The sequence below is a fragment of the Hyphomonas sp. genome (assembly GCF_046313975.1).
GTDB lineage: Bacteria > Pseudomonadota > Alphaproteobacteria > Caulobacterales > Hyphomonadaceae > Hyphomonas.
In genome coordinates, this window is the sequence record NZ_JBKBXB010000028.1 from 1 (window position 1) to 42133 (window position 42133).

Here is a 42133-nt window from a genome sequence, read left to right on the forward strand (position 1 = left end):
GGTCGATGGTATCCTCGAACGCATCGCGCACCATCAGGCCGCGTGTCTCGGTTGTTGCCGTTGTCTGCAGCACGTCTTTCAGGGCCACTTCCAGCGCCTCGCGCGGAACGGCATCCGCGGTTAGGTCTTCGAGATAGACCTGAAATTCCGGCTGCAGGCGTTTCGACCGGCTCGCGGACTTGATGAGGGACACGGCGCGGGCATTCGATTCCGACAGGCCGTCGCTGTGCGCCTGCTGCACATGGCCGATCCCGGTCAGCTTGAACACGACCCCGTCGGACTTGTCGCCGCTGCTCCAGCGCACCGCCATTGCGGCGAGGTCGGGGAAGCTGCCGAGCAAGCGGAAGCGCCAGTCCTGTTCGCCGCGCGATCCGGCGGCGAGCACTTCGGCCTCGGCTTCGGCAGGCTCGCCGGCGGCGTCAGGGGCCGCGTCTTCGCTTTCCGCCGGGGGCGCAGCTTCCGGCACAAGCGGCGCCTGCGGCAGGCCAAGCTGGTATTCGATCGAGCGCGCAACGGTTTCCGGTATCTTCTGCAGGGCGGCGCGGATGATGCGCTCCTCAGGTGTGCCGCGCGTTTCGGCCTCGGCGCGGGCCTGCACCTGCTTTCCCAGTTCATTGCCGAGCATGGACGGGGCGGCCAGCAGGTATCCGCGCAAGAGGTCCGTGTCGTGTTCCTCGAGGGCGCGCTGCACCTTGTCCTGCCAGAAGGGCAGTTTGCGGTCCGGCTCCTTCGGCGCTAGCTCGCGCAGCTGCTCGTTCATGCGAAGGGTCGTCTGCTCGATGGCTTCAGCCGTCACCTGGTCGGCCACACCGACGCCTTCATAGGCCTTGCGCACGGTATTGGAGGCAATGACGGGAACGAGGATCAGCAGCGAATTGAACATCACCGCCAGCATCCAGCCAGCGCGCTTCGAAGGCAGTTTCCGTTTCTTGGACATGCAGGCGGAATACCGGAAGGGCGGCAGGTGGGGACGAAATCCATAGAGCCGCCCGGACCCTCAAAGATCAAGGGGCGGTGTGCAACTTGCACAGATGTTTGGGCTGCGACTGCACCTGATGCCTCGAATGTTACGCAGAATTGTCGTAAATATGTTGTAACAGGTTGAAAATATTGAGTTTAAGATAGCAGCATTCGGAATTGCGGAGAATCGGGGCTCGATCTATATGGCACGCAAACGGGTTAAGGAGTCTGCTGTGAGCATGGACCTGTCTGAGGACTATCGCCCTTCAGAGGACGAAGAGTTCATGAACGAGCGTCAGCTGGCCTATTTCCGGCGGCTGCTCGAAGCCTGGAAAGCCGATATTCTCGACGGCGCCAAGCAGACAATTCACAATCTCCAGGACGAGTCGGGTTCGCTGCCCGACATCGTCGACCGTGCTGCCGCCGAGAGCGACAAGGCCCTCGAGCTGCGTACCCGCGACCGTCAGCGCAAGCTGATCTCCAAGATCGACTCGGCCCTGCGCCGGATTGAAGACGGCACTTACGGCTATTGCGAAGCGACCGGCGAGCCCATCGGCCTGCGCCGCCTCGAAGCGCGCCCGACCGCGACCCTCAGCCTCGAGGCGCAGGAGCGCCATGAGCGCAAGGAACGCACCCTGCGCGACGATTGACCCGCGCTTGCAGCCAGACAGCCTGAAGGCGGCACTCCTTGCGGAGCGCCGCCTTTTTTACTGACCTTCTAATCCACTTCCCAACGCCGCGGCGGAACTCTTAAAGGTTTCCCTTCAGCGATGAGGCGAGAATGCGCCCGATTTCCGAATCGCGCCTTACCAGCTCCTGACCGCGAAGTTAAAGTTCCACACATTATCCTGAATCACCCGGCGCGCCGGCCTTAACCTCTGGGCGCCGGGCAGTTTACTAACGCCCCGTTAACCGGATCGCGGCGAAATGCAGGGATGAGCCGAACCTCTGTCCTTTTCGACACCGGTCCGCTGCCTGACGGCAGTTTGGACGACGGCTGGGACATGTCGCCCCGGCGGGAAGGGCAGGTCATGAGCGATATGCCGCCCCCGGCGGACCCTGCGGATCCGGAGCGATTTCTGATGACGGCACGCGGCAAGCTGACCCCCGCCGAGATCGAGGCGCTGCTGCGCCCGGACCTGTCAGATATGGGCCCCGAGCCCGCCCCTGTGCCGCGCACGGCGCCGCCGACCGAGCGCCCGTTCGGTGATTTCTCCGCGCCGGCAGCCCAGCCTGCGCCCGATACCAGCCTTACCCGCCGGCTTGCGGCGCGCCTGTCGATGGCGCTGCGCGAAAGCTGCGGCCTGCCCATCGCGGTCCAGCCCGGCGATGTGCAGCAGCTGCCCTTCGAGCATGCCGTGCGCCTCGCCGGCGATGAACGCGGTCAGGCGATTGTGTGTTTCTCGCTGCCGGAAGGCGATGTCGGCGCCATGCTGATCCTGCCGCCGGGATTTACCCAGCTGCTGATCGAAACGGCCTGCGGCGCGCGCGCGCGCAGCGGCGCTCCGAAACCGCTGAGCCCGATTGACCTTGCCCTGCTGGAAGCGCTGGTGCGCCCGCTGGGCACATCGATTTCCTCCGGCCTCGTCTTCTCCGGCGTCGAGACCGAGACGGTGTACGCCGCCTCGATTTCGCCGCCCGCGGGCGCTCTGGCGGCAGCCCTGACCTTCCGGGCACAGACGGAATCCTTCACCGGCAGCCTGATCCTCAGCGACACGCTGGCCGGCATGGCGGCGCCCGTGCCCGAACCGGCTGCCGCCCCCCGGGCAACCACCGGCCAGGGCGCGCTCTCGACCGTTCTCACGGCGCGGCTTGCAAGCCTGTCCGTACCGCTCTCGAAACTATCCGGCCTGAAACCCGGCGCGACGCTGCTGCTGGGCGTGCCGGCAGATCAGCCGGTGGAGCTCCTGTCGGGCAGGCCGGACGGGCCGCTGGCGGCGGAAGCCGAGATCGGCCGGCGCGGCGGGCGCATCGCCCTGCGCGTGACCCGGCGCGGGCCGGCCATCGGACCGCTCAACCGCCCGTCTGCCGGATAAATTCCGCCTCGATCTGGATCTCGACCTCATCGGCCAGCAGGCCGGAATACTTGTCGATACCGAAAACCGAGCGACTCATCGGCAGTGTCGCGGAAAAGCCGACGACCTCAGCGCCGCGCAGCGGATCATAGGCGCTGCCATTGAGCTTTGCCCGGATGATGACGGCTTGTGTTTTGCCCTTGAGGGTCAGTTCGCCGCTGATGTCAGCCTCGTTCTCGCCTACGATCTTGAGGCCGTAGGTGCGGAAGCTTGCCTGCGGAAACCGCGCGGCATCGAACCAGTCCGGTCCCATCAGCTGGGTGGCAAATTCCGGATTGGCGACATTCAGCGAGGCCATGTCGACGATGGCCGTCACCTGCGCCGCCTCCGGCTGCGCCGGGTCGCCGGTCAGGCTCGCCTCGAAGCGCTCGAAGCGGCCAACATAGGTCGAGTAACCGAGATGGTTGATCCGGAAGAACAGCGAGGCGTGCTTCGGGTCGAGCGTGTAGTTGCCCGCCGGAAGGGTTGCCGCGGCCGTGTCGATGTCCGGCTTCAGGAAGGTTGCTGCCAGCGTGTTGCACCCGGCAAGGCCGAGCGCGGCAAGCAGCATGACGCCGCCCGCCGCGCTCCGCTTCAGATACGTCGTCAGCCCTGCTTCACGGCGATCCATGCGTCCACATTCTCCTCAAGTATGGCGAGCGGGACAGCGCCATCCTTCAGCACGATATCGTGGAACTCGCGAATGTCGAAACCGTTACCCAGCGCAGTCTTCGCACGCTCGCGCAGCTCGACGATCTTCAGCATGCCGATCTTGTAGGCGGTCGCCTGGCCCGGCATCACGATATACCGGTCGATGGCCTTTTCGCAGTCGCCCTTCGGGTTCGGCGTATTGTCCATCAGGTATTGCACGGCCTGCTCGCGCGTCCATTGCTTGCTGTGGATGCCGGTGTCGACGACGAGACGGGCGGCGCGCCAGATTTCCATCGCGAGACGGCCAAAGTCCGAGTACGGATCAGAATAGTAGCCAAGCTCTTTCGGAACCAGTTCCGAATAGAGGCCCCAGCCTTCGGAATAGGCCGTGTAGCCGCCGAACTTGCGGAAGCTCGGAATGCCTTCCAGTTCCTGCGCGATGGCGATCTGCATATGGTGACCGGGAATGCCTTCATGGAAGGCGAGGGCTTCCAGCTGATAGGTCGGCATGTCGGCCATCGAATAGAGGTTGGCATAGTAGATGCCCGGACGGCTGCCATCCGGGGCAGGGCGCGAGTAGAAGGCCTTGCCGGCGGATTTTTCGCGGAAGGGCTCAACCGCCTTCACGATCATCTCGGCCTTCGGGAAGGTGTTGAACAGCGAGGGCAGGTCGCCCCTCATCTGTTCGATGGCGGCGACCGCTTCGGAGAGATATTCCTCGCGGCCCTCGGCGGTTTCCGCTTTGTAGAAGCGCGGGTCGGTGCGCATGAATTCGAAGAATTCCGCCAGCGTGCCCGTGAAGCCGACCTGATTCATGATCGCGTGCATCTCGGTATGGATGCGCGCCACTTCATCGAGGCCGATCTGGTGGATTTCGTCCGCCGTCAGATCAGTTGTCGTCATCTGCGCGAGGCGCTGGTTGTAGTAGGCGGCGCCGTCGGGCAGCTTCCAGGCGCCGTCATCGGTCGTGGCAACCGCCTGCTGCAGCTTCAGCTCCTCGATGGCGGCTTCATAGGCCGGGCCGACGGAGGTTTTCAGGGCGTCAGCGGCGCGCGCCAGGATGTCCGCCGATTCTTCCGGCGTGATCCGACCGGCAGCGGACAAGGCCGCCACCTTGCTGCGGATATCGGCCATCAGAGGGCTATCGGCGGTGACCGCTTCTGCATCGCCGAAGGGATAGCCCGTGATCACGCCGGCCGCATCGGAGAGGACATATTCGTAGACGAAAGCCGGGGGCAGGATGCCCTTCGCGGCCGCGTCCTTCGAATTGGCCACCTGCTGGCCGAGATAGGCCGGAATGCCGTTCAGGCGCGAGACATAGGCCTCGGCGTCAGACAGGCTTGTCACCTTGTGTTGGTTGATCAGGAAGGCCGGGATGCTCGACTGGGCTCCACCCATCTGGTTGAACACATATCCGTGATGGCGGAAGGGGAAGGAGGCTTCCGACCGCTTCAGCTGGTACTCGGCAAGGCGCCAGGACAGCTGGGTCTGCGGGTCGAGCTGGGCGAAATCGAACGAGGCCTTCATCTCGGCGACATTCGCCCGCTGGATCTCGAGTTCCGCGATCTCGAATGCGTCCGAGGCATCATCCCACTCGCCATACCGGTCCTTGATGCCCAGGAAGGTCTGCCGCATCGGGCTGCGGGCGACGGATTCGTCGAAGATCTGCTCGAACCAGGCGTTCAGGCGTTCCGATTCCGTCTGGGCGGGTTCTGCTGTGGCCGCTGCAGCTTCGGGGGAGGCGGTCATGGCCGGTGTGGTGCAGGCCGCCGCCGAGCCGAGAAGCGCGAGGGCAAACGCAGAGCGGATTATCATCATAGGCCGAATCCTGTTCAGTAAAGGTGAGTATGGGCTGAGGTCTTAACGCTTTTTTTGGATTCGTTAACCTTTGCCGTGCGAGAAAGAAGTAACCAAGAAAATCCCGGGCGCAGCGCCGCTGTGTCAGGGGATTCGCGCTTCCGGCAGCGGGCCGGGTGAATTGGCGGTAGAGCATGAAACACGATAGCGAAACCCTCGAACTGACGCCGCTGACTTCAGCGCCCGAGGAGGCAGACACCTCTGCTGAAACCGGAGGTTCCGGCGCCCGCCGCCGAGTGGACCTTCTGCAGCTTGGTTTCTGGGTCTGCCTTCTGCTCTCGATTGCAGCGGCCAGTGTGTCGCTGGCGCGCCCGCATGCGTCCGGCGCAACCGGCTCGATCCTGCTGATCACGATGGCGTCGGGCGGTCTGGTGTTCCTCCTGTGGACGGTTCGCGGCGCCGGCCGCTTCATCGGCCTTTTCCCGGAACGCGGCGCAGCGGCCCGCATCGCCAATGCCGGCGCGCCCCGCTTCCCCTGGATCGAGGCGCTGGACGAAGCGGTCCTGATCACCGATCCCGGCGGCGCGCCCGTCGCGGCCAACGGCGCATATGGCGAACTCGCGAGCATTGCCCTGATCTCCGCCCGCAGCGAATCCGGCCCCGTGACGGTCGACCGGCTGTTCGATGCAACGCCCGGCCTTGCCGCGCCGGTCTACCGCCTGTCCAAGGCGGCCAAGGCCGGCACGCCGCGCCGCGAGCTGTTGCCGCCCGTCTCGATCGGCCCGGAACAGGTGCCGGCGCAGTTTGAAGTTTCCGTCTCGCCTCTGCCCCGCGGCCGGGTCCTGTGGCGCATCCGCCGCATCGCCGGCCAGCTTGAGGCGACGGGCGCCTCCGATCTGAAATCGCTGTATGTCGAAGATGCGCCGATGGGCTTCTTCGCGGCGCGCCCGGACGGCACCATCACCTATGCCAATGCCTACCTGCGCGAACTGCTCGGGCTTCCTGAGTCGGCCAAGAATATTCGCCTCGACGACATCATGCGCCCGGAATTCGTGAAGCTGCTCAGCCGCGACAAGAAAAGCGGCGCGCCGGGCCGGGCCGACATTCACCTGCGCGCGCGCAACGGGGTCGAGATGCCGGTGCAGGCGATCACCACTTGGTCGGGCAAGGGCGTCGAGGCGCATGGCCGCACGATCATCCTTGTCAATCAGCAGGTGATGAACGGCGAGGAGGGCCGCTTCTCGATGCAGGGCGCCTCGCGCCCGCCGCGTCCTGATGGCGACCCGATGTTCGACGATGCGCCCTTCGGCGCCGTGCGCCTGGATGGCGACCGGGTCGATGGCGCCATCATCATGGATGCCAACCGCGCCCTGATGGAATTGTCAGCCGGCCGCTCCACGCCCGGCTCGCGCTTTGCCGAACTCTTTGTCACCGAGAGCGAAGGCGAGGAAGCACTCGCGCAGGCGCTGGTGCAGGCCGTCGACAAGCCGGTCGCGCTGCGCGTCGCCCGTCCGCCTTCCTCTTCGGACGACAAGGAAGAACAGCCTGTCTATGCCAACGTCTTCGTCACGCTGAACGCAGCGGGGCGTCCTTCGGTGGCCTATGTCGTCGATATTTCCGAGCACCGGATGCTCGAACAACGCCTTGCGCATGGCGAGAAGATGCAGGCCATCGGCAAGATTGCCGGCAAGATCGCGCATGAGATCAACAACATGCTGCAGATCACGATGGGCAATTACGAGATCCTCACCCAGCGCCATCCGGTCGGGGATCCGTCCTTCGACAATCTGAAAGCGATCAACGAGGCGACCGTGCGTTCGCGCGATCTCGTCCGCAGCCTGCTGGCCTATGCGCGCGAGCAGACCTTCAAGCGCGAAGTGTTCAACGCCACCGACTTCCTGACGGAATTTTCGATCCTGCTGCGCGGCGTCATCGACGAGCGCATCACGCTGGATGTCTCGCACGGCCGCGATGTTCCCTGGATCCGGGCGGACAAGAGCCAGCTGGAGACAGCAATCATCAACCTCGTCACCAATGCCCGCGACGCGATGCTGTCACACCGCAATGGCGGCAAGCTTCAGATCCGTACCAGCCGCGTGATGGCCAGCGATGCGCATGCGCGCGGGTTCGACTATGTCGAGCAGGGCGAATACCTGCTGATCGAAGTGGAAGACAATGGCAGCGGCGTGCCGAAGCACCTGCGCGGCTCGATCTTCCAGCCCTTCTTCACGACCAAGGAGAAAGGCTCCGGCACGGGCCTCGGCCTTGCCACGGTGCTGGGCATCATCAAACAGTCCGGCGGCTATATCGATATCGCCTCGCAGACCGGAAAAGGCACGACCTTCTACATCTACCTGCCGGCCCTGGCGGCTTCGGAAATTCCTCAGCCGGCGGAACTGGTTCCTGCCCAGCTTGCCGAGCATCGCCCGATGGACCTCTCCGGCCGTGGCCGCATCCTGATCGTCGAGGACGAATCCGGTGTGCGCGACATTGCCGTCACACTGCTGCGCTCGCGCGGCTATGACGTCGAAGAGGCGATGGATGGCGAAGAGGCGCTCGAAATTCTCACCGAGAAGCCCGGCCAGTTCGACCTTGTGATTTCCGACGTCGTGATGCCGGGCATGAACGGGCCGGCGCTGATCAAGGAAGCGAAAGACAAGCTCGGCAATGCGCGCGTCATCTTCATGTCCGGCTATGCCGAACAGGAACTTGCCAAGCAGCTGGACGACCGCGCGGTCTCGTTCCTGCCGAAGCCTTTTTCGGTTCGTCAGTTGTCGGAGCTTGTGAAGCGCGAGATCGGCAGCCCCCGCAAGGAAGCCGCCTAGCGCGACCAGTGCGCCGCAAGCACGCCGGCAAATTCCTGCGCGCGCTCATGGCAGGCCCAGTGGCCGGCGCCGCGCGCAACATGCAGCGGCACATTCCATTGCTTCGAGAAGCGTTCGGCCACGCTGAGGTCGACATACGGGTCGGTCTCACCCCAGAACAGCTGGCCGCGCTTCGGCATGTTGGCGAGATCGTCCACCCATTCGCCACGAAAACGCAGGCCCACCGCCGAACGGTAGAGTTTCAGGATCGACTGGCGCATCGTCTTGTCGATATGAGGCACTTCCTCGCGCGCCAGGGAGGCCGGCATCCCGCCTTCGATCAGGCCCGCCTCCAGCCGCGTCTTGTTCCGCATGCCGAGCATCACCAGTTCGCCCAGCAAAGGCGTCGCCCACATCCGCGCGGTGCGGTGGCCGGAATATTCCTTGTCGATCACCGCATTGGTTACACACCAGCTGGAGATCAGGTCCGGCCGCAGCGACACGGCGCGCAGCACGAGCAGCGCCCCCCAGTCATGCCCGACGATATGCACCGGCTCGCCGGCTTCCTCGATCCGGCTGATCAGCCAGGCGGCATAGTCATCCTTGGTTCCGGAAAAGCCCTTCGGCAGGGGCGAAGCGAAGCCGGGCAGGGAGAGGGCACGGTAGGAATCCGGCTGCAGGCCCAGCGCCTCGACCAGCGGTTGCCAGAGAATGGCGGTGTCCGGAACGCCGTGAACAAACAAGATCATGGGAAGCTCCCCGCTTAGCCTCCGGCCAACCCTAGCCTCCCGGAGGGGATGCGCAAACCCGCAAGGGGCCTATTCGCCGGCAAATCGCCGTTTTGCCCGGGAAACGCGCCGGCCCAGGAAATCCATGCAGGCGCGCACGCGCGGATTGTTGCGCATGTCCGCATGCGTCAGCAGCCACAGGCCGGTCGCATGCGGGGTATCCATCAGGTGGTCCAGCGGCATCAGGTCCGGCATTTTCGCGGCATAGGCTTTCGGCAACAGCGCCACGCCGCGCCCCAGCCGGCAGGCCTCGGCAATGGCGATGAAGCTGTCCGCACGGTAAACCTGCCGCTCCGGCGGCACATGCGCGTCGAACCATCGGCCCGGCGGAGAGTTCACCATGTTCTCGCTCACGCCCAGCCAGGCATGCTGGTCGCGCCGCCTGCCGGGATTGTTCTCGAGATAGGCCCGGCTCGAATAGACACCGAAGGCAAGGTCGCAGATGCGCCGCCCGACGAAATTCTCCGGCGGCGAGTCTGACGGGCGAAGCGCCACGTCCGCTTCCAGCCGGTCAAGGTTCAGCTTTCGATTGGTCACCATCACATCGATGCGCAATCCTGGGTGCAGTTCCTGGAACGCGTCGATCATTTCGCTGACACCGGAGAGATAGACCGAGTCCGTCGTCGTCACCGACAGGTTCCCGGACAGGACAGCCGGCTCGGCGCCGGTCTGCGGCGCGCCGCCCGAGGCCGCTTCCAGCATCCGGGCCGCGGCAAGGATCGGCTCGGCTTCGGGCACGGCCTGAAGCTGGCCGCCATTCTTCACGAACAGCGGATAGCCGAGCGTGGCCTCCAGCGCCTTGATCCGCCGTTGCACGGTTGAACGATCCACGCCCAGCACGACGCTGGCTTCCGCAAGCGAACCCGTTCGGGCGAGTACCGCCACGAAGCGATAGTCGTCCCAGTTCTGCACGCGCATTTTTGCCCCACCCCTGTGCAAATCTGCCTTCAGGCCGACATTGACACACAAGGTGTTGGTTAATTCAATAGGCTCCCGGAATGAGTTTCTGGCGTCGGGCAGGGGTGGAAGCTTGGCGCTGTTGCAAGATCAGGCTCGCAGAACGGCGGGCTTTACAGGTCAGTATCGGCGGTCACGCGCGTCCCCCACCCAGCTCGTGCCGCTTCGAGGAGCGCCTGCAGAGCCGTTGTCCCCATTGGCTCTCCGGGCGCTCCTCATCCCTGCACCCCGAACACGCCTCGCCTTCAGGGCGAATGCCGCGCGTGAAGCTCCCGATAAACGTGCAAGGACGATTGTCGTCCTATTCGCCGGAGGACGGCTCCCAATACGTCTCGGGCGGGAAGACCTCTTCCATCGTGCCGGCGATGGAGGGCCCATAGACCGGGTTCGGAAGAATGAACCATCCTTTGCCCCACATCGCGGCAAAAGCCGGGGCGGCGCTCAGAGCCTTGCGCTGCGGCGGGGCGTGATCCTTCGCGTTGAAGATGTCGGCAATATCGCCCAGCTGGTCGCCGACCAGCGCGATCACGCAATAATTCTCCGAGATCGCATTACGTCGCCCGTCCTTGCCGGACCCGCCGGGCGCATCCCCGCACAGCCACAGTGTTGATCCGTGCACGAACGTTCCGGTGCCTGCGTCTTCCAGGGTCTTTGCCGTGCCGCCTGCATTCTCGGCTTCGCGGTTGGTATTGACGATCACTTCAACCCCGGCAGCGCGGATGCGGGCAAGGCTCTCCAGCGCGCCGGGGACCGGCACGGCCTTTCCGGCGCCGGTACGTTCCCAGTCCAGCCAGACCGGAAAGTCGAACTCCCTGCCGGCCCGCACATGCCAGGCTGTCGAACCCAGGTTCCAGATCAGCGTCTCGTCGGCATCGAACACGGCGGCGAGCGGCTTGTCTCCGCAGGCCAGGAAATCCGGCACATCCGCCGTGGCGCCGGGCGCCAGCACAACGCTCATGTTGGGGCGCTGCGCCGCGACGCTCTCAATATAGACTGCAATCGCATTCCATTCCTGCACCATCACGATGCGCGCCTCAGCCGACCCGTACAGCCATTGCTGGGCAGGCGGCGGCGCCGCCAACTCGGTGGCCTGCGGTTCCGGCGGCGGGGCGTCCGGCACGCTGTGGCAGGCAGCAAGGATCAGGGCGAGCGGGGCCGCCAGGGCAGGGGCGCTGAGTTTCATGGCTTTGGAGTGAACTCGCTGCCGGGCCTTGTCCACCCCTGATGACGCTCCGTCAGGCTTGCCGCCGCAGTGCTCCTTGTTCAAGGATGCGGCAAACACATCGCGCCCAGGGAGACACCGCCATGAAAACCCGCATCACCGAAATGCTCGGCATCCAGCACCCGATCGTGCAGGGCGGCATGCACTTTGTCGGCTTTGCGGAGATGGCGGCGGCGGTTTCCAATGCCGGCGGCCTCGGCATCATCACGGCGCTTACCCAGCGCACGCCAAAGGATCTTGCCAACGAGATCGCCCGCTGCCGCGATATGACCGACAAGCCGATCGGCGTGAACCTCACCTTCCTGCCTGCCGTCAACGCGCCGGACTATCCGGGCTATGTGAAGGCCATCATCGAAGGCGGCGTGAAGGTCGTCGAAACGGCTGGCAACAACCCGCAGCAGGTACTCCCGGTGCTGAAAGACAATGGCATCAAGGTCATCCACAAATGCACAGCCGTACGCCACGCGCTGAAGGCTCAGAAGATCGGCTGCGATGCGGTTTCGGTTGATGGCTTTGAATGCGGGGGTCATCCGGGCGAAGACGATGTGCCGAACTTCATCCTGCTGCCGCGCGCCATGGACGAACTCGACATCCCCTTCATCGCTTCCGGCGGCATGGCGGATGGCCGCTCGTTGGTCGCCGCCATGGCGCTCGGCGCAGAGGGCATGAACATGGGCACCCGCTTCATCGCGACGAAAGAAGCGCCCGTGCACGAGAACGTGAAACAGGCGCTCGTTGCTGCGTCCGAACTCGACACCCGCCTTGTCATGCGCCCGCTGCGCAACACCGAACGCGTGCTGACCAACCCGGCCGTCGAACGCCTGCTGCAGAAGGAAAAGGAACTCGGTTCCTCGATCAAGTTCGAGGACATCATCGAGGAAGTCGCCGGCGTCTACCCGAAGATCATGAAGGACGGCCAGATGGATGCCGGCGCCTGGTCGTGCGGCATGGTCGCGGGCCTGATCTACGACATCCCGACCTGCAAGGAACTGATCGACCGGATCATGGCCGAAGCCGAGGAGATCATCACGAAACGTCTCGCAGGCTTCCTGAAAGGCTGAAACGGAACGGCGCGTTTGCCGGTTAACCTTTGATTCTGAAGGTGTGAAATTCGCCTGGCAGGCGGGGAGCTTTCTCCTGTCAGGTGTAGACAGCACTGTTTCGTTTCCATTATGTTCTGGCGACTCCGTGTAAGGCTTCGCCATGACCCCTTTCATAACCATCGGCTCAGCCGGCTTCGACCTCATCCACGTCCTGCTGCTCGCGGCTGTGATCGGCCTCGGCGTTTACCTCTGGCAGGCCCGCCAGCGCGCCGCATTCGAGCGCGAGGAGCTGGCGGGCCTGCGTCAGCGGGAGAAGACACTGGAGGCGGTAGCGCGCGATGCGGAGCTGAGGCTCGCGGAAGCAAGGGCGCGCAGCGAAGCCGACGAGGCGCGGTTTGCCCAGATGGCGCAGAGTGTACTCGCCCAGGCGAATGAACAGTTCCTGCAACTCGCCAACGAGACCTTCACCCGCCACAAGGAAGGCACGCAAAGCCATATCCGCGAACTGGTCAAACCGATCGGCCTCAGCCTTGAGGAGTTTGCCAAACGTGTGGGCGAACTCGAGAAAGTGAGGGTGGAAGACAAGTCTGCCCTGCAGACACAGGTGCTCGCGATTGGTGAAAGCCTGCAGCGCCACACCCAGGAAACCGGCAAGCTTGTCACTGCGCTATCGGCGCCGAAAGGTGGCGGGCGCTGGGGAGAGATGACGCTTCGTAACGTTATGGAGCAGGCGGGTCTGTCTGAGCATTGTGACTTTGCGGAACAGGTGAACGATCAGACTGATGCGGGCCGTCAGCGGCCTGATGCCGTCATCCGTCTTCCCGGCGACCGGCAGATCGTCGTCGACTCGAAGGTGTCACTGGATGCCTATCTCGCAGCCCATGCGGCGGTGGATCCTGTCCAGACAGAGGCTCATCTGAAGGCTCACGCGGCCAGCGTGCAGCGCCATGTCCAGACGCTCTCTTCAAAGGACTACCAGTCCAATCTCGGTAACCGCTTCGACTATGTCGTGATGTTCATACCGGGGGAGAATTTCTTCGCAGAGGCTCTGAAACATGCGCCAGACCTTATCGAGAAGGCGATGAACAAGTCGGTGATCGTCACCACGCCGACCACCCTGATCGCGCTCGCGCGAACGGTTGCCCATCTCTGGCAGCAGCACCACCAGAACGTGAATGCCAAGGCAGCCGCGGAGGAGGCGATGACGCTCTACACGCGCATCGGAAAGGTGCTCGAACACATGGACAAGCTGGGCAAGCAGCTGAATGGTTCAGTTGACGCTTATAACAAGATGGTCGGATCGGTCGAAACGCGGGTTGTGCCCAGCCTGCGCAAGATGGAGAGTCTGAAGATTACCTCCGAAGATGCCGCGCCGGATGACCCCCAGCGGCTGGATAAGCGCGCGAACGACGTGCGCCGGGTTCCGGAACTGGGCTTTGCAGGGCCGGAGGATGTGGCGGCGGAGTGATCCCCCGTTGACGCGCGCGTAAGGGCTGCCTATCTGACCGCCATGGCCATCCGCGAAATCCTCACCGTTCCCGATCCGCGCCTGAAGCAGGTGTCGAAGCCCGTTGAGGGCGGCGTCACGGACGAAATCCGCGCGCTCATGGATGACATGCTGGAAACCATGTACGACGCCCCCGGCATTGGCCTGGCGGCCATCCAGATCGGTGTGCCGCTGCGCGTCATCGTCATGGACCTCGCCCGCGAAGGGGAGGAGCCCCAGCCGCGCTATTTCGTGAACCCGGAAATCCTCGAAACCGTCGAAGAGACCAAGCCCTACGAAGAAGGCTGCCTCTCCGTCCCGGACATTTTCGACGAGGTCGAGCGCCCGGCCCGTTGCCGCATCCGGTATCTCGATTACAACGGCAACCTCGTCGATGAATGGGCAGAAGACCTCTACGCCGTTTGCATCCAGCACGAGATGGACCACCTCAAGGGCACGCTCTTCATCGACTATCTCTCGCGCCTGAAACGCGACCGTGCCATCGACAAGGTGAAGAAAGCCCGCCTCCGCGCCATCCGCGAAGACGCGAACTAGGTTCGCTTTCCAAGCCGGCCGATTGCCGTTAGATCGGCGCGCATGACCCAGCCCCTCCGCATCGCCTTCATGGGAAGCCCTGGCATTGCGCTCGGCGTGCTCGAAGCGTTGATTGCGGCGGGCCATGAGATCGCCTGCGTCTATTCCCAGCCGCCGCGCCCCGCCGGCCGCGGTCAGAAGCTGACGCCGACGCCCGTGCACGCCTTCGCAGAGGCGCGCGGTCTTGAAGTGCGCACGCCGAAATCGCTGAAGAAACCTGAAGAGCAGGCCGCCTTCGCCGCGCTGAACCTCGACGCCGCCGTCGTCGTCGCCTATGGCCTCATCCTGCCGCAACCCATCCTCGATGCGCCGCGCCTTGGCTGTCTCAACATGCACGCTTCAATCCTGCCGCGTTGGCGGGGCGCCGCGCCGATCCAGCGGGCGATCATGGCAGGCGACACGGAAACCGGTATCGATGCGATGATGATGGAAGCCGGCCTTGACACGGGCCCTGTCCTCGCCTCCGTCCGTACACCGATCACCCCGCAGGATACCGCCGGCACGCTGCACGACCGGCTCGCTTCCCTTGCTGCGGAACTGGCGCCGCGCGCCCTCGCGGGCCTCGCTGATGGCAGCCTCTCGCCGAAGCCCCAGTCCGAAGACGGCATGACCTACGCCGCCAAGCTCACTGCGGAAGACCAGCGCATCAACTGGTCGCGCCCCGCCTCCGAGGTCGATTGCCAGATCCGCGGCCTCTCGCCCGCGCCCGGCGCCTGGTGCGAGGCAGACCTCGGGCAGGGGCCCGTGCGCCTCAAGGTCCTGTTCAGTGAGCTGACGGATCGCGTCACCGTCGTCGTCCCCGGCGCTTTGATCGATGACCGCCTGGCGGTCGCCTGCGGCGATGGCCGCGCCGTCCGCCTCCTGCGCCTGCAGAAACCCGGCGGCAAACCGCTGGACGCCCGCGACTTCCTCGCCGGCTCGCCGCTGCCCACAGGCGCCGTGCTGACATGACCTTCTTCTTCATCCGTCCCGCGCGCCCTGAAGACATGGACGCGATCGCTGCGCTCAGTGATGAGACCTTCGGTCTTGCCTTCAAGTCCAAAGAAGAAAGCCGCATCATCCGCCAGCTTCATTCTGATGGCGACAGCCTCGTCTCCCTCGTCGCCGTGGCAGACGATGAGAGCATCGTCGGTCATATCGAGTTCTTCCGTATCCTGATCAACGGCCAGCCGCTCGCCGCCGGCCTCGGTCCGATGAGCGCAAAGCCCGGCCTGCAGAAATCCGGCATCGGCAGCTACCTCGTCCGCACCGGACTCGAAGAACTGGATGATCTCGGCGAAACCCTCGTCTTCGTCCTCGGCCACACGGATTACTATCCCCGTTTCGGCTTCTCCGAAGAGTCGGCAAAGCCCTTCACCGCCCCCTGGTCCGGCCCGCACTTCATGGCGCTCCGCCTCACTGAAGGCGGCCCCGCCTCCGGCACGCTCACCTATCCCAAGGCATTCACCGGCTGAAAGGCCCACTTCCATGCAGCTTCAATCCATCGAACTCCTCGGCCTTGTCGCAGGGATGTTCGGCACGTTTGCCTCCGCGCCCCAGGCCATCAAGATCATCCGCACGCGGCAGGCGAGGGATGTGTCGCTCACCATGTACCTGATGGCCTTTACCGGGTCGGTGCTCTGGGGTCTCTATGGCTGGTTGCAGGGCGCCTTCAGCATCATGTTCTGGAACGCGGTCGCCTTGCTCATCTTTTCCAGCATCATCTGGCTGAAGCTGCGCCATTCGCGCGAGCCCGGTTGACCCGGCCCTCCGCCTTTGGCACCCGGCGTCCATGCCGCGTTACAAGCTCCTGATCGAATATCATGGCGGGCCCTATCAGGGCTGGATGCGCCTGCCGGGCAAGCCGACCGTGCAGGGCGTGCTCGAAGCCGCTGCCGCCAAACTCGATGGCCACCCCGTCGAGGTGCTGGGCGCGGGCCGCACCGATGCCGGCGTGCACGCCACCGGCCAGGTCGCGCATCTCGATCTCGAACAGGACCGCCCCGCCAAGGTCGCCGACGCGCTCAACGCCCACCTTCGCCCGCATCCCATTGCCGTACTGAAAGCGGAGAAAGTCAGCGAGGATTTCCACGCCCGCTTCTCCGCCACCACGCGTCACTACCGCTACATCATCATTAACCGCCGCGCCGATCTCGCCCTCGAACGCGGCCTCGCCTGGCGTGTGCCGTCGAAACTCGACGCCGCCGCGATGCACGACGCCGCGCAGCTCCTCCTCGGCCTTCACGACTTCACCACCTTCCGCGACACCGCCTGCCAGGCCGCCAGCCCGGTGAAAACGCTCGACCGTCTGGACGTCGCCCGCTTCGGCGACCGGATCGAGATCACCTGCAGCGCGCAAAGCTTCCTGCACCGCCAGGTCCGCTCGATGGTCGGCAGTCTCGTCGAAGTCGGCCGCGCCCGCCATCCGGTCAGCTGGATCGGTGACATCCTCAAAGCCGCTGACCGCACACAATGCGGCCCCATCGCGCCGGCAGACGGGCTCTATCTCGAACGCGTCGACTATCCCGCGCCCTGACGCGTGGGCAGGCTTTGTCCTCCCGCCATCCGGGTTTAGCCTCCCGGCAAAGACAAGGGAGGAAGCCGTCATGGCCATCGATTTCACGATTCCGGAAGACGCAAAGGAAGTGCGCGAGCGCGTGCGCCGCTGGGTGCAGGAAGAGTGCATCCCCGCCGAGAAGCAGATGTCGGCCGGCAAGCCTTACAAGGAAGTCCTCGCGGAGCTGCGCAAGAAAGCCCGCGCGCAAGGCCTCTGGCTGCCCTTCATCCCGAAGGAACATGGCGGCATGGGACTCGGGCCACTCGCCAACGCCCTCGTACAGATGGAACTCGGCCAGAGCCATCTCGGCGCCCTGTCGATGAATTCTCAGGGGCCGGACGATGCGACGATGCTGACCCTGCTCGCGCATGGTACAGAGTATCAGAAGGAAAAGTTCCTGAAGCCGATCCTCGAAGGGCAGAAACGTGTCTGCTATTCGATGACCGAGAAAGCCGCCGGCGCCGACGCCACCGGCATGAAAACCACCGCCGTGAAAGACGGCAAGGGCAACTACGTGCTCAACGGCGAGAAATGGTTCTCCTCCGCCGCGACAGCTGCCGACATCGCCGTCGTCATGGCCAAGACGAATCCTGATGCGCCGCGCCACCAGCAATACTCCACCTTCATCGTCGAGCTGCCCAACCCCGGATACAATATCCTACGCGACATCCCCACCATGGCGGTGCACGGCAAGCACTATGCCGAAATGGGCGGCGGCCATGCCGAGGTGAAAATCGAAAACCTCGTCGTGCCGGAGGCAAACCTGCTCGGCGGGGAGGGGATGGGCTTCGCCATGGGCCAGCACCGGCTCGCTTATGGCCGCCTGCGCCACGGTATGCACAATGTCGCGATGGCCCAGCGCGCACTTGATCTGGCTACGGAGCATGTCACCAAACGCTCGACCTTCGGCAAGGGCCTCGAAGATCGCCAGGGCGTGCAGTTCATGCTCGCCGAGTGCGCCAGCCAGCTTTACATCGCCCGCCTCATGCTGATGCACATCGCCTACAAGGCCGAGAACGGCATGGACATCCGCCAGGAAAACGGCATCGCCAAGGTCTTCCTCGCCAACATGGTGCACAAGGTGGTCGATACCGCCATCCAGCTGCACGGCGCGCTCGGCTATTCACTCGATACGCCGCTCGCGGCCTGGTACACCCATATCCGCTCCCAGCGCCTCGTCGACGGGCCGGACGAGGTGCACAAGTGGATCACTGGCAAGAACGTCATCCGCGCCTACAAGAAGGACGGCACGACAGCGGCGGCAGCAGGGGGCGATCTGTTGTAGGGCGGGATTAATCCCGCCTCAGACATCCTTCTTTCGGAACAGGCTGCGGAACAACGGCCATTGCCACATCACAAGCCCGGTCAATGCGAGGCCGGGGAAGATCACATATTTCGTGCTGTCCGCGAGAAACGGATTGTCCGCCAGCGGCGTATAGACATAGGCAAACAGGATAATGCCGCCGGTTATGTGCAGCCAGCGCAGGATTTCCTTCGTGAAACTTCCGCCCATCACCCACCTCCTGCCCTGACCGATCAATATGGAGCAGGCCTGCGCCCGCGGCGAGCCCCAGCGTCAATCTGGACAGGCCCGCGCCCCGCCCGTAGCCTCGCGCCATGATCAAGCTCACCTTCTGCCTGCGCCGCCTGCCGCATCTCAGCCGCGAGGAATTTCAGCGCTACTGGCGCGAGACCCATGCCCCGCTGGTGGCGGCAAGGGCGAAGACGTTGGGCATCATCAAGTATGAACAGGTCCATACCGGCTTTGACGACCTCAATGCCGGCATCCGCGCCTCCCGGAACGCGCCTGAGCCCTATGACGGCATCGCCGAAATCTGGTTCGAAAGCGAAGAGGCCATGCGCGCCGCCGGTCGGAACCCCGGCGCGGCTGCTGCCGCCGCCGAACTCCTTGAAGACGAACGCAAAATCATTGACCTCGCCAATTCCCCCCTCTGGTTCAACCGGGTGCATTCTATCGTCGGCTGAGGCGCCTCAGCCCCATGGCCGGGGCCCGCAAACCTGCTATGTAGACGTCTGATGACGCGCGCCACCGAAACCCCGCCCACTTTCCTCAACACCGCCCGCCCGGCCGTCTCGCGCCGTCCCGGCAAGTGGCGGATTGCCGATATCATCGATGGCCGCGCCCTCCGGGTGAAGCTCACTGCCGCAGCGCTCGACAATATCAACAATCCCTCCGCCGCCCGCAAGCAGGCGCTGAACCTGCTCCACGGCGCCATGTTCCGCGGCCGCCTGATCGCGCAGGAACGCCTGCAGCAGGGCGCTGACGGTCTCGACACGGCCCGCCTCCTCGCCGCTGTGCAGGACGAAGTGATCCACGCGCTCTACGATTTCACCGTGACCCACGTTCACCGCGCCTCGAACCCTACCGAGGCCGAGCGCATCGCTGTCATGGCCACCGGCGGCTATGGCCGCGGCGTCATGGCGCCGTCCTCCGACACGGACCTTCTCTTCCTGCGTGCCTACAAGGCAAGTCCGCATACGGAGAGTGTGGTCGAATACATGCTCTATGCCCTCTGGGACATGGGCCTGAAAGTCGGCAACGCCTTCCGTGCGCCGATCGATTGCGTCAAGCTCGCCCTCGAAGACGTCACCATCAAGACGAGCCTGCTCGATGCCCGTTTCATCTGCGGCGACGAAGCCCTCGCGAACGACATGATGGCGCTCTACCAGCGTGACGCCGTCAAGGGCCGCGACGCCCAGTTCATCGCCGACAAGCTCGCCGAGCGCGATGCGCGCCACTCGCGCACCGGCGATGCGCGCTATGTTGTCGAGCCGAACCTGAAAGAAGGGAAGGGCGGCCTGCGGGACCTGCAGACGCTCTACTGGATCGTCAAGCACATGTACGGCGGCAACACGCTGGAAGAAGTGATGCGCTCTGGTCCGTTCACGGATCATGAGGTCGCCGTCTTCATCCGCGCGGGCCGTTTCCTCTGGACCGTGCGCTGCCACATGCATTTCGTCACCGGCCGCGCCGAAGACCGGCTCAGCTTCGACCTGCAGCCCGAGATCGCCGCCCGCATGGGCTACCGCGACCGCGAGGGCCAGCAGGGTGTCGAGCGCTTCATGAAACGCTACTTTCTCGTCGCGAAAGATGTCGGCGGCCTGACGCGCATCCTCGCCGCCAAGCTCGAAGCCGATCACAAGAAAAAGCCCGAAGGCCTGCGCCGCTTCCTGCCCACGCGCCCGCCGCAGGCCATGCCGGAAGCCGGTTTCCAGATCGAGGCCGGCCGCGTCAGCATCACCGAGGAAGACGTGATGGAGCGCGATCCGCTCAACATGATCCGCCTCTTCACCATCGCCCGGCGCGAACAGAAAGACATCCACCCCGCCGCGCTCACCGCGCTCACCCGCAGCCTGCGCGGCCTCAGCGAAACCGTCCGTGAACAGCCCGAAGCGCGCAAGCTGATCCTTGATTCCCTTCTCGGCGGCAATGATCCTGGCCCCACGCTGCGCCGCATGAACGATGCCGGCGTGCTCGGCAAGGCGATTCCGGAATTCGGCTCTATCGTCGCGCAGACCCAGTTCAACATGTATCATCATTACACGGTCGATGAGCACACGCTGCGCGCGGTCGAGACAATCTCCGACATTGAACACGGCCGCGGCAGCATCGCCCCGCTCGCCACCGAACTCTTCGGCCAGATCGAAAACCGCCGTGCGCTCTATCTCGCCATGCTGCTGCACGATACCGGCAAGGGGAAGGGCGACCAGCAGGAAGCCGGCATGCTCACCGCGCGCCGCGCCTGCGAACGCCTCGGCCTGCCGGATGAGGAAACCGATCTTGTCGCCTGGCTCGTCGGCCATCATCTGGAAATGAGCGAAACCGCCCAGAAGCGCGACATCTCCGATCCGCGCACGGTGGCGAAATTCGCCCGCCTCTGCGGCTCGCTCGAGCGCCTGCGTCTGCTCTACATCCTCACTGTCGCCGATATCAAAGCCGTCGGCCCGGCCGTGTGGAACGCGTGGAAAGGCCAGCTCCTCGCTGACCTCTACCACAACACCGCTGCCGCCCTGCGCGGCGGGCGCACGGACGAGGCTGAAGTGTTGATGGAGCTCGAACGCCGCGCCGAAAAACGCCGCGCGTCGATCATTGACAAGCTCGGCGCCCTCCCGCCGCTCCTGCTCGAACTCGAAACCGCTTATTGGACCGGCTTCGACGAGAACGACATCGCCTGGCATGCCGGCGCGCTCGCCAAAGGCGGCGATATCGTCACGACACGGATGGCTCCCGAAGGCGGCGCCGTCGCGCTGCTCGTCTCCGGCAAGGACCGCACCGGCCTCTTCGCAGACCTCGCCGGCACGCTCGCCCTCCTCGGCGCCAACATCGTCGCCGCGCAGGTCTTCACCTCACGCGGCGGGCGCATCGTCGACGTCTTCATGCTGCAGGACATCCGCGGGCTTCCCTTCGGCGGTGACGATCCGGCGCGTCTCGCCGGCCTCGAGAAAGCGATCCTCGCCGCGCTGGCGGGCCATCCGCCGAAGGGCGGCGTCAAGACACGCACGGGCCGCCGCGAAGCCGCCTTCCTCGTCCAGCCTTCGGTCCAGATCCATGACGATATCTCGGCTGAATACACCGTTATCGACATTGCCGGCCGCGACCGTCCCGGCCTGCTGCACGAAGTGGCCGAAGTCCTCGCCGAGCAGAGACTGTCCATTCATTCGGCCCACATCGCCTCTTATGGCGAGCGGGTGTTCGATGCCTTCTATGTGCAGCTTGAAAATGCCTCGGCCCGCCTCTCAAAGGCCCGGAAGGAGACCCTGAAAGAACGCCTTCTCGCAGTCCTCTCCCGCGAGGAGCCGGACGGTCCGCACACGCCAGCCCGTAAGCTCCGGCGCTCGCGGGCCGTGGACAGCTTCTGAGAATTCGGGAAAGCGTTGGCCCATGAGCCTTGTGCGCAATACGGCCGTCCAGGCCTCGCTGACCTTCGCAAGCCGCATCCTCGGCTTTGCGCGCGACATCATTCTTGCCGCCAAGATCGGGGCAGGGCCGGTCGGCGATGCCTGGGCAACAGCCCAGCAATTCCCGAACCTCTTCCGCCGCATCTTCGCCGAAGGCGCCTTCGCCTCGGCTTTCGTGCCCACCTATGCCCGCACGCTGGAGGCCGAAGGCCCCGAAGCTGCCCGCCTTGTCGCGCAGGATGCCATGCGCGTCCTCTTCGCGCTTACCGCCGCGCTCACCATCCTTGCCCAGCTCTTCATGCCCTGGGTCCTGCTCGTCATCCATGGCGGCCAGGCGAACGACACGGAGAATTACAATCTCGCCGTGCTGCTCACCCGCATCACCATGCCCTACCTCACCTTCATGGCGATCGCGGCGCTGCTCTCCGGCGTCCTCAACTCGCTGGAGCGGTTCATCCTCTCCGCCGGTGCGCCGACGCTGCTCAACCTCTGCCTCATTCCCGCAGGCCTCCTCGGCACCACGCCGCAGGTGACGACGCTTTACGCCGCCATCGCCTTCTTCATCTCCGGCCTCCTGCAGGTCGGCGCGCTCTGGTGGGGCACCTCACGCCAGAAGGTGAAGCTCAGCCTGATCGGCATGCCGCGCCTGACGCCCGCGGTGAAGAAGGTGCTGATGCTTGCCGTGCCTGGTACGATCGCGGCCTCCGGCACGCAGATCAACATCATCGTCAGCCAGTCGCTCGCCAGTTTCGAAGTCGGCGCCAAGAGCTGGCTCTATGCCGCTGACCGTCTCTACCAGCTCCCCTTGGGCCTCGTCGGCGTTGCCGTCGGCATCGCCATCCTGCCGCGCCTCAGCCGCGCCGCGCGGGCAGGCGACGCAGCCACCGGCACGCGCACCATGGATGACGGCCTCGGCCTCGCCATGGCGCTCACCTTTCCCGCCGCTGCCGGCCTGATGATCGCGCCCGTCTTCCTGATCGACGCCTTCTTCGTGCGCGGCGCTTTCCTGCCGTCGGATGCCGCGGCCGCCGGGGCTGCGCTTTTCCACTTCGCCTGGGGCGTGCCAGCTTTCGTGCTGATCAAGGTCCTTGCCCCGCCTTTCTTTGCCCGCGAGGACACGAAGACGCCAATGCGCTTTGCCCTCGTCTCGGTCGTTCTCAACACGGTGCTCGGCGCGGGCCTCTTTTTCTGGATGAAACAGAATGGCGGGCAGGGTTTCGTTGGCCTCGCCATCGCGACCAGCGCTGCCGCCTGGCTCAACGCCCTCATGCTCTGGGTCACCCTTGGCCGCCGAGGTTGGTACCTGCCCGGCCCAACTCTCGTCCCCGGCCTCCTGCGCGCATTTGCAGCCACACTCATCCTCTCCGCCGTGATCGCCCTGATGCTCTGGCAGCTCCCCGCCATCCAGGCCTGGCTCTACGGCTCCAAAGCCCTCGCCGCCGCCGCGATGGTGTTCACGGCCGCCATAACCTATGCCATTGCCGCCTTGCTGACTGGCGCGGTCCGCATCAGCGACATCCGGCAGGCTTTGCGCCGCTGATCAAACGCGCTAAACGCCCCGCACCATGACTCAGGAAACTCCAGCCTATTCAGGCCCTCAGCGCGTCTTCTCCGGTGTCCAGCCGACGGGAAACCTGCACCTCGGCAACTATCTCGGCGCACTCAAGAAGTTCGCTGACCTTCAGGCCGAAGGGCATGACTGCATCTATTGCGTCGTCGACCTGCACGCCATCACCCTGCCGGTGGAGAAGGGCGCCCTGATCTCGCAGACGCGCCAGATCGCCGCCGCCTTCATGGCTGCCGGTGTCGACCCGGCCAAGTCGATCATCTTTCCGCAATCGGCCGTCCTCGCGCATGCCGAGCTTGCCTGGATCTTCAACTGCGTCGCCCGCATGGGCTGGGTCGAGCGGATGACCCAGTTCAAGGACAAGGCCGGCAAGGATGCCGAGCGCGCTTCTGTGGGTCTCTTCACCTATCCGGTGCTGCAGGCCGCAGACATTCTCGCCTACAAGGCGACGCATGTGCCCGTCGGCGAAGACCAGAAACAACACCTCGAGCTCTCCCGCGACATCGCCGAGCGCTTCAACCGAGAATACGGCGTACCCGGATTTTTCCCGCAGCCCGAACCGATGATCAAAGGCCCCGGCGCCCGCATCATGTCGCTGAAGGATGGCACGAAGAAGATGTCGAAGTCTGACCCGTCAGACCTCAGCCGCATCAACCTCATCGATGATGCCGACGCAATCTCGAAAAAGATCCGCAAGGCCACCACGGATGCCGGCACCATCCCCGAAACTGCCAAGGAACTGGAAGGCCGCCCCGAAGTCGAAAACCTCGTCGGCATCTACTCCGCCCTGTCCGGCCGCACGGTCGAGAACGTGCTCGCCGAATTCACGGGGCAGGGCTTCGGCGTCTTCAAACCCGCCCTCGCCGATGTCACGGTGGCCCACATGGCGCCGATCTCTGCCCGCTACCGCGACTATCTAGCTGATCCTGCCGGCATTGACCGCGTCCTTGCAGACGGCGCCGCCCGCGCCCGTGCGGTGGCCGATCCGATCATGGACGAGGTCCGCCGTATCGTCGGATTCTGGCGCGCCTAGGCTGAAACGTCGCAAGCTTTTCCCTTGTCCGGCAGGGCGATGCCCGCCATGTTCCCGGCATCCATCTCCGGGAGATCTGCCGATGCGTATTCTGTCCGCCCTCATCCTGCCTGCCGCCTTCCTGATTGCGGCCTGCGGCGCTCCCCAGACCGGCGCGCCGGCGGCCAGCTCCATCGCCGATGTCCGCGATGCGTTCATTGTTCAGCCCCCGGAAGGTCGCACGGTCACAGGCGGCGGCATGCACATCACCGTTCAGGGCGCCACGCTGACCCTCACAGGCGCCAGCACGGACAAGGCCGAGCAGGTCGAGCTGCACACCATGTCGATGGAAGACGGTGTCATGCAGATGCGGAAAGTCGAAGGTTTTCCGGTCTCCGCAGGTGCCCCGCTCAGCCTCGAGCGCGGCGGCAACCACCTGATGTTCTTCGGCCTCCAGCCGCTGGAAGTCGGCGAGGAAGTCGAGATTGTCCTGACATTTTCGGACGAATCCGGCGCCGAACAGCAGATCGTGACCAAGGCAGAAGTCGTCCCGATTGGTGGTTAATGCCAATTCTGGGGGCAATCGGCCGTGGTTTCTGAAATTTCATGCAGTCCTGCCCTGTTAATGACACGGTGATGGCCGCATAGTTGCAACAGATGACGACGACTCGGACCTCCGGACAGGACAGGCGGAAATCCATGCCCTCACGCGCTGCTGCCGCGAAACTTCCGAAGGCGTATGAGGAAGATCATCGCGGCGCCGCGCGCCCGGCCGCTGTCCCCGAACATTTCATCAATCTTGAAGGCGCCCAGCCCAGCCCGATCATGATCGGTTTCCAGAAATTCTGGCGCCGCCTGATGGGCTTCCTCAAGCTGACGCTCCTGCTGGCTGTGATCGGCGCCTATCCGGCGGCCGCTGTACTTTCCAGCAAGATCAACGATCATCCGGTCGTCTTCCCGCAGAACGAGAGCTGGTCGGTTGCCGGCGTCGGTGTCGCCATCCACAAGATCGCCCGCGAGCTGGAAGGGGCCGGCTGGGCCGCAGACCGGGCCGAATGGCACCCGCAGGCCCGCCTCACCGCGCTGCCCGCCTGGCAGCAGGGCACCGCAACGGCGCTGTCGGAACATGTCGCCCTTCTGGCCGGCATCGCCTCGGCCTCTGACCAGCCGGATGACGACCTTGCCGCCGCCGCCCGCCTGCTGATGGCCGTGCCGGGCGAAGACATGCGCCCGCGCCTTACGGCCGCTGCCGAGGCGCTGAACCGTTTTGACACACGCGCCTCGCGCGGCCTCGCCCTGCGCCCGGCGCCGGAAGAGACCCTGCCGCGCGAAATGGCCCTGTTCGCCGAATGGGCGAGGGAAGGCCGCGCCGCCCTGTCCGACCGGATCAATGCCGAACAATCCGCCTGGCCTGCCAGCCGGGAAGACATTGCCGCCTTCTACGACGCCAAGGCGCACGCCCACCTCGCGCATGAGCTGATCCTGTCCGCCAAAGCCCGCGCCTACGGCATTACGGGTGATGCAGAGCTGGCCGTTGCGCTTGCCCGCGCCGAGGCCGCCTGGGGCCGCGCGGCAGAGCTGAAGCCGGTCTTCGTGTCGAACCTGTCCGGCTCCGGCGCCATCCTGCCCAACCACCTCGCCAGCATGGCCTATTACCTCGTCGAGGCCGAAGACGCTTCGGCCTTTCTCGCGGCGAAACTCGCCCCGCCGGTGGAGGAGGATGCCTCCGTGGGCGATGTCGCCCTGACGGGTGAAGAACCGCAACTCCCTTGAACTGGCCCGCCGGGCAGTCCATGTCTCCCCCTGAGACAATGAGGCGGCCATGTTCATCCAGACCGAAGCGACCCCGAACCCCGATACGGTGAAGTTCCTGCCGGGAATTCCCGTCGCCGGCTATCTCGGCCCGTTCGACTATCCCGATGCCGCCAGCGCCCGTTCCAGCCTGCTCGCGCGCGCCCTGTTCCAGGTCGACGGGGTCGAGCGTGTCTTCCTCGGCTCGGATTTCGTCTCCATCAGCAAGGAAGCCGCCCGCGACTGGAAACACGTCAAGCCGATGGTGCTTGCCGCCATCATGGACCATTTCATGGCCGGCCTGCCGGTGGTGGATGAAGACGCGGCCAGCAGTGACGCGGACGACATCACCTATGAGGGCGCCGCCGCCGAGATCGTCGAGGAAATCCGTGAACTGATCGAAACCCGCGTGCGCCCGGCCGTCGCGCAGGATGGCGGCGACATCACCTTCCGACGCTTCGATCCGGAAACCGGCATCGTCCACCTCACCATGCGCGGCGCCTGTGCCGGCTGCCCGTCCTCGACCATGACCCTGAAACAGGGCATCGAGAACATGCTTCGCACCTATGTGCCGGAAGTCACGGCCGTCGAAGCCGAACTCTGATCTTTCCGGCGTTTCTCGCGTCCCCATTCATCCGCCTCCTGACTGAAGGACCCTGACATGGCCCATCCCGTCAACGACCATGCCCTCGACATCATCTTCCGCGATGCCCGCACGCAGAACGGCTATCTCGAAAAGGATGTGCCCGAAGTCCTCATCCGTGCGGTTTACGACCTCGCCAAGATGGGCCCGACCAGCGCCAACTGCTCGCCTGAACGCTTCGTGTTCATCCACACACCGGAAGCCAAGGCCCGCCTCCTGCCGCTGATGAGTGAAGGCAACCGCGCGAAAACTGCGGCTGCGCCGTGGACCGTCATCATGGCGCACGACTTCGCCTTCCAGGAAAAGATCCCACAACTCTTCCCTCATAATCCCGGTGCGAGGGATTGGTTCAACAATAACCGCGATGAAACCGCCATCCGCAACGGCACGCTGCAGGCCGCCTACCTGATGATCGCCGCGCGCGCCATCGGTCTCGACTGCGGCCCGATGAGCGGCTTCGACATGGCCGGCGTCAACCGCGAATTCTTCGAGAGCGATCCTGGCGAGATGCAGCACTGGCGCGCCAATTTCATCTGCAATCTCGGCTATGGCGACAAGTCGAAAGTCTTCCCCCGCCTGCCGCGCCTGGAGTTCGAAGAGGCCTGCCGCATCTTCTGATCGCACGCTGATGATCGTCCTTGGACTGAACACCGCCTTTTCTTCGATGGAGGCCGCCCTCGTCCGGGACGGCGACATCCTTACGGATGCGCGCGAACACCTGCCGCGCGGCCAGGAGCGCCGCCTGCCTGGCCTCGTCGCGGAGCTTTGCGCAAGTGCAGGCATCTCGCTCTCTGATCTGGACCGTATCGGCGTCGTCACCGGCCCCGGCAGTTTCACCGGCCTGCGCATCGGTGTCGCCTATGCCCGCGGCCTCGCCCTCGTGACAAACGCCGCCGCCATCGGCATCACCAGCCTCGAAGCTGCCGTCCCGCAAGGCATGGAAGGCACGGTCCTCGCCTGCCTCGCCGCCCAGCGCCGCCCGCCAGACCAGACCTGGTGGGTGCAGGGCATCTCGGAAGGGCAGGGCATCGCTGATGTGCGCGAAGTTCCGCTCCCGGATCTTTCCGCCATGCTCGCCGGTTTCCACGCGCCCGTCTTCATGGACGGCGCCGAAGCGCTGGGCGATCTCGCCTCAAAGCTCGACCTGCGCCCCCTGCATCCCAGCGCCATCACCGCCGCCCTCAAGGCCGGCGTCTTCGACCCCGCCGCCCATCCCCCCACCCCCGTCTACGCCCGCGCCCCGGACGCGGCGTTGCCAGCATCCGGCACGTAGGACTGCCGGCGATCAGAATTTCAGCCGCACGCCTCCATTCACGATGAAGCCGTCATTGCGCGACCAGATATCGGTCGTCCACTGACCATCCGGCGCACGCGCCGGAAGCAGCAGCGGTTCCTCACGCGTCTGGCGCACATTGAGGATGTTTTCGGCATTGATGAACCAGCTCGCTGGTCCGGTCGTGATCTCACCCAGAAGGCCGACATCGACATACGGCTCGCTCACCGTCCGGTAGGGGCTGCCCTCCACGCGCTGCTCGCCTGTATAATACATCTCCAGGCCCAGCCGGAATTCGCCGTGACGCTCCCACATGGCCACAAGGCCGGCCGTATGCTTCGGCGTCAGCGCAATCTCCTGCCGCCCGCCCGATCCATCCGGCTCGCTTGAGTCGATATAGAGATAACTGCCGGTCAGCTTGAAATCGCCCCAGAGATAGCGCAGCAACAGCTCACTGCCGCGCAGTTCCGATGTACCATCTGCATTGATCATCCGTACACGGTCCAGTGGCCCGGCCGGTACGCTCGCAAACGGCTCGAGCACTGTTACGCCTTCGACATCCGAAGCAAACAATGTCGCATTCGCCTCAACGCGCCCGCGTTTGTAGCCGATGTCCAGAGACGCCATCTGTGCCTTCTCCTCGGAAATGCCTGAAAGCGGCTCCAGTCGCGATAGGCCCGCCGCTTCGATCTCCTCGACAAATGGTGTCGGCGCAAAGAAGCCTTCTGCCAGCGATCCCCTGATCGTCCAGTTTCCCGGCCTGTAAAGCAATGAAAGGCGCGGGCTGAACTGCGTGCCATACTCGCTATGGTCATCCATCCGCCCGCTCAGCGAGACTGAAAGGTCTTCGGTGAAGTCATGATCCACCTGCCCAAACAGTCCGGGTACGTCATAAGTATAGTCAAACGCCGGAAACACCTGCGACGTGTAAAGCTCGGACTGCCAGGCAATGCCTGCCGCCCAGTTCGTCGGCCCGCTCCCGCCTGTTAGGGAAGCTTCCAGCAGGTAGCTCTCATGCGTGTCGTCTTCCAGGAGTGCGCCAAAGCGATGTTCATGGTCCTGCACCATCGCCGAAGCCCGTACCTGCGCCTTGAGATCGGCCGTGAGCGGAACATCGGCAGTCAGGCCGCCATCCAGACGCGTCGTGTCCTGGTTCTGCGGAAAGAAGCTGCCATCCGGCACTGTGCGCCCGTCCCGCGAACCACCGCGCCGCTGCTCGGTCATGTATCCGAGCGTCGCGTACACCTCTGAGCCATTGTCTCCCTCCCAGAACAGGCGCGGGCGCGCGGTCCATCGCTCATATCCCGGCAGGTCGATCCAGCCGTCGGTATCGAAGTCCTGCAGGCCCTGCCGGTGTGCGCCAGCGGTCAGCGAAACGCCGAATCTGTCTGACAGCGGCATCGCGCTATAGGCTGTCAGATCCTGTCCATTCCGCGATGTCAGGTTCAGCAGCAGCTCGCTCTCGCGCTCTTCGCCCGGCCGGCGCGATAAAAGGTTCACCACCCCGCCCAGCGCAGATGCTCCGTACAGGGAGGTCGCAGATCCCTTGATCACTTCCACCTGACGCAGATCGGTCGGCGGAATTTGAAGCAGGCCAATTGAAGAAGCCTGCCCGCCATAGAGCGGCAGCCCGTCCGCCAGCAGCTGCGTATATCGCCCGTAAAGGCCCTGCACCCGGATATTCGCCGCGCCAAGCGCAGGCGAGGTCACCTGCACACGCAGGCCGCCTGTCTCGCTCACCAGCGTGGCAATGTTTCCGGGCCGCATGATCGCCTTTTCTTCGATTTCCTCGCGGTTGATCACTTCCACGCGCACTGGCTCGTCCTGCAGCAGGCGGCCAGACCGCGTGGCCTGCACCACGACGACATCCAGCGTCTTCTCATGGTCATGGCCGTCGTGATCCTCGTGACCCTCATGGTCCTCGTGATCATCGCCGGGCGAATGGGTAGTGGTGGTAGGAGGTTCGGTTTGTGCGGCAGCGAGGCCGAAGCCTGCGCTGCTCAGGGCAAGAGCGATCGCAGAGCGTCGCAGATAGTCAGTCATGGACGTGTTCCTTGGAAGAATCTGTTCTGTGGCACCGTCGTGTCATGACGCGCCGGCTCAGTCAGATTCAGGAACGCGGAGGCCGGAACAGGTCGCCGGGCAGGGCATGCCCCCAGGTATCAGTGTGCGCGGCTCGGAAAACCAGCTGTGAGCGGATCATCCCCGGCCCCGGCAGGCTACCCGGACCCATCAGATGGATGTGACATCCCCCGCAACCTGGCGCATGATGATGATCGCCATGCCCGGCAGTGTCGCTTACGGCGTGGCCTTCTCCCATTTCTACCGCGCAGGCAGTCTCCACACTCTCGGAATGCTGCGCGGCAGCCACCGGCGCCATGACAAATGCCAGGCTCACCAGCGCCGCAACCAGCAGCTTGAGGGCAGAGTGGACGGGTCTGACAAACATGCAGGCTTTTCTTCTGTCACTGCCGAAAGAGTATAACATCACTGCGCCGCTCTGCCGCTCCAGTTCGCCTTGTCTACCGCTGCCGCAGGCCCCGGCGCAAGATTCCATTGGTCGCAGCTGACCCGAAAGTCACACACTCCGCGCCAGCCAGGGCTCGATATCCGCCTCCTGCGCAATCAGCGCCAGGCCGTGCGCAATCGACACGAACTGGTCACCAGTCTCGATCTTCTCCGCCCCGAAGCGCGCCTCGAAACTCTCCCGTAGCGCCGGCACATAGGACGATCCGCCCGTCAGGAACACGCGATCAATCTTCGCCTCGCTGAGGTTCGCCCGGCTCAATGCTTCGTTCACGGAGGATTGGATCGCGCGCACATCCGCCCCGATCCATCCGTCGAAATCCGCGCGTGTGATCTCCCGGTCAAGGCGGAGGTTGCCCGCCTCGAGAACAAACCGCGCGGACGCCTCCCGCGACAGCTGCATCTTCACCTGCGCCACCGCCCGGTAGAGCAGATAGCTCGCATCCGCATCGAGGAACGCAATGAAGGCCCGGATCAGCTCCGGCTGATCGGAAACATGCAGCAGCTTCTGCAGGTCAGCATAATCCTTCGTATGCCGCATGATCGACAGCTGGTTCCATTGCGCAAACCGGCTGTACAGGGACGATTGCACGGGCAGCGTCTTGTCGCCGCTGCGGAATGTCGAGTCCTTGCCGAACAGCGGCGCCACGACATGCTCGATCAGCCGCTGGTCGAACGCGTCCCCCGCGATCCCGATGCCGGCATGCGACAGCGCCTCGGCCCGCAGTTTCCCGCCGCGCGGATCAAACCGGATGATCGAGAAGTCACTCGTGCCGCCGCCAAAATCCGCCACCATGATCGTCGCCGGCTCGCGCAGCCGCTGCGCATAGAAAAACGCCGCCGCCACCGGCTCGTACACATGATGGATGGTCTCGAAGCCCAGCCGCTTCAGCGCGGTCTCGTAGCGCGTCTGCGCCAGCGCCTCATCCGCCTGCACGCCGGCAAACTGCACCGGCCGTCCCATCACCACCTGCGCCGGCCAGCGCGCGCCGGAGCGTTCCGACAGCCGCCGCAGATAGGCCGACAGGAGGTCCTCGAAATACCAGGCCTTGTTGTGGATCGTCGTGGAGGAAAACAGCGGGCTCGCCGCAAAGGTCTTGAACGACTGGATGAACCGGCAATCCCCGCCCAGCTCCAGGAACTGGTCGATCGCCCAGGGGCCGATCTCCATCCGGCGCGGCGCGCCCGCTTCCTCCTCGTCGCGCCAGAAACACAGCACGGAGCGGCAGGCCGCGAAGGCCTCGCCGCCATGGCGGAATGTCATCGCCTCCGTCGTGCCGTCCGGCCGGGCCAGCGAGGCGACGCTGTTGGTCGTGCCAAAGTCGAGGCCGAGCGTGGAAATCGCCTGGGTCATGTTGGGGTCTTGTGCCGGAGGGAAGGGCAGGCGAACTAGCAGAAGGGCAGGCGCCCAATCAACCCCGCCAGCCTGCCAACCTTATACGATTTCCGGTTCCATGCTGCCTGCGCCCCTCCGCCTCCTGACGATTGCCGACGCTGACGCCGCCGCGCGCCTGCACGCCTCCGGCTTTGCGGACGCCTGGAACCCCGCCTCCATCGCCGCGCTCATCGCTTCGGAAACCGTGCTCGCCCTCGGCGCGGAGGAAGCCGGCGCGCTCATCGCCTTCGCGCTCTTCCAGTCCGCCGCCAGCGACAGCGAACTCCTCACCATCGCCACGGCCCCCGCCCATCGCGGCGCCGGCCACGCAAGCCGGCTCATCGCCGCCGCCCTGCCGGTGCTCGCCGCGGCCGGCAACACGCGCCTCCTCCTCGACGTCGCCGAAGACAATGCCCCCGCCCGCCACCTCTACGCCCGCCTCGGCTTCACCCTCGATGGCCGCCGCAAAGCCTATTACACCGCCGGCCGCAGCGTACCGGTCGACGCCCTCCTGATGTCGCGCCCGATCTCCGGGTAGCCGTTACCGCGCAACGGCCTATACTCCCCCCAAACGAGGGAGAAAAATCATGGCCGACACCGAACACAAGATCGAAATCCCGCAGGAAGTCTTCCGCCTCTACGACGCCTATTGCCACGGCGACCTCTCCCGCCGCGACTTCTTCTCGAAGCTCTCGACCTACGCCGTCGGCGGCCTCACCGTCTCCGCACTCGCCGCCTGCGTGATGCCGGACTATGGCCGCGCCCAGACCGCCGAAGGCGAAGCAGGCATCATCGAGGAAACCGTCACCTATGCCTCGCCAAACGGGGCAGGGGAAATGGCCGGCTATCTCGTGCGCCCCGCCAAGGCCACCGGCAAGCTCGCCGGCATCGTCGTCGTCCACGAAAACCGCGGCCTCAATCCCTACATCCGCGATGTCGTGCGCCGCTGCGCCAAGGCAGGCTATGTCGCCTTCGGCCCGGACGCGCTCCATCCGCTCGGCGGCTATCCCGGCAATGATGATGACGGGCGCGAGCTGCAGGCAAAACGCGGCCGCGAGGAAATGTTCGCAGATTTCATGGCCGCCGCCGAATTCCTGCGGGATCATCCGTACACGAATGGAAAAATCGCCTGCACCGGTTTCTGCTTCGGCGGCGCCATCACCAACCTGATGGCCGTCCACCAGCCCTGGCTCAAGGCCTCCGTGCCCTATTATGGCGGCTGGCCGCCGGTGGAAGACGCCGCAAAGGTCGAAGTGCCCCTGCAGATCCACCTCGCCAGCGAAGACCCGCGCGTCAATGAAGGCTGGCCGCCCTACGAAGCCGCCCTCAAGGCCGCTGGCAAGGTCTACGAGATGCACTGGTATGAAGGCACGCAGCACGGCTTCCACAACGACACCACCCCCCGCTACGACCCCGCCGCCGCAGCGCTCGCCTGGACCCGCACGCTGGATTTCTTCGCCAAACACCTCGCCTAGACACCACTGGACAAGACCGGGAACATGTTCGATGTTCCCCAAATGTTCGAGTCGGCCACGCTCTTCGACACGCCTGCCGGTCTGTGCGGCCTTAGCTGGAGCGCCGCTGGCCTGACGCGCGTGCGCCCGTTCGCGGCGAGCCCGGCGAAAGCGGTGAAACCGGGTGCCGCCCTCATCCCTGAAGCCGAAGCGCCAGCCCATATCACCGCCACCATCGCCGCCCTGCGCGCCTTCCTCGCGGGCGAGCCCGTCCGCTTCGATGACACCGTGCTCGATTTTTCCGGTCTCTCTGAGTTCGAAGCCGCCCTCTACCGCGCCCTGCGCAGCGTCGGCTGGGGCGAGACCGTCTCCTATGGCGAGCTCGCCCGCCGCATCGGCGCAGACACAGGCGCCGCCCGCGCCGTCGGCATCGCGATGGGGCGCAACCCGTGGCCGCTGATCGTGCCCTGCCACCGCGTGCTCACGTCAGACGGCAAGCTCGGCGGCTTCTCCGCACCGGGCGGCGCCGCGTCCAAGGCCGCGCTCCTTGCCCGCGAAGGCGTGCATTTTGATGGCGGCCAGCTCGCGCTCTTCGAATGACAAACGCGCCGCTCCGCATCCGCAACCGCGACGCGCGGCGCCTCTGGCTCGATGCGCAGGGCCTCGCCGCGACGCCCACCGGCCCGCTCGACCTCGCCGCCACCATCCGCAAGCTCGGCTTCGTTCAGCTCGACTCCATCCGCGTCGTCGCCCGCGCCCACGACCATATCCTCTGGAGCCGCAACCAGAATTATCGCGAGCCGATGCTCGTTAAACTGCTGAAAGACCAGCGCGCCGTTTTCGAACACTTCACGCACGATGCCTCCGTCATCCCCATCGAATTCTATCCCAACTGGCGCCGCCAGTTCCGCCGCCTTGAGGAAAAGGTCCGGGGCTGGGAATGGCACCGCGGCATGCACGACGAGGACGGCCGCGCCGCCATCCGCGAGCGCATCCGCGCTGAAGGCCCGCTCTCCTCGCACGCCTTCGACACCAAAGTCGAAGGCCCCCGCGAAATGTGGCGCCGCCCGCCGCACAAGCTTTCGCTCGACTACATGTGGTATGCGGGCGAACTCTCCACCTCCCACCGCGACGGCTTCACCAAGTTCTACGACCTCACCGAACGCGTCATCCCGCCCGCCCACCTGAAATGCCGGGAGCCCTCCGAGGCAAAGCAGGTCGACTGGCTCTGCCGCGAAGCCATCAATCGCCTCGCCTTCGGCAGCGAAGGCGACATCCAGCGCTTCTGGGCCGCCGCTGATCTCGAAGAGGTCAAAGCCTGGGCCGCCGCGCAGAAAGATCTTGTCCCTGTCGAAATCGAATCGGCGGAAGGGGACTGGTCGCGCGCCCTCGCGCCGGCGGACATCGAAACCCGCCTCGCCGCCGCCGAGGCGCCCACCTCGCGCCTGCGCATCCTCAGCCCGTTCGACCCCGTCATCCGCGACCGCGCCCGCCTCAAACGCCTCTTCGGGTTCGATTACCGCATCGAAATCTTCGTCCCCGCTGCCAAACGCATCTGGGGTTATTATGTCTATCCGCTGCTCGAGGGCGACCGAATGATCGGTCGCCTCTGTGCCAAGGCTGACCGTAACGCAGGCAAGCTGACCGTCGAACGCCTCTGGACCGAGCCCGGCGTGATGTGGACACCCGCCCGCGCTGCAAAACTGGACGCGGAGCTTGCGCGTTTCGCGCGTCTGGCGAATACCGGCGAGGTTGACTGGCTACCGGAGGCCAATATGGACATTCGGGGCAGGTAAAGGCAAAACACCATGATGGACCGTCTGGAAAAACTCTGCATCGAAAAAGGTCTGCGGATGACCGAGCCGCGGCGCGTCATCGCGCGCGTCCTCTCCGTCTCCGACGATCACCCCGATGCAGAAGAGCTGCACCGCCGCGCCAATTCGCTCGACGCCTCCATCTCGCTCGCCACTGTCTATCGTACCGTGAAACTGTTCGAGGATGCCGGCATCATCCAGGCACACGATTTCCGCGACGGGCGCGCCCGCTACGAGGAAGTGCCGGAAGAACACCACGATCACCTGATCGACGTGAAATCCGGCGAAGTGGTCGAGTTCCACTCCGCCGAGATAGAAAAGCTGCAGGAAGAAATCGCCCGCAAGCTCGGCTACCGCCTCGTCGACCACCGCCTCGAACTCTATGGCGTCCGCCTCAAGGACGAGGGCTAGATCCGGGTTTCCGGTTCAATCCAGCAACCACCCTTGTCATCCCGGCGGAAGCCGGGATGACAGGACGTGAAGTTGCGCCTGGCAAGCCGCCCGCCCTCACTCCCCCGGCACCAGCTTGAAGATGCCGTCGAAATCCTTCGTCGCGACATAGAGATACCCGTCCGGGCCCTGCACCACATCGCGGATCGCATACTCGCCCTTCATGAGGTCTTCCTTGCCGATCACCTTGCCGTCCTGCAGGTCGATCCGTACAAGGACGAGTCCGCTCGGCCCGTTCATGCCGCCGGCAAACAGGTCGCCCTTCCAGCCGGGATAGACATCGCTCGTCAGCATCGTCAGGCCCGAAGGGGCAATCGAGGGCACCCAGTAAAGCTCCGGCTGCGCCATGCCTGGCGCCTCGGTCTTGTCGGAAATGATCTTGCCGGAATAGTCGATGCCATAGGTGATCGCCGGCCAGCCATAATTCGTGCCCTTGGTGATGATGTTCAGCTCATCGCCGCCCTTCGGTCCATGCTCGGTCGCCCACAGCGTGCCGGACATGCCATCATAATACAGCCCCTGCGGGTTGCGGTGACCATACGACCAGACCGCCGGGTTGCCCGCCACACCGTCCGCAAACGGATTATCCGCCGGGATCGACCCGTCCGGATTGACGCGGATCACCTTGCCATGCGTTGTTTTCGGATCCTGCGCCTCCTGCATGTGGACGTAGCCTTCTCCCACCGTGATGAAAAGCGTCCCATCATTCGCAAAGGCGAGGCGCGAGCCGTAATGGTAGGCCGTTTCGCGCAAGTCGCCGCGGAATACTTCCTCCACGCCCTCCAGCGCCGATGCGTCCTCTGTCAGCCGCCCGCGCACCACCAGCGTCGAGTTTGCTTCCGCCGTACCGGAAGACAGCGCCACATAGACCAGCCGCGATTCTGCAAAGTCCGGCCCGAGCGCAATGCCGAGATAGCCGGCCTGGCCTTCGGTGAATGCCGGCGGCACACCGGCCACCGCTACCGCCGCCGCGCTGCTGCCCGCCGCGAAATATTTCAGGCCGCCCGCCTTCTCGGTGAACAAAAGGCTGCCATCCGGCAGGAAAGCCATGCCCCAGGGCTGCTCTGCCCCGACCACTTCTTCGAGCGTCACCGTAGTCTCGCTCACCGAGGTCGGCGTTGTCGCGGCAGGCGGTGAACACGCGGTCATCAAGGCTGCAGCAAGGGCGATCATGGGAAGGCGGGGCAGGGGCGTCATGGGTCAGGCTCCGGCTGAATGGGGACAGCTTCTGACATAGGCCAGCGCGCGCCCCGCGCCAATGAAAAAGGGGCGGCCCCGCAAGGCCGCCCCTCTGTTTGTCGGCGCCGGAGCGCCGGGCGTTACCAGTTCTTCGTCAGCGAGACGCCGTAGGTGCGCGGCTCGGTCAGGAAGATGTTGGTGAACAGGCCCGAGGAGTCATCCGTCAGGTAGGCACCGGTGATCACCTGCTCGTCGGAGATGTTCTTGCCGAACAGCTCCACGCGCACGCCGGCCTCGTCATTGAAGAACGAAAGCGAGACGTTGAGGTTATCCCAGCTCGAGAGCTTGTCGCGACCGGTATTCCAGACGCGGCTGAAGCTGTCGGACTGACGGTAGTAGTCCACCCGGCCGGTCAGGCCCCAGTTGCCGAACGAGCCCGGCTCCCAAGTGTATTCGGCGCCGAAGTTGAAGGTCGACTCAGGAGCGCCCGGCAGCGAATTGCCGTCGAGGTCCTTGGCTTCGCCATCGAACGGTGTCAGCAGCGAGAAGGTCGACGTTCCGCCAGTGTTGTTCGTCACGGAGACGGTCTGACCCGTAAGGCCCAGCAGGGCCTCAAGGTTCGCCACACCGCCTACGCCTGCAGCCAGCGCACCGTTACAGATGCCGCGGGTTGCACCTGCCGGCAGGGCATTCCCCGCAATCGCACCGAGAACGGTTGCATAGCCCTGGGCCGACACAACGCAGTTGGAGTAGGTCGAAGCATTCTTCAGCACCACGAGGTCTGCCCGGCCATTGGCGCGGTCAAGCACGTCGATGCCCCAGGTGTCCTGGATCTCGGTGTCGAGCAGGCCGAGGTTGGCGTTCACGATGAAGGTCGAGACCGGGTTCCAGATCGTTTCAAATTCGAGGCCTTTCAGCTTGGCGTCGATGTTGAAGTTCGCAGAGGTGCGGTTCACGATCTGCGTGATCTGATAGCCTTCATAGTCATACATGAAGCCCGTCGCGTTGAACTGCAGGGCGCCGCCCGCCAGCGTGTTCTTCGTGCCGAGTTCGTAGGAGTTGATGAACTCCGGCTCGAAGGTTTGCGGGAACAGGTTGGCACCTGCCGGTTGCGGCGGGTTGATGCCGCCGCCTTTATAGCCGCGGGAGTAGAAGCCGTAGATCAGCGTGTCTTCCGAGAAGCCGAGATCCGGACGCCAGTCGAGACCGGCGCGGCCGGTGACTTCCTCGAACTGCGCCTCCAGCTGGCCCGTCGTTGCCAGCGTGAACGGCGAAAACAGGATGGACGGAACCACGTCCTGCTGCTTGTCATCGTTTGTATACCGCAGGCCGACGGTCGCTTTCAGCGAGTCGGTTACGTCATAATAGCCCTCACCGAAGACCGCGAACGAGTCGAGCGTGTAGGGCGACAGGGAGCGGAAGTAGTTGGCGCCGTCGCCATTGAGCGCGCCGCCGAACACCGGCGTCCCGCCCGAGCCGTTGTCGATGCCGATCGGGGCGTTGAAGCCGAGCGGACAGGTCGAAGGCGTTCCGCCGCACAGGCCGTTGTTCACAAGGAAGTTCTGCAGCTGGCCGAGGGCCGTCAGCGTGTTCGAGAACACATAGTAGCCGGCCGTCGGATCAGAAGGATCGATTGCTTCGAAGTCGACCTTGATGGCGCCGAGGTTGAAGTTGAACGGACCATCATAAGACGACTGCAGGCGCAGTTCGTGGGTGGTCTGCTCGCTCTTGCCGCCGGAAATGTCGAAGGTCCGGAAGACGTTCGACGCACCGAGCTGCGGGTCGTTCACCACGCCGCCGGGGAACAGGATATTGAACGGCGGTGCAGGGATATTATTGAACGCGATGTTCGGCGCGATCTTGTTATAGTCCTCGAACGAAGCCGACTTGCCTTCATTGTAGCTGCCCAGATAGGTCAGCTTCAGGGCGTCCGTGATGTCGTACTCGGCCTTCCAGGTGTAGAGTGTCTGTTCCGCCGTGTACTGCGGATCAAAGGCCGATTCGATCTGGCGCAGGTCCGGGTTCATCGGAGTCGTGAAGGCGTCGCCGTTCAGAAGGCCGGCGGCCACACCGAGACCACCGCCCAGCGTGCCGACCGAGTTCACGCGGTCCTGCATGGCGTTCAGCGGGGCTTCCTGGCAGCCCAGCGAGGTCACGCGCTGGTCCAGCGCACCGATCGGGATGTTGGCGAAGGAGGTCCGCAGCGGGTCCTTCTTGCAGAGCTGCTTGCCCGAGCGGAGACGGGAATCGTCTTCCTCGAAATGCTCGATCATGAACAGGGCGCGGAAATTGTCGGTCGGCTCGACGGCGATCGATGCGCGTGCACCCCAAAGGTTACGGCTGTCGATATCGTTGCCGGTGACGGTGTTCTTCACATAGCCTTCGCGCTCCAGATAGGAGCCCGCCACACGCACGGCGATCTTGTCGCCGATCGGTGCGTTGAGCATGCCGCGATACTTGATGGTGCCGTAATTGCCGGCCGTCACGGTCGCGCTGCCCAGCCATTCTTCCATCACGGGCTTGGCGGTAATCGCGTTGAACACGCCGCCGGTCGCGTTCCGGCCGTACAACGTTCCCTGCGGGCCGCGCAGAACCTCGATCCGCTCCATGTCGAAGAATTCGGACTCGAACAGGGCGTTGGCAGTCAGCGGCACGTCGTTCTGGTGGATACCCACGCCGGCATCGCCCGATTGCGCAACAGCGTCGACGCCGATGCCGCGGATCTTGAAGTTGTAGCCGGTGAAGTTGCCCTTGGTGAACACGACGTTCGGGATGGCCTTCACAAGGTCAGGGCCGCCGGCCAGCTGCATCTTGTTCAGGGCTTCCTCGTCGAACGCCGAAACGGCGATCGGAACGTCCTGGATCGACTGCTCGACCTTCTGCGTCGTCACCGTGACCGTGCCGAGGCGGCGCTGGTCATCCGGTGCGGCTGTGTCCTCCTGAGCGATGGCCAGCTGGCCAAACACGCTCATGGCAAGGACCGAGGCCCCTGCCAGCAGGACAAATTTCGAGTCTGAATTTTTGCTCATTCGAATTTTCCTCCCCTCGGGCCGCCTTTGGCGTGCGCCGAATACTGTTGATTGATTGCCGAGCGTCCTCTTAGACGGGACCGCTTCGATGACATCACAAGTGCAGGAACCGGGCCCTGTCAATTGTTGACGCTAGGCACGGCCTGAAAGTCTTTGCATGGGTGTCAAAAATGTAACGGCCCTGTGAACCGCCTGCTTGGCCGCCGGGGAAGGGGCTGGTAGAGCCCGCAAATGCCCGAAAAAACCGCCAGATCCGCGCTCGTCCTCTTCTCCGGCGGACAGGACTCCGCCACCTGCCTGGCCTGGGCGCTGGACCGTTTCGACCATATCGAGACAGTCGGCTTCGATTATGGCCAGCGCCACCGTATCGAACTTGGCCAGCGGGGCGTGATCCGCGAGGGAATCACCCGCCTTTTCCCCGCCTGGGCGAGCCGTCTGGGCCTGGACTACCTGCTGGACGCCACTGTCCTCAGATCCCTCGGCGAAACCGCGATGACCCACGACGTCGCCATCGAAACCGCCGCCTCCGGCCTGCCGACCACCTTCGTGCCCGGCCGCAACCTGCTTTTCCTCACCCTCGCCGGCGCCCTCGCGATCCGCCGCGGTATCGGCGTGCTCGTCGGCGGCATGTGCGAGACCGACTTTTCCGGCTATCCAGATTGCCGCGAGGCCACGATGCAGGCACAGGAGCAGACCCTCCGGCTCGGCCTCGATGCCGACATCACCATCGCCACGCCGCTGATGCACATCGACAAGGCCGCCACCTGGCAGCTCGCCCACGACCTGGGCGGTGACGCCCTCGTCCGCCTCATCGTCGAGGACACCCACACCTGCTATCTCGGCACCCGCGGCGCCCGCCACGACTGGGGCCATGGCTGCGGCACCTGCCCGGCCTGCGACCTGCGCGCCCGCGGCTGGCAACGCTGGCAGGCCGGCCGATGACCTACTCCGTCAAGGAAGCCTTCTACACCCTGCAGGGGGAAGGGGCCCATACCGGCCGCGCCGCCGTCTTCCTGCGCTTTGCCGGCTGCAACCTGTGGAGCGGCCTGGAACGCGACCGCGCCACAGCCGTCTGCCGCTTCTGCGACACCGATTTCGTCGGCACGGACGGCGAAGGCGGCGGCAAGTTCCGTGATCCCGCCAGCCTTGCCGCCCATATCGCCAGCATCTGGGCTGCAAACGCCGCCCCCGGCGGGCGGCCCTATGTCGTCTGCACCGGCGGCGAGCCCCTGATGCAGCTTGATCCGCCCCTAATCGATGCGCTCCACAAGGCTGGGTTCGAAATCGCTATCGAGACCAATGGCACCCTGCCTGCGCCCCCCGGCATCGACTGGATCTGCGTCAGCCCCAAGGCCAATTCCGTCCTCGTCCAGACCCGTGGCAATGAACTCAAGCTCATCTACCCGCAGGACGAGCCCGAAGCGCAGCCGGACCGCTTCGTTTCACTGGACTTCCAGCACTTTTTCCTCCAACCGAGGGACGACGGGCCCGGCGCCTCAAATGTCGCGGCCACAGCCGATTACTGCCTGAAGAATCCAAAATGGCGACTGAGCTTGCAAACCCACAAACTGACCGGTCTGCCCTAGTGGCAGAAGGCCAGGTCTTCGAGATCACGAAGGCGACCACCTTTGAGGCCGCGCATTATATGGGCGGCAAGCCCGAGGGCCATCCCTACCGCTCAATCCACGGCCATTCCTTCCGCCTCGAAGCCACTGTCGCCGGCGTCGTGAAGCCCGGCGAACAATGGGTCGAAGACTTCTCGCACCTCGCCCGCTGCCTCGAAGCCACCGCGGCGAAGCTCGACCACCGCCTGCTCAACGAGATCGAAGGCCTCGAGATCCCCACGCTCGAACGCCTCTGCCTCTGGGCCGCCGCCGACCTTCGCCCGCACCTGCCCGGCCTCGCCCGCGTCGCCCTCGCCCGCCCCAGCCTCAACGAACGCTGCGAACTGGTGCTGAAACAGAGCTGAGCCCCAAACTCTCACCTCTCCGCAGACCCCTGCGCAGGCAGGGGTCCAGAGCCGCAAGCGCAGATCGCTGTTGCATAAGGTCCCCCCAACGCAACACGTCCGCCCCCATTCCCGCCCTCACCCCCTGTCATCCCGGCGAAAGCCGGGACCCGGAAAGCCCAGCAGGAACAACGCTCAAGCGGGCTCCCAGCTTCCACCGCCCCACCAAACCAAAGAATTCCACAGCTTCCCAATCCGGT

At 64.6% G+C, this 42133-nt stretch carries 40 protein-coding genes; 28 read left to right on the plus strand and 12 right to left on the minus strand.

The window, feature by feature from the left end:
• Positions 1-937 (minus strand): hypothetical protein (locus tag ACK4TE_RS10755; RefSeq protein WP_409911511.1); only part of this gene is annotated, 937 nt, incomplete at its 3' end.
• 262 nt (positions 938-1199) lie between these two features.
• Between ACK4TE_RS10755 and dksA the strand changes: the two genes are divergently transcribed.
• Positions 1200-1610 carry an RNA polymerase-binding protein DksA gene (gene dksA / locus ACK4TE_RS10760; RefSeq protein WP_409911512.1) on the plus strand — a complete coding sequence of 137 codons (411 nt, stop codon included), beginning with the start codon at positions 1200-1202 and terminating at the stop codon, positions 1608-1610.
• Between the two features lie 381 nt (positions 1611-1991).
• The gene (locus ACK4TE_RS10765) at positions 1992-2996 is read left to right on the plus strand and encodes a FliM/FliN family flagellar motor switch protein (protein ID WP_409911513.1); all 1005 of its coding nucleotides are present in this window, start codon (positions 1992-1994) and stop codon (positions 2994-2996) included.
• Here ACK4TE_RS10765 and ACK4TE_RS10770 read toward each other — a convergent pair.
• The gene (locus ACK4TE_RS10770; RefSeq protein WP_409911514.1) at positions 2974-3645 is read right to left on the minus strand and encodes a YceI family protein; all 672 of its coding nucleotides are present in this window, start codon (positions 3643-3645) and stop codon (positions 2974-2976) included. The genes ACK4TE_RS10765 and ACK4TE_RS10770 overlap by 23 nt on opposite strands.
• Complete coding sequence (locus ACK4TE_RS10775) at positions 3621-5480, minus strand: DUF885 domain-containing protein (RefSeq protein ID WP_409911549.1); 1860 nt, start codon at positions 5478-5480, stop codon at positions 3621-3623. The genes ACK4TE_RS10770 and ACK4TE_RS10775 overlap by 25 nt, the downstream gene beginning before the upstream one ends.
• A gap of 176 nt (positions 5481-5656) precedes the next feature.
• Here ACK4TE_RS10775 and ACK4TE_RS10780 point away from each other — a divergent pair, with 176 nt between their 5' ends.
• A complete protein-coding gene (locus ACK4TE_RS10780; RefSeq protein ID WP_409911515.1) occupies positions 5657-8287 on the plus strand; it encodes a response regulator in 2631 nt (876 codons plus the stop codon).
• On the opposite strand, the gene ACK4TE_RS10785 is transcribed toward ACK4TE_RS10780, so the two are convergent.
• The 3 genes from ACK4TE_RS10785 to ACK4TE_RS10795 form a co-directional block, all read right to left on the minus strand.
• Positions 8284-9015, minus strand: coding sequence for an alpha/beta fold hydrolase (locus ACK4TE_RS10785; RefSeq protein WP_409911516.1), 732 nt, complete (start codon positions 9013-9015; stop codon positions 8284-8286). The two genes, ACK4TE_RS10780 and ACK4TE_RS10785, sit on opposite strands and share 4 nt — an antisense overlap.
• 69 nt (positions 9016-9084) lie before the next feature.
• A complete protein-coding gene (locus ACK4TE_RS10790; protein WP_409911517.1) occupies positions 9085-9972 on the minus strand; it encodes a LysR family transcriptional regulator in 888 nt (295 codons plus the stop codon).
• A gap of 340 nt (positions 9973-10312) precedes the next feature.
• Complete coding sequence (locus ACK4TE_RS10795) at positions 10313-11194, minus strand: HAD family acid phosphatase (RefSeq protein ID WP_409911518.1); 882 nt, start codon at positions 11192-11194, stop codon at positions 10313-10315.
• Positions 11195-11316: 122 nt separating this feature from the next.
• Between ACK4TE_RS10795 and ACK4TE_RS10800 the strand changes: the two genes are divergently transcribed.
• From ACK4TE_RS10800 to ACK4TE_RS10835, 8 genes are all read left to right on the plus strand, one after another.
• Entirely contained in the window at positions 11317-12294 is a 978-nt protein-coding gene (locus tag ACK4TE_RS10800; protein WP_409911519.1) for an NAD(P)H-dependent flavin oxidoreductase, read from the plus strand.
• Between the two features lie 142 nt (positions 12295-12436).
• Positions 12437-13744, plus strand: coding sequence for a DNA recombination protein RmuC (rmuC, locus tag ACK4TE_RS10805; protein WP_409911520.1), 1308 nt, complete (start codon positions 12437-12439; stop codon positions 13742-13744).
• A 42-nt stretch (positions 13745-13786) separates the two neighbouring features.
• Positions 13787-14317, plus strand: coding sequence for a peptide deformylase (def, locus tag ACK4TE_RS10810; protein ID WP_409911521.1), 531 nt, complete (start codon positions 13787-13789; stop codon positions 14315-14317).
• A 42-nt stretch (positions 14318-14359) separates the two neighbouring features.
• Positions 14360-15307, plus strand: coding sequence for a methionyl-tRNA formyltransferase (gene fmt, locus ACK4TE_RS10815; RefSeq protein WP_409911522.1), 948 nt, complete (start codon positions 14360-14362; stop codon positions 15305-15307).
• On the plus strand, positions 15304-15810 hold the full coding sequence (locus ACK4TE_RS10820) for a GNAT family N-acetyltransferase (protein WP_409911523.1): 507 nt from the start codon (positions 15304-15306) through the stop codon (positions 15808-15810). Before fmt ends, ACK4TE_RS10820 begins: the two co-directional genes overlap by 4 nt.
• A gap of 13 nt (positions 15811-15823) precedes the next feature.
• A complete protein-coding gene (locus ACK4TE_RS10825; protein WP_409911524.1) occupies positions 15824-16096 on the plus strand; it encodes a SemiSWEET family sugar transporter in 273 nt (90 codons plus the stop codon).
• Positions 16097-16127: 31 nt separating this feature from the next.
• Positions 16128-16871 (plus strand): tRNA pseudouridine(38-40) synthase TruA, encoded by a 744-nt coding sequence (gene truA, locus ACK4TE_RS10830; RefSeq protein ID WP_409911525.1) that lies wholly within the window; start codon positions 16128-16130, stop codon positions 16869-16871.
• Positions 16872-16941: 70 nt separating this feature from the next.
• Positions 16942-18177 (plus strand): acyl-CoA dehydrogenase family protein, encoded by a 1236-nt coding sequence (locus tag ACK4TE_RS10835; protein ID WP_409911526.1) that lies wholly within the window; start codon positions 16942-16944, stop codon positions 18175-18177.
• An 18-nt stretch (positions 18178-18195) separates the two neighbouring features.
• Here ACK4TE_RS10835 and ACK4TE_RS10840 read toward each other — a convergent pair whose 3' ends face one another.
• On the minus strand, positions 18196-18405 hold the full coding sequence (locus ACK4TE_RS10840; RefSeq protein WP_409911527.1) for a hypothetical protein: 210 nt from the start codon (positions 18403-18405) through the stop codon (positions 18196-18198).
• 104 nt (positions 18406-18509) lie between these two features.
• Here ACK4TE_RS10840 and ACK4TE_RS10845 point away from each other — a divergent pair, with 104 nt between their 5' ends.
• The 9 genes from ACK4TE_RS10845 (at position 18510) to tsaB (ending at position 28098) form a co-directional block, all read left to right on the plus strand.
• A complete protein-coding gene (locus ACK4TE_RS10845; RefSeq protein WP_409911528.1) occupies positions 18510-18878 on the plus strand; it encodes an EthD domain-containing protein in 369 nt (122 codons plus the stop codon).
• Positions 18879-18929: 51 nt separating this feature from the next.
• Positions 18930-21773 carry a [protein-PII] uridylyltransferase gene (locus tag ACK4TE_RS10850; protein WP_409911529.1) on the plus strand — a complete coding sequence of 948 codons (2844 nt, stop codon included), beginning with the start codon at positions 18930-18932 and terminating at the stop codon, positions 21771-21773.
• A 22-nt stretch (positions 21774-21795) separates the two neighbouring features.
• Complete coding sequence (gene murJ / locus ACK4TE_RS10855) at positions 21796-23352, plus strand: murein biosynthesis integral membrane protein MurJ (RefSeq protein WP_409911530.1); 1557 nt, start codon at positions 21796-21798, stop codon at positions 23350-23352.
• Between the two features lie 25 nt (positions 23353-23377).
• The gene (trpS, locus tag ACK4TE_RS10860; RefSeq protein WP_409911531.1) at positions 23378-24412 is read left to right on the plus strand and encodes a tryptophan--tRNA ligase; all 1035 of its coding nucleotides are present in this window, start codon (positions 23378-23380) and stop codon (positions 24410-24412) included.
• Positions 24413-24494: 82 nt separating this feature from the next.
• Positions 24495-24956: a copper chaperone PCu(A)C gene (locus ACK4TE_RS10865; RefSeq protein WP_409911532.1), complete on the plus strand. Its 462-nt coding sequence runs from the start codon at positions 24495-24497 to the stop codon at positions 24954-24956.
• A 134-nt stretch (positions 24957-25090) separates the two neighbouring features.
• Complete coding sequence (locus ACK4TE_RS10870) at positions 25091-26164, plus strand: hypothetical protein (RefSeq protein WP_409911533.1); 1074 nt, start codon at positions 25091-25093, stop codon at positions 26162-26164.
• 49 nt (positions 26165-26213) lie between these two features.
• Complete coding sequence (locus ACK4TE_RS10875) at positions 26214-26786, plus strand: NifU family protein (protein ID WP_409911534.1); 573 nt, start codon at positions 26214-26216, stop codon at positions 26784-26786.
• Positions 26787-26843: 57 nt separating this feature from the next.
• Positions 26844-27443 carry a malonic semialdehyde reductase gene (locus tag ACK4TE_RS10880; RefSeq protein WP_409911535.1) on the plus strand — a complete coding sequence of 200 codons (600 nt, stop codon included), beginning with the start codon at positions 26844-26846 and terminating at the stop codon, positions 27441-27443.
• 10 nt (positions 27444-27453) lie between these two features.
• Positions 27454-28098 (plus strand): tRNA (adenosine(37)-N6)-threonylcarbamoyltransferase complex dimerization subunit type 1 TsaB, encoded by a 645-nt coding sequence (gene tsaB / locus ACK4TE_RS10885; RefSeq protein WP_409911536.1) that lies wholly within the window; start codon positions 27454-27456, stop codon positions 28096-28098.
• Positions 28099-28110: 12 nt separating this feature from the next.
• Here tsaB and ACK4TE_RS10890 read toward each other — a convergent pair whose 3' ends face one another.
• The 3 genes from ACK4TE_RS10890 to ACK4TE_RS10900 form a co-directional block, all read right to left on the minus strand.
• Complete coding sequence (locus ACK4TE_RS10890) at positions 28111-30141, minus strand: TonB-dependent receptor plug domain-containing protein (RefSeq protein WP_409911537.1); 2031 nt, start codon at positions 30139-30141, stop codon at positions 28111-28113.
• Between the two features lie 67 nt (positions 30142-30208).
• Entirely contained in the window at positions 30209-30547 is a 339-nt protein-coding gene (locus ACK4TE_RS10895; protein WP_409911538.1) for a hypothetical protein, read from the minus strand.
• Positions 30548-30676: 129 nt separating this feature from the next.
• Complete coding sequence (locus ACK4TE_RS10900) at positions 30677-31978, minus strand: Hsp70 family protein (RefSeq protein WP_409911539.1); 1302 nt, start codon at positions 31976-31978, stop codon at positions 30677-30679.
• 100 nt (positions 31979-32078) lie between these two features.
• On the opposite strand from ACK4TE_RS10900, the gene ACK4TE_RS10905 reads away from it, so the two are divergent.
• Genes ACK4TE_RS10905 through ACK4TE_RS10925 form a run of 5 tightly spaced genes read left to right on the plus strand, consistent with a single transcriptional unit; the run spans position 32079 to position 35678 of the window.
• Positions 32079-32537, plus strand: a complete 459-nt coding sequence (locus ACK4TE_RS10905; protein WP_409911540.1) for a GNAT family N-acetyltransferase — start codon at positions 32079-32081, stop codon at positions 32535-32537.
• 49 nt (positions 32538-32586) lie between these two features.
• Positions 32587-33474 (plus strand): dienelactone hydrolase family protein, encoded by an 888-nt coding sequence (locus tag ACK4TE_RS10910; protein WP_409911541.1) that lies wholly within the window; start codon positions 32587-32589, stop codon positions 33472-33474.
• A 24-nt stretch (positions 33475-33498) separates the two neighbouring features.
• A complete protein-coding gene (locus tag ACK4TE_RS10915) occupies positions 33499-34053 on the plus strand; it encodes a methylated-DNA--[protein]-cysteine S-methyltransferase (protein WP_409911542.1) in 555 nt (184 codons plus the stop codon).
• Positions 34050-35249, plus strand: coding sequence for a winged helix-turn-helix domain-containing protein (locus ACK4TE_RS10920; RefSeq protein ID WP_409911543.1), 1200 nt, complete (start codon positions 34050-34052; stop codon positions 35247-35249). Before ACK4TE_RS10915 ends, ACK4TE_RS10920 begins: the two co-directional genes overlap by 4 nt.
• A 15-nt stretch (positions 35250-35264) precedes the next feature.
• The gene (locus tag ACK4TE_RS10925) at positions 35265-35678 is read left to right on the plus strand and encodes a Fur family transcriptional regulator (protein ID WP_409911550.1); all 414 of its coding nucleotides are present in this window, start codon (positions 35265-35267) and stop codon (positions 35676-35678) included.
• A 96-nt stretch (positions 35679-35774) separates the two neighbouring features.
• On the opposite strand, the gene ACK4TE_RS10930 is transcribed toward ACK4TE_RS10925, so the two are convergent.
• Positions 35775-36914 (minus strand): PQQ-dependent sugar dehydrogenase, encoded by a 1140-nt coding sequence (locus ACK4TE_RS10930; protein WP_409911544.1) that lies wholly within the window; start codon positions 36912-36914, stop codon positions 35775-35777.
• Positions 36915-37036: 122 nt separating this feature from the next.
• Positions 37037-39925, minus strand: a complete 2889-nt coding sequence (locus tag ACK4TE_RS10935) for a TonB-dependent receptor (protein ID WP_409911545.1) — start codon at positions 39923-39925, stop codon at positions 37037-37039.
• Positions 39926-40156: 231 nt separating this feature from the next.
• Between ACK4TE_RS10935 and queC the strand changes: the two genes are divergently transcribed.
• From queC to ACK4TE_RS10950, 3 genes are read left to right on the plus strand one after another with little or no spacing between them, the layout of a single operon-like run.
• On the plus strand, positions 40157-40867 hold the full coding sequence (queC, locus tag ACK4TE_RS10940; RefSeq protein ID WP_409911546.1) for a 7-cyano-7-deazaguanine synthase QueC: 711 nt from the start codon (positions 40157-40159) through the stop codon (positions 40865-40867).
• Entirely contained in the window at positions 40864-41511 is a 648-nt protein-coding gene (gene queE / locus ACK4TE_RS10945) for a 7-carboxy-7-deazaguanine synthase (protein WP_409911547.1), read from the plus strand. The genes queC and queE overlap by 4 nt, the downstream gene beginning before the upstream one ends.
• On the plus strand, positions 41466-41894 hold the full coding sequence (locus ACK4TE_RS10950) for a 6-carboxytetrahydropterin synthase (RefSeq protein WP_409911548.1): 429 nt from the start codon (positions 41466-41468) through the stop codon (positions 41892-41894). Before queE ends, ACK4TE_RS10950 begins: the two co-directional genes overlap by 46 nt.
• Positions 41895-42133: the final 239 nt, after the last annotated feature.

Coding starts and splice junctions, on each gene's coding strand:
- dksA (WP_409911512.1), top strand. CDS start 1,200: ATGGACCTGTCTGAGGACTATCGCCCTTCAGAGGACGAAGAGTTCATG.
- ACK4TE_RS10765 (WP_409911513.1), top strand. CDS start 1,992: ATGAGCGATATGCCGCCCCCGGCGGACCCTGCGGATCCGGAGCGATTT.
- ACK4TE_RS10770 (WP_409911514.1), bottom strand. CDS start 3,645: ATGGATCGCCGTGAAGCAGGGCTGACGACGTATCTGAAGCGGAGCGCG.
- ACK4TE_RS10775 (WP_409911549.1), bottom strand. CDS start 5,480: ATGATAATCCGCTCTGCGTTTGCCCTCGCGCTTCTCGGCTCGGCGGCG.
- ACK4TE_RS10780 (WP_409911515.1), top strand. CDS start 5,657: ATGAAACACGATAGCGAAACCCTCGAACTGACGCCGCTGACTTCAGCG.
- ACK4TE_RS10785 (WP_409911516.1), bottom strand. CDS start 9,015: ATGATCTTGTTTGTTCACGGCGTTCCGGACACCGCCATTCTCTGGCAA.
- ACK4TE_RS10790 (WP_409911517.1), bottom strand. CDS start 9,972: ATGCGCGTGCAGAACTGGGACGACTATCGCTTCGTGGCGGTACTCGCC.
- ACK4TE_RS10795 (WP_409911518.1), bottom strand. CDS start 11,194: ATGAAACTCAGCGCCCCTGCCCTGGCGGCCCCGCTCGCCCTGATCCTT.
- ACK4TE_RS10800 (WP_409911519.1), top strand. CDS start 11,317: ATGAAAACCCGCATCACCGAAATGCTCGGCATCCAGCACCCGATCGTG.
- rmuC (WP_409911520.1), top strand. CDS start 12,437: ATGACCCCTTTCATAACCATCGGCTCAGCCGGCTTCGACCTCATCCAC.
- def (WP_409911521.1), top strand. CDS start 13,787: ATGGCCATCCGCGAAATCCTCACCGTTCCCGATCCGCGCCTGAAGCAG.
- fmt (WP_409911522.1), top strand. CDS start 14,360: ATGACCCAGCCCCTCCGCATCGCCTTCATGGGAAGCCCTGGCATTGCG.
- ACK4TE_RS10820 (WP_409911523.1), top strand. CDS start 15,304: ATGACCTTCTTCTTCATCCGTCCCGCGCGCCCTGAAGACATGGACGCG.
- ACK4TE_RS10825 (WP_409911524.1), top strand. CDS start 15,824: ATGCAGCTTCAATCCATCGAACTCCTCGGCCTTGTCGCAGGGATGTTC.
- truA (WP_409911525.1), top strand. CDS start 16,128: ATGCCGCGTTACAAGCTCCTGATCGAATATCATGGCGGGCCCTATCAG.
- ACK4TE_RS10835 (WP_409911526.1), top strand. CDS start 16,942: ATGGCCATCGATTTCACGATTCCGGAAGACGCAAAGGAAGTGCGCGAG.
- ACK4TE_RS10840 (WP_409911527.1), bottom strand. CDS start 18,405: ATGGGCGGAAGTTTCACGAAGGAAATCCTGCGCTGGCTGCACATAACC.
- ACK4TE_RS10845 (WP_409911528.1), top strand. CDS start 18,510: ATGATCAAGCTCACCTTCTGCCTGCGCCGCCTGCCGCATCTCAGCCGC.
- ACK4TE_RS10850 (WP_409911529.1), top strand. CDS start 18,930: ATGACGCGCGCCACCGAAACCCCGCCCACTTTCCTCAACACCGCCCGC.
- murJ (WP_409911530.1), top strand. CDS start 21,796: ATGAGCCTTGTGCGCAATACGGCCGTCCAGGCCTCGCTGACCTTCGCA.
- trpS (WP_409911531.1), top strand. CDS start 23,378: ATGACTCAGGAAACTCCAGCCTATTCAGGCCCTCAGCGCGTCTTCTCC.
- ACK4TE_RS10865 (WP_409911532.1), top strand. CDS start 24,495: ATGCGTATTCTGTCCGCCCTCATCCTGCCTGCCGCCTTCCTGATTGCG.
- ACK4TE_RS10870 (WP_409911533.1), top strand. CDS start 25,091: ATGCCCTCACGCGCTGCTGCCGCGAAACTTCCGAAGGCGTATGAGGAA.
- ACK4TE_RS10875 (WP_409911534.1), top strand. CDS start 26,214: ATGTTCATCCAGACCGAAGCGACCCCGAACCCCGATACGGTGAAGTTC.
- ACK4TE_RS10880 (WP_409911535.1), top strand. CDS start 26,844: ATGGCCCATCCCGTCAACGACCATGCCCTCGACATCATCTTCCGCGAT.
- tsaB (WP_409911536.1), top strand. CDS start 27,454: ATGATCGTCCTTGGACTGAACACCGCCTTTTCTTCGATGGAGGCCGCC.
- ACK4TE_RS10890 (WP_409911537.1), bottom strand. CDS start 30,141: ATGACTGACTATCTGCGACGCTCTGCGATCGCTCTTGCCCTGAGCAGC.
- ACK4TE_RS10895 (WP_409911538.1), bottom strand. CDS start 30,547: ATGTTTGTCAGACCCGTCCACTCTGCCCTCAAGCTGCTGGTTGCGGCG.
- ACK4TE_RS10900 (WP_409911539.1), bottom strand. CDS start 31,978: ATGACCCAGGCGATTTCCACGCTCGGCCTCGACTTTGGCACGACCAAC.
- ACK4TE_RS10905 (WP_409911540.1), top strand. CDS start 32,079: ATGCTGCCTGCGCCCCTCCGCCTCCTGACGATTGCCGACGCTGACGCC.
- ACK4TE_RS10910 (WP_409911541.1), top strand. CDS start 32,587: ATGGCCGACACCGAACACAAGATCGAAATCCCGCAGGAAGTCTTCCGC.
- ACK4TE_RS10915 (WP_409911542.1), top strand. CDS start 33,499: ATGTTCGATGTTCCCCAAATGTTCGAGTCGGCCACGCTCTTCGACACG.
- ACK4TE_RS10920 (WP_409911543.1), top strand. CDS start 34,050: ATGACAAACGCGCCGCTCCGCATCCGCAACCGCGACGCGCGGCGCCTC.
- ACK4TE_RS10925 (WP_409911550.1), top strand. CDS start 35,265: ATGGACCGTCTGGAAAAACTCTGCATCGAAAAAGGTCTGCGGATGACC.
- ACK4TE_RS10930 (WP_409911544.1), bottom strand. CDS start 36,914: ATGACGCCCCTGCCCCGCCTTCCCATGATCGCCCTTGCTGCAGCCTTG.
- ACK4TE_RS10935 (WP_409911545.1), bottom strand. CDS start 39,925: ATGAGCAAAAATTCAGACTCGAAATTTGTCCTGCTGGCAGGGGCCTCG.
- queC (WP_409911546.1), top strand. CDS start 40,157: ATGCCCGAAAAAACCGCCAGATCCGCGCTCGTCCTCTTCTCCGGCGGA.
- queE (WP_409911547.1), top strand. CDS start 40,864: ATGACCTACTCCGTCAAGGAAGCCTTCTACACCCTGCAGGGGGAAGGG.
- ACK4TE_RS10950 (WP_409911548.1), top strand. CDS start 41,466: ATGGCGACTGAGCTTGCAAACCCACAAACTGACCGGTCTGCCCTAGTG.